This is a genomic window from Saliphagus infecundisoli (assembly GCF_020177375.1).
Taxonomy (GTDB): domain Archaea; phylum Halobacteriota; class Halobacteria; order Halobacteriales; family Natrialbaceae; genus Saliphagus; species Saliphagus infecundisoli.
The window spans coordinates 1-55025 of the sequence record NZ_JAIWHV010000008.1 but is presented as its reverse complement, the minus strand read 5'-3'; the positions used below and the strand labels follow the sequence as shown (position 1 = coordinate 55025).

At 68.3% G+C, this 55025-nt stretch carries 55 protein-coding genes and 1 tRNA gene; 33 read left to right on the top strand and 23 right to left on the bottom strand.

All coding sequences use genetic code 11. The features are described from left to right. Window positions 1–212: 212 nt before the first annotated feature. The 4 genes from LCF40_RS11815 to LCF40_RS11800 form a co-directional block, all read right to left on the bottom strand. Window positions 213–285 (bottom strand) — tRNA-Arg (locus LCF40_RS11815). A gap of 50 nt (window positions 286–335) precedes the next feature. After that, entirely contained in the window at window positions 336–665 is a 330-nt protein-coding gene (locus LCF40_RS11810; protein ID WP_114577721.1) for a DUF5789 family protein, read from the bottom strand. A gap of 104 nt (window positions 666–769) precedes the next feature. Continuing rightward, window positions 770–1780, bottom strand: coding sequence for a TIGR03557 family F420-dependent LLM class oxidoreductase (locus LCF40_RS11805; protein ID WP_224828617.1), 1011 nt, complete (start codon window positions 1778–1780; stop codon window positions 770–772). A gap of 74 nt (window positions 1781–1854) precedes the next feature. Continuing rightward, entirely contained in the window at window positions 1855–2397 is a 543-nt protein-coding gene (locus tag LCF40_RS11800; protein WP_224828616.1) for a D-lyxose/D-mannose family sugar isomerase, read from the bottom strand. A gap of 91 nt (window positions 2398–2488) precedes the next feature. On the opposite strand from LCF40_RS11800, the gene LCF40_RS11795 reads away from it, so the two are divergent. Further along, window positions 2489–3766: a DNA double-strand break repair nuclease NurA gene (locus tag LCF40_RS11795; RefSeq protein WP_114577875.1), complete on the top strand. Its 1278-nt coding sequence runs from the start codon at window positions 2489–2491 to the stop codon at window positions 3764–3766. 25 nt (window positions 3767–3791) lie between these two features. On the opposite strand, the gene LCF40_RS11790 is transcribed toward LCF40_RS11795, so the two are convergent. The 3 genes from LCF40_RS11790 to LCF40_RS11780 form a co-directional block, all read right to left on the bottom strand. Next, window positions 3792–3965, bottom strand: a complete 174-nt coding sequence (locus LCF40_RS11790; protein ID WP_114577724.1) for a DUF1059 domain-containing protein — start codon at window positions 3963–3965, stop codon at window positions 3792–3794. After that, window positions 3962–4360, bottom strand: coding sequence for a carboxymuconolactone decarboxylase family protein (locus LCF40_RS11785; protein ID WP_114577725.1), 399 nt, complete (start codon window positions 4358–4360; stop codon window positions 3962–3964). Before LCF40_RS11785 ends, LCF40_RS11790 begins: the two co-directional genes overlap by 4 nt. A gap of 159 nt (window positions 4361–4519) precedes the next feature. Beyond that, on the bottom strand, window positions 4520–4870 hold the full coding sequence (locus tag LCF40_RS11780) for a DUF7113 family protein (RefSeq protein WP_224828659.1): 351 nt from the start codon (window positions 4868–4870) through the stop codon (window positions 4520–4522). A 176-nt stretch (window positions 4871–5046) separates the two neighbouring features. Here LCF40_RS11780 and LCF40_RS11775 point away from each other — a divergent pair, with 176 nt between their 5' ends. Beyond that, window positions 5047–6825: an ATP-binding protein gene (locus LCF40_RS11775; RefSeq protein WP_114577726.1), complete on the top strand. Its 1779-nt coding sequence runs from the start codon at window positions 5047–5049 to the stop codon at window positions 6823–6825. A gap of 18 nt (window positions 6826–6843) precedes the next feature. Here LCF40_RS11775 and LCF40_RS11770 read toward each other — a convergent pair whose 3' ends face one another. Next, window positions 6844–7089, bottom strand: coding sequence for an amphi-Trp domain-containing protein (locus LCF40_RS11770; protein WP_114577727.1), 246 nt, complete (start codon window positions 7087–7089; stop codon window positions 6844–6846). 146 nt (window positions 7090–7235) lie between these two features. On the opposite strand from LCF40_RS11770, the gene LCF40_RS11765 reads away from it, so the two are divergent. Next, window positions 7236–8063: an NAD(+)/NADH kinase gene (locus LCF40_RS11765; protein ID WP_224828615.1), complete on the top strand. Its 828-nt coding sequence runs from the start codon at window positions 7236–7238 to the stop codon at window positions 8061–8063. Window positions 8064–8108: 45 nt separating this feature from the next. On the opposite strand, the gene LCF40_RS11760 is transcribed toward LCF40_RS11765, so the two are convergent. Continuing rightward, window positions 8109–9536 (bottom strand): ATP-binding protein, encoded by a 1428-nt coding sequence (locus LCF40_RS11760; RefSeq protein WP_114577729.1) that lies wholly within the window; start codon window positions 9534–9536, stop codon window positions 8109–8111. Window positions 9537–9652: 116 nt separating this feature from the next. Between LCF40_RS11760 and LCF40_RS11755 the strand changes: the two genes are divergently transcribed. After that, window positions 9653–10021 (top strand): universal stress protein, encoded by a 369-nt coding sequence (locus tag LCF40_RS11755; RefSeq protein ID WP_114577730.1) that lies wholly within the window; start codon window positions 9653–9655, stop codon window positions 10019–10021. Next, window positions 10018–10584, top strand: a complete 567-nt coding sequence (locus tag LCF40_RS11750) for a GNAT family N-acetyltransferase (protein ID WP_114577731.1) — start codon at window positions 10018–10020, stop codon at window positions 10582–10584. The genes LCF40_RS11755 and LCF40_RS11750 overlap by 4 nt, the downstream gene beginning before the upstream one ends. A gap of 5 nt (window positions 10585–10589) precedes the next feature. Here LCF40_RS11750 and LCF40_RS11745 read toward each other — a convergent pair whose 3' ends face one another. Next, entirely contained in the window at window positions 10590–11048 is a 459-nt protein-coding gene (locus LCF40_RS11745; RefSeq protein ID WP_114577877.1) for a universal stress protein, read from the bottom strand. Between the two features lie 162 nt (window positions 11049–11210). On the opposite strand from LCF40_RS11745, the gene LCF40_RS11740 reads away from it, so the two are divergent. Both LCF40_RS11740 and LCF40_RS11735 read left to right on the top strand, forming a co-directional pair. Beyond that, a complete protein-coding gene (locus tag LCF40_RS11740) occupies window positions 11211–11678 on the top strand; it encodes a universal stress protein (RefSeq protein WP_224828614.1) in 468 nt (155 codons plus the stop codon). A 47-nt stretch (window positions 11679–11725) separates the two neighbouring features. After that, window positions 11726–12925 carry a DHH family phosphoesterase gene (locus LCF40_RS11735; protein ID WP_224828613.1) on the top strand — a complete coding sequence of 400 codons (1200 nt, stop codon included), beginning with the start codon at window positions 11726–11728 and terminating at the stop codon, window positions 12923–12925. Window position 12926: 1 nt separating this feature from the next. Here LCF40_RS11735 and LCF40_RS11730 read toward each other — a convergent pair whose 3' ends face one another. Genes LCF40_RS11730 through LCF40_RS11710 form a run of 5 tightly spaced genes read right to left on the bottom strand, consistent with a single transcriptional unit; the run spans window position 12927 to window position 15685 of the window. Continuing rightward, window positions 12927–13610, bottom strand: a complete 684-nt coding sequence (locus LCF40_RS11730) for a hypothetical protein (protein WP_224828612.1) — start codon at window positions 13608–13610, stop codon at window positions 12927–12929. A gap of 35 nt (window positions 13611–13645) precedes the next feature. Next, the gene (locus tag LCF40_RS11725) at window positions 13646–14320 is read right to left on the bottom strand and encodes a class I SAM-dependent methyltransferase (RefSeq protein ID WP_224828611.1); all 675 of its coding nucleotides are present in this window, start codon (window positions 14318–14320) and stop codon (window positions 13646–13648) included. A gap of 55 nt (window positions 14321–14375) precedes the next feature. Continuing rightward, window positions 14376–14792 (bottom strand): DUF5807 family protein, encoded by a 417-nt coding sequence (locus tag LCF40_RS11720; protein WP_224828610.1) that lies wholly within the window; start codon window positions 14790–14792, stop codon window positions 14376–14378. Between the two features lie 42 nt (window positions 14793–14834). Further along, complete coding sequence (locus tag LCF40_RS11715; protein ID WP_114577735.1) at window positions 14835–15269, bottom strand: DUF7112 family protein; 435 nt, start codon at window positions 15267–15269, stop codon at window positions 14835–14837. A 5-nt stretch (window positions 15270–15274) separates the two neighbouring features. Further along, window positions 15275–15685, bottom strand: a complete 411-nt coding sequence (locus tag LCF40_RS11710; RefSeq protein ID WP_224828609.1) for a 30S ribosomal protein S6e — start codon at window positions 15683–15685, stop codon at window positions 15275–15277. A gap of 156 nt (window positions 15686–15841) precedes the next feature. Between LCF40_RS11710 and LCF40_RS11705 the strand changes: the two genes are divergently transcribed. The 7 genes from LCF40_RS11705 to LCF40_RS11675 all read left to right on the top strand — a co-directional run bounded on the left by LCF40_RS11705 (window position 15842) and on the right by LCF40_RS11675 (window position 22390). Next, entirely contained in the window at window positions 15842–16465 is a 624-nt protein-coding gene (locus tag LCF40_RS11705) for a TetR/AcrR family transcriptional regulator (RefSeq protein WP_114577737.1), read from the top strand. Next, complete coding sequence (locus LCF40_RS11700) at window positions 16458–17213, top strand: polyprenyl synthetase family protein (RefSeq protein ID WP_224828608.1); 756 nt, start codon at window positions 16458–16460, stop codon at window positions 17211–17213. Before LCF40_RS11705 ends, LCF40_RS11700 begins: the two co-directional genes overlap by 8 nt. Before the next feature lie 49 nt (window positions 17214–17262). Next, window positions 17263–18531, top strand: a complete 1269-nt coding sequence (locus LCF40_RS11695) for an MBL fold metallo-hydrolase (RefSeq protein ID WP_224828607.1) — start codon at window positions 17263–17265, stop codon at window positions 18529–18531. Between the two features lie 136 nt (window positions 18532–18667). Continuing rightward, on the top strand, window positions 18668–19819 hold the full coding sequence (gene solA / locus LCF40_RS11690) for an N-methyl-L-tryptophan oxidase (RefSeq protein WP_224828606.1): 1152 nt from the start codon (window positions 18668–18670) through the stop codon (window positions 19817–19819). A gap of 24 nt (window positions 19820–19843) precedes the next feature. Beyond that, window positions 19844–20527: a hypothetical protein gene (locus LCF40_RS11685; protein ID WP_224828605.1), complete on the top strand. Its 684-nt coding sequence runs from the start codon at window positions 19844–19846 to the stop codon at window positions 20525–20527. 299 nt (window positions 20528–20826) lie between these two features. Next, window positions 20827–21888, top strand: a complete 1062-nt coding sequence (locus LCF40_RS11680; RefSeq protein ID WP_224828604.1) for a YncE family protein — start codon at window positions 20827–20829, stop codon at window positions 21886–21888. Between the two features lie 85 nt (window positions 21889–21973). Next, window positions 21974–22390: a hypothetical protein gene (locus tag LCF40_RS11675; protein WP_114577741.1), complete on the top strand. Its 417-nt coding sequence runs from the start codon at window positions 21974–21976 to the stop codon at window positions 22388–22390. 307 nt (window positions 22391–22697) lie between these two features. Here LCF40_RS11675 and LCF40_RS11670 read toward each other — a convergent pair whose 3' ends face one another. Beyond that, window positions 22698–24665, bottom strand: coding sequence for an aconitate hydratase (locus LCF40_RS11670; RefSeq protein ID WP_114577742.1), 1968 nt, complete (start codon window positions 24663–24665; stop codon window positions 22698–22700). 168 nt (window positions 24666–24833) lie between these two features. On the opposite strand from LCF40_RS11670, the gene LCF40_RS11665 reads away from it, so the two are divergent. The 3 genes from LCF40_RS11665 to LCF40_RS11655 all read left to right on the top strand — a co-directional run bounded on the left by LCF40_RS11665 (window position 24834) and on the right by LCF40_RS11655 (window position 27196). Continuing rightward, a complete protein-coding gene (locus tag LCF40_RS11665) occupies window positions 24834–25316 on the top strand; it encodes a deoxyuridine 5'-triphosphate nucleotidohydrolase (protein WP_114577743.1) in 483 nt (160 codons plus the stop codon). A 498-nt stretch (window positions 25317–25814) separates the two neighbouring features. Continuing rightward, window positions 25815–26258, top strand: a complete 444-nt coding sequence (locus LCF40_RS11660; RefSeq protein ID WP_114577744.1) for a hypothetical protein — start codon at window positions 25815–25817, stop codon at window positions 26256–26258. Between the two features lie 41 nt (window positions 26259–26299). After that, on the top strand, window positions 26300–27196 hold the full coding sequence (locus tag LCF40_RS11655; protein ID WP_114577745.1) for a decarboxylating 6-phosphogluconate dehydrogenase: 897 nt from the start codon (window positions 26300–26302) through the stop codon (window positions 27194–27196). A 90-nt stretch (window positions 27197–27286) separates the two neighbouring features. On the opposite strand, the gene LCF40_RS11650 is transcribed toward LCF40_RS11655, so the two are convergent. Further along, entirely contained in the window at window positions 27287–27898 is a 612-nt protein-coding gene (locus LCF40_RS11650; RefSeq protein WP_224828603.1) for a DJ-1/PfpI family protein, read from the bottom strand. Between the two features lie 39 nt (window positions 27899–27937). Beyond that, complete coding sequence (locus LCF40_RS11645; protein ID WP_224828602.1) at window positions 27938–30094, bottom strand: beta-glucosidase family protein; 2157 nt, start codon at window positions 30092–30094, stop codon at window positions 27938–27940. A gap of 89 nt (window positions 30095–30183) precedes the next feature. Between LCF40_RS11645 and LCF40_RS11640 the strand changes: the two genes are divergently transcribed. The 4 genes from LCF40_RS11640 (at window position 30184) to LCF40_RS11625 (ending at window position 34019) form a co-directional block, all read left to right on the top strand. Next, complete coding sequence (locus LCF40_RS11640; RefSeq protein WP_224828601.1) at window positions 30184–31035, top strand: YqcI/YcgG family protein; 852 nt, start codon at window positions 30184–30186, stop codon at window positions 31033–31035. Continuing rightward, entirely contained in the window at window positions 31032–31616 is a 585-nt protein-coding gene (locus LCF40_RS11635) for a cysteine hydrolase family protein (RefSeq protein WP_224828600.1), read from the top strand. Before LCF40_RS11640 ends, LCF40_RS11635 begins: the two co-directional genes overlap by 4 nt. A 169-nt stretch (window positions 31617–31785) precedes the next feature. Beyond that, window positions 31786–32382: a 2Fe-2S iron-sulfur cluster-binding protein gene (locus tag LCF40_RS11630; protein ID WP_114577879.1), complete on the top strand. Its 597-nt coding sequence runs from the start codon at window positions 31786–31788 to the stop codon at window positions 32380–32382. 68 nt (window positions 32383–32450) lie between these two features. Further along, window positions 32451–34019 (top strand): MATE family efflux transporter, encoded by a 1569-nt coding sequence (locus LCF40_RS11625; RefSeq protein WP_224828598.1) that lies wholly within the window; start codon window positions 32451–32453, stop codon window positions 34017–34019. Here the strand turns inward: LCF40_RS11625 and LCF40_RS11620 are convergent. After that, window positions 34016–36496: a DNA topoisomerase I gene (locus LCF40_RS11620; protein ID WP_224828597.1), complete on the bottom strand. Its 2481-nt coding sequence runs from the start codon at window positions 36494–36496 to the stop codon at window positions 34016–34018. The genes LCF40_RS11625 and LCF40_RS11620 overlap by 4 nt on opposite strands. Window positions 36497–36763: 267 nt before the next feature. Between LCF40_RS11620 and LCF40_RS11615 the strand changes: the two genes are divergently transcribed. Further along, window positions 36764–37147 carry a DUF7344 domain-containing protein gene (locus LCF40_RS11615; RefSeq protein WP_224828596.1) on the top strand — a complete coding sequence of 128 codons (384 nt, stop codon included), beginning with the start codon at window positions 36764–36766 and terminating at the stop codon, window positions 37145–37147. A gap of 126 nt (window positions 37148–37273) precedes the next feature. Then, window positions 37274–37723, top strand: coding sequence for a universal stress protein (locus tag LCF40_RS11610; RefSeq protein WP_224828595.1), 450 nt, complete (start codon window positions 37274–37276; stop codon window positions 37721–37723). A gap of 71 nt (window positions 37724–37794) precedes the next feature. Here the strand turns inward: LCF40_RS11610 and LCF40_RS11605 are convergent, their stop codons facing one another. After that, the gene (locus LCF40_RS11605) at window positions 37795–38844 is read right to left on the bottom strand and encodes a glycoside hydrolase family 88 protein (protein WP_114577751.1); all 1050 of its coding nucleotides are present in this window, start codon (window positions 38842–38844) and stop codon (window positions 37795–37797) included. A gap of 117 nt (window positions 38845–38961) precedes the next feature. Between LCF40_RS11605 and aroE the strand changes: the two genes are divergently transcribed. From aroE to arsB, 4 genes are all read left to right on the top strand, one after another. After that, on the top strand, window positions 38962–39759 hold the full coding sequence (gene aroE / locus LCF40_RS11600; protein ID WP_224828594.1) for a shikimate dehydrogenase: 798 nt from the start codon (window positions 38962–38964) through the stop codon (window positions 39757–39759). A gap of 201 nt (window positions 39760–39960) precedes the next feature. Further along, window positions 39961–40356 (top strand): ArsR/SmtB family transcription factor, encoded by a 396-nt coding sequence (locus LCF40_RS11595; protein ID WP_114577753.1) that lies wholly within the window; start codon window positions 39961–39963, stop codon window positions 40354–40356. Continuing rightward, window positions 40353–40790, top strand: a complete 438-nt coding sequence (locus tag LCF40_RS11590; RefSeq protein WP_224828593.1) for an arsenate-mycothiol transferase ArsC — start codon at window positions 40353–40355, stop codon at window positions 40788–40790. The genes LCF40_RS11595 and LCF40_RS11590 overlap by 4 nt, the downstream gene beginning before the upstream one ends. 30 nt (window positions 40791–40820) lie before the next feature. Continuing rightward, entirely contained in the window at window positions 40821–41981 is a 1161-nt protein-coding gene (arsB, locus tag LCF40_RS11585; RefSeq protein ID WP_224828592.1) for an ACR3 family arsenite efflux transporter, read from the top strand. A 31-nt stretch (window positions 41982–42012) separates the two neighbouring features. Here the strand turns inward: arsB and gatB are convergent, their stop codons facing one another. Then, the gene (gene gatB, locus LCF40_RS11580; RefSeq protein ID WP_224828591.1) at window positions 42013–43512 is read right to left on the bottom strand and encodes an Asp-tRNA(Asn)/Glu-tRNA(Gln) amidotransferase subunit GatB; all 1500 of its coding nucleotides are present in this window, start codon (window positions 43510–43512) and stop codon (window positions 42013–42015) included. Between the two features lie 108 nt (window positions 43513–43620). Between gatB and LCF40_RS11575 the strand changes: the two genes are divergently transcribed. The 3 genes from LCF40_RS11575 to LCF40_RS11565 are packed head-to-tail and all read left to right on the top strand — an operon-like array spanning window position 43621 to window position 48637. Next, on the top strand, window positions 43621–43932 hold the full coding sequence (locus tag LCF40_RS11575; protein ID WP_224828590.1) for a DUF7518 family protein: 312 nt from the start codon (window positions 43621–43623) through the stop codon (window positions 43930–43932). 33 nt (window positions 43933–43965) lie between these two features. Next, entirely contained in the window at window positions 43966–47541 is a 3576-nt protein-coding gene (gene smc, locus LCF40_RS11570; RefSeq protein ID WP_224828589.1) for a chromosome segregation protein SMC, read from the top strand. After that, window positions 47534–48637, top strand: coding sequence for a segregation and condensation protein A (locus LCF40_RS11565; protein ID WP_224828588.1), 1104 nt, complete (start codon window positions 47534–47536; stop codon window positions 48635–48637). Before smc ends, LCF40_RS11565 begins: the two co-directional genes overlap by 8 nt. Here LCF40_RS11565 and mtnP read toward each other — a convergent pair. Further along, window positions 48634–49488, bottom strand: coding sequence for an S-methyl-5'-thioadenosine phosphorylase (gene mtnP, locus LCF40_RS11560; RefSeq protein ID WP_114577760.1), 855 nt, complete (start codon window positions 49486–49488; stop codon window positions 48634–48636). The genes LCF40_RS11565 and mtnP overlap by 4 nt on opposite strands. Window positions 49489–49609: 121 nt before the next feature. Between mtnP and LCF40_RS11555 the strand changes: the two genes are divergently transcribed. Then, a complete protein-coding gene (locus LCF40_RS11555) occupies window positions 49610–50920 on the top strand; it encodes a digeranylgeranylglycerophospholipid reductase (protein ID WP_224828587.1) in 1311 nt (436 codons plus the stop codon). Between the two features lie 84 nt (window positions 50921–51004). After that, the gene (locus tag LCF40_RS11550) at window positions 51005–52444 is read left to right on the top strand and encodes an MATE family efflux transporter (RefSeq protein WP_114577761.1); all 1440 of its coding nucleotides are present in this window, start codon (window positions 51005–51007) and stop codon (window positions 52442–52444) included. A gap of 10 nt (window positions 52445–52454) precedes the next feature. Here the strand turns inward: LCF40_RS11550 and LCF40_RS11545 are convergent, their stop codons facing one another. Then, window positions 52455–53147 carry a phosphoribosyltransferase gene (locus LCF40_RS11545; protein WP_224828586.1) on the bottom strand — a complete coding sequence of 231 codons (693 nt, stop codon included), beginning with the start codon at window positions 53145–53147 and terminating at the stop codon, window positions 52455–52457. 97 nt (window positions 53148–53244) lie between these two features. Between LCF40_RS11545 and thiC the strand changes: the two genes are divergently transcribed. Beyond that, a complete protein-coding gene (gene thiC / locus LCF40_RS11540) occupies window positions 53245–54684 on the top strand; it encodes a phosphomethylpyrimidine synthase ThiC (RefSeq protein WP_224828585.1) in 1440 nt (479 codons plus the stop codon). Window positions 54685–55025 lie beyond the last annotated feature (341 nt).

The window sequence follows — 55025 nt, the reverse complement described above, 5'->3', positions numbered from 1 at the left end:
GAGGTCACGTCCAATTACATTGCCTCTGCCGACCGACCGCACCGGCACAAAAGTCGGTCCGGGACCACAACTCCCGACCGAAGCCACGCAAGCCCCGTCCGCAGAACGCCGAAGGCGTTCAGGGCGGTAGTTGACATCCCTCGTGCCGTTTTCACGGCTCACTGTCGTTCGCCGGAAAACGGGCGCGACGGGAGTGAGCGAAGCGAACCGAACGGGCGCGACGGGATTTGAACCCGCGACATCTTGGTCCGGAACCAAGAACTCTGTCCACTGAGCTACACGCCCTCACCCGAAGGGAGCGCCGGGGGACTCATAACAGTTGTTGATTCACTCGATCAAAAGGAGAGCTGGTCGTCCCGCCGGTCCTCGCCGTTTGCGGGCGGGGTCCGATCGGAGTAGAACCGCCGGCCGACCGCCCGGCTGTCGACCATCGTGAGGACCGCCTCGCGGACGTCCGCGGGCGACTCGTAGGTCTGTCCCGCCCCCTCGCCGAGGACCCCCCGGAGGGTTTCGCTTCCGTTCGGGAACTCGAGGGCGTGGTCGCCCTCGGCGGCGAGGAGGTCCTCGTCCGTGATCGGGTACGATCGCTCCTCGAGAGCGTCGCTCAAGGTCCCGAACTCGATGCCGAACTCGCGGCTCGCGGGCGTGTTTCGGTTCGGTGTCATCCCGGCTCCGTACGTCGCGGAGCCATATACGTGTGGGACCAACACCCACGGTCGTCTGACCGTCATCGAACGAGGAGAGTCACTGCGAGGGACTCGTCCGCCGGTCAGTCGAACTGCGGGAAGACCTCCTCGCTCAGGACGTCACAGAACGCCGCCTGGTCGGGGCTGTGGCTCTGGTAGACGATGTGGTTGAAGCCGGCGTCGACATACTTCTGGGTGACCTCGTGGATGTCCTCGGGGTCGGTGGTGATCGTAAACGCCTCCTTCAGGTAGTCGGGGTCGACCTTGTCGCCGTGGGCCTGGACCGTCCGGGGGTCGGCGATGTCGGCCTCGAAGAAGATCGGAAGCTGGGTGCCCCGCCAGGGGAGACACGGCCGGAGGGCGGCCTCCTCGCTGTCGGGGTCGTAGGAGACGTGGAGGTGGATCGAGCGGTCGAGTTCCGAAAACGAGGAGTTCCGGTCGGACTTCTCGACTCCCTGCTCGACCGCGGGGAACAGCTCCTCCTTGACGCGCTCTGGCTCCTCGAAGACGGTGATGTAGCCGTCACCGAGGTCGCCGGCCATCCGGGCCAGCGTCGAGCCGTTCGAGGCGAGGTAGATCGGCGGCGCCTCGTCGGGGCCGGTGTAGAGGTTCGCTTCGTTCAGGTCCCAGTAGGTGCCGTCGTAATCGACGAACTCGCCTTCGAACAGCGTCCGGATGATCCGGACGCCCTCGGCGGTCCGGCGGGCGGACTCGCCGAACTCGGGCATCGGGAGCCCGAGGGGACTCTCGTTCAGGGCCTCGCCCGAGCCGAGCCCCAAGAAGATCCGGTCGGGGTAGAGCTCCGCCAAGGTCGCCAGGCGGTGGGCGACGTTCGCGGGATGGTATCGGTGGATGATCGCGCTGACGCCGGTGCCGATGACGAGGTCGTCGGTGCGTTCGAGCGCCGCCGGGAGCCAAGACCAGCAGTTCCCGCCGTTGGCCGAGGAGCCGTCCTCCAGGTGGTCGAACCAGGGGTGGAAGTGATCGTTGACCCAGGCGGTGTCGAACCCGGCGTCTTCCGCGAGCTCGACCTGATCGAGACACTCCGCGGGCGAAAACTCCTCGAGGGACGCGAACCAACCGAAGCGAACCATGTGGAATAGGGTCGCGGCGGTATCCCTATACGTGTTTCTCTCCGCGCGTCTCTCGCCGCTCGCCGATCGGGCGATCAGTAGTCGATGTTCGAGAGCCGATCGACGGCGGGATCGGTGAACACGTCCTTCTCGTCGACACTCCGCGACGAGAACTCCGAGATCACGGCACCCTCCGGCCCGCCCCGAAACCAGTGGTTCGTATCGGGTGGGATCGTGTACTGCTCGCCCGGCTCTAAGGCGACCTCGTGGCCCGCCGTGTAGTGTTCTTCTCGTTCCGGCGGACTCACTGCCGGCTCCTCGGTCTCCTCTCCCTCGACGTAGAGGTACACTTTCCCCGCCCGACACCGGAACGTCTCGCGTTTTCCGGGGGTGCCGTCGAACGGCGGATGGCGGTGTTCGGGACAGGTCTGGCCCGGCAACTGGACGAGTTCCTTCGCACAGTAGCGGTCGGTGTTGACGTAGGTGTGGATCTGGGTCCCCACCCGCACCAAATCGTCGAACCCGAAGTCCACGATCTCGAGGCCCGCCTTCTCCTCGTCGGTGAGGACGATCCCGGCCTCCTCGATAAGTTCCAGGGCGTGGCGTCCGGCCTCTTCCCTGCTTGCGTTGGTAGCCATGATCGGGGCGACGGACGGGGAGGAAAAAAAGCCGCGGGTCCAACAGGGGAGATCGACGGGGTTTTTCCCGGCGTCGAACGTGACGGCGGATATGACGCTCGATCCGGTCCACTTCGAGGGGATCGCCGATCTCGCGGGGCGGATCGACCAAGGCGCCGACGAGCGCGACCACCGCGCGTTCGCCGAGACCGTCTGGGAGGACTTCCTCGATCCGCTCGTAGACGACCGCGGGCGGACGGTGATCGAACCCGTCGGTTCGGTCTCCCGCCACCGGGTCGACTGCGAGGCCGTCGCGCTCGCCGAACCCGCCTTCGAGAGCTGCCACGGCCTCGACGCGGGGACGATCAACCCGACGACGTTCACGAATGGCCTCGTCATCGACGTCGCCCAGGCCGCGATGGCCGCGACGCCCAGCGACCTCGACCTCCACCGCTCGAGGACCGCCGTGATGACGGTCCACGCAAGCGACGCGACCGGCGGCGTCACCGACGACGGCTGGGATCGGTTCGACGACGGTTACAGCCGTCGACGGGCGGTAAACGCGCCGTCAGGCGTCCCCCGGTTCGCCGAGGGGATCGTCCACGCGCTCGCGCTCTACTCCGCCGAGAGCGAACACGCCTTAGAACACGCCGAGGCGGTGTCGGACCTGCTCGTCTTAGACGGGCCGCTGTACCCGCGGGGGCTCCTCCGGTGGGCCGACCAACACCCCGAACTCGCCTCGCTCTTGGCGGAAGAGCCCCAACCCGAGACGGTCGTCGAGAACTACGTCCGGCTGGTCGAGCGGTTCGTCTCCCGGGACGTTCCGCTCGTCGGGTTCGTCAAGAACCCCTCGACGCGGGCGATCACGCGGACACTGCGCGGGAAAGACGGGGTGGAAACCCCCTGGACCGACGACGCGGCCTTCTTCACCCGCGTTCTGGAGCGCGGCGAGTACGTCCCGGACGTCTCCGGCGAACGCTGGGAGCGCGACCGGGAGGCGCTCACGTACACCGGCTGGTTCCGCTCGCGGGCCGGCGTCGATGGACCGATGTCGAGGGAGGGTGACGCCCTCGGGGTCGGCCGCGAGCTTGAGCCCGAGGCCTACGAAGTCACCTTTTTCGTCCTCTACGACCCCCGCGAGGACCTGGCCTACCGGATCGAGGCCCCCTACGTGTTCACCCGCGACCCCGAGGTCCGCGAGCGACTGGCCCGCCAGGTCCTGGGGGAGGTCGCCACGTCCCGGGGGCCGCCGACGATCGTCGGCAAGGCCGACGAGCTGGCCCGGATCGGCGCGGCCGAGAAGGCCTCGCTCCGGGAGGCCTTAGAGGAGCGCTTCGACACCGAAGAGGACCGCAGCTACGACGACCTCCGGTGGGAAGCCTACGACTGAGTCGTACGTTCAAAAAAGGGGCGGGTCAGACGACCTGCAGGTACTCCTCGCGGAGTTCGTCGTCGCCGACCTCCCGCCCGTGGACCTCGTGCATGTGGGTTCGTGCCAGTTTGATCGCCTCGCCTTCGTCCTCGGACTGGACGATGAACCGGCAGTCCGATTCGGCCGCCTCGCAGTCGAGTTTGTGTGCGTCCATCAGTGGGTCTCCTGGATGTGTTCGGCTATCCGTTCGGTCTCCTCGTAGAACGTTTCGAGGTCGTAGTCCTGGGCCTGGATCAGCGCGCTGTAGCGGGGCGTGTAGCTCGCGAGGAAGGACAGCTCCGCGAGTTCGTCCTCCGTCGCCCCGTGAAGCCGTGCCGCGCCCCTGTGGAAGTGCCGGCAGTACTCACAGCCGATCGCCGCCGCGACCGCGAGTCCGACAAGTTCTCGGGTCTTCGGCTCGAGCGCTGACTCCTCGAAGAGGAAGTGTCGCATGTTCGGCCACTCGGTGACCAGATCCCCCTCCGGGAGCGCCTCGAGATAGCCCGGGACGAACCCGAACGACTCCTCGATCTCCGTTCTCGTTTCGTCGTACGGTCTCTGTTCGGTTGCCATGTTCGTACCCCCGACGGCGGCCGGTAGTGTGCCCTATGCCACCGACCACCACGCTGTCTACCACGAACCGTTACTTAGCGTTTTTCGGCGAAACCGATTCATAACCGCCGCTGACCGTCGGACCGGCGATCCGGTTCCGGATTCCGGCCACGGCGGCCGTCAATGGCCGTCCGCGGAGCGAAACTCCTCCTTTGTCGTCTCGACCTCGACGGCCTCGGAGGCGACCCCGATCCGGACGAACTGGGTCCGGACGTGTTCCTTTGCCGCCTCGAGGGCCTGTTCTTTCGTGTCGAACCCGCGGGGCAGGGGGGACTCGAAGGCGATCCGGATCTCGCGGCCGTCGACGGTCTGGGTGCTCCCGCCGCTGTCGACCTCGTAGAACTCGTCGCAGATCCAGACGTAGGCGGCCTCCTCGTCGGGCGAGCCGCTAAAGGAGGGAGCCTCCTCGCCGCGTTCGTAGATCGTCCCGGTGAGTTCGGCTCCGCCCGCCCTGGCTCTGACGATGATCATCGCGCCCGGGCGCCCACCGGGTTCGGTACCGCCGCCGACTCCCGACACGACGCCGCCTCGCACGCACGACCGGAGACAGTTTCCATGGCTCGGTTCTAGCGTTCGGGGACCCAAAAGGACGATGAAATCGCGCCGGGAGGGAAACGGGTTAGTGGATCGCTCCGGATAGACCGGACATGACGGACCTGGGCGACTTCGGGGACCACACCGCAGAGGGGGCCACCCGACGGGCGGGCACCGAGGACGACGACCGGTTCGAGCGGACGTCGGTCGAGCCCGCGGGCGAGGACCGGGGGATCGGCGCGCTCTGTGTCTCCCGGGGGCTTCGCGTCGCCGAGGACGGCGACGAGACCGACCTCCAGGCCTACATCACGAGCGGGAACCGATCCGGGATCCGGATCGGGAGCTACCTGATCGCGCCGTACCCCGACGGCGAGAGCCTCTTCTGTCGGATCACCGCCCTCGAGTACGCCCAGGAGTACCACGCCGACGACGCGACCGAGATCCATGCCCGACGCGCGATGCGCACCGAGGGGGTCGAGGAGGGAGACTACAAGTTCATCGCGGGGCTCGAGCCCGTCGCCGTCCTCTACGAAGACGGGGAGGACCTCAAGCGCCGGATGACCGACCGGGTTCCCAAACCCCGAACCATCGTCCGGGAGGCGAGCGACACGGAGGAGATCAAGACGGGCCTGAAGATGCCCGGCGAGGGGGTCTTCCTGGGCCATCTCGCGGTCGGCGGCCAGAAGGTCCGGACGGCGGCGACGCCGCCGACGATCGACTATCGGCTGAAAGACGACTACGAAGCCGGCGACCCGCTGGTCTTTCGTCACACCCTCGTCGCCGGCGGCACGGGGTCGGGGAAGACCCACGCCGCGAAGAACGTCCTCCGGCAATACCTGGCCGACGAGCGCCGGTATCCAATGGACGACGGCCGGACGGTGACCCCCGCAGTGGTCGTCTTCGACCCCCAGGACGAGTACGCCCAGATGCACGACGACGGCGACCTCCCCGACGACTTCGCGCGCGGACTCGATCGGGAGGGGGTCGCCCACGGCGGCCACGACGACACGACCGCGTTCGTCCCGAAGGTGAGCACGGCCGACTACGACCCGGCCCACCACCGCGCGGCGTGCGTCGAGTTCACCATCCCCTTCTCGATGGTCCACGACAACCCCTGGCTCGTCGCGGGCAGCGGGCTGAACGACAACCAGTACGGCGCGCTGACGGGCGTTCTTCTCCCCATGTTCCGCGAGCAGTACGGCCGGAACGGGACCTACGAGGAGTTCACCACCTTCCTCGACGACCCCGCACTCCGCGAGGAACTCGACGAGTCGGGCCGGGTCCACGAGGCGACCTACGACGCCGTCCGCCGGCGCGCGTACGGCTTCAGCGACGTCTTCGACCAGGACGCCCGCCCGATCACCGATCTCGTCCACGACTTCGTCCGGCCCGGCGGGCTCTCGGTCGTTCCCACCTATCACATCACGAACAGCCGGGCGACCGAGACGGTCGTGCTCGCGCTTTCTTCCCTGCTGATCGACCAGAAGCTCTCGAACGATCCCGCCCACGACCGGATCAAGGAGACGCCCCTCGTCGTGGGGATGGACGAGGCCCACAACTTCCTGACCGACGCCGACAGCGTCCAGGCACGGAAGGTCATCGGGAAGTTCACCGAGGCCGCAAAACAGGGCCGCAAGGAACGGCTGGGCCTCTTTCTGATCACCCAGGACCCCCAGGACATCGCCGATCCCGTTTTCAAGCAAGTGAACACCACCGTCGTCCTGAACCTGGGCGACGAGGACGCGATCAGGAGCGTCAACATCCCCTCGAACCTCGAGTCGAAGGTGCCCTACATGGAGAAAGGCCAGATGGTCGTCTACTCGCCCGACAACTCCGAACCCGTCGAGCTGATCGGGCTTCCACACTGTCTCACCCGGCACGGCCGGGACTGACGCCGGCCTCTCCCGCGATCACTCTCCCTCGACCGCCCAGTCGAGGACGACCGTGACGGTCTCGTGGTCGGCGCCGATCATGGGTGAGCGTTCCTCGACCGTGACGTCGTAGGTGATCGAGGCGGGCGGCGAGAGATCGACGGTCTTGTTGCCGACCCTGGGGGTTATCCCTCCCTCCGCACGGAGATCGCGCGCGAGCTCCTGGAGTCGGTCGGCGGCGTCCTCGCGGGCGATCTCCCGTTTGTCCCTGGTCTTATCGGACATGGACGAACTATCGTGGCTCGAACGGTTAAGCGATTTTTCACGGCCGGGACACTGTCATCGAACCCTGATAGGGTCGAGCGAGTCCCTCCGACCGGTCCCTGCCTGGATAGGGGCCTTTTTCCTCGCGGGGAGGGAACCCCCGCCCGATGGACCCTTCGATCGGGATCGTGGCACAGCGGGGAAACGACCGCGCCCAGGCGCTCGCAGCCTCGATCGTGGAGGCCGTCGGCGCCGACGCTCGAGCGGTCGTCGACGAGGAGACCGGCCACGTGTTGGATCGGAAGGGCGTTCCGGTGGCGGCGATGGCCGACTGCGACCTCGTCGTCAGCATCGGCGGCGACGGCACCTTCCTGTTCGTCGCCCGGGAGGCCGGCGGCGCGCCGATCCTCGGGGTCAACCTGGGCGAGGTCGGCTTCCTCAACGCCGTCGCGCCCGACGACGCCGTCGAGACCGTCGTCTCGCTGGTCGCCGACCGCCGCCAGGGCGAGCCGATCGCGGGCCGAACCGTCGACCGGCTCCGGGCGGAGGGCGAGGGGTGGGAACTCGCACCCGCGGTCAACGAGGTCGTCGTCCACGGCCGCCGGCGGGGCCACGGCGGCGGCGCCGAGATCGAGATCCGCGTCGACGGCGAGCGCTACGCCGAGAGCCACGCCGACGGCGTCCTCGTGGCGACACCGACGGGATCGACCGCGTACAACCTGAGCGAGGGCGGCCCGCTCGTCCGCCCCTCCGTCGGCGCGCTCGTCGTCACCCAGATGTGTGCGACCGAGCCGATGCCGCCACTCGTGACCGATGCCGAAAGCGAGATCGAGCTCCGCCTGACGGGCCCCGAAGGTGGGTACGCGATCAGCGACGGGCGAAACCGGCGCCGGCTCGAGTCGCCCGCGACCGTGCGGGTCGCCGTCGCGGACGATCCGATCGTCATCGCCGGTCCTCGGGGGAACTTCTTCGAAGCTCTCGAGAAGTTGGAGTAGCCGGCCGTAGACGGGGCCGTCGTCGGACCGGTGCCGCCCCGGCGGTCAGTGGTCGTGGTCGTGGCTGTGGTCGTGGCCCCCCGGCTCCCCGCCGTCGCTGGCGGCGTCCACGTCGCCGCCGGCGACGAGCGTCTCGTGGTCGCCCTCGATCATGTCCATGTTCTTCAAGTTGTCGCGCTCCTCGAAGTCGGCGACCGCGTCGAGCAGATCGTCCTGGGTCAGCGTCGTCCGGTTTTCCGTCAGTGCTTCCAACACTGCTTCCCGGAGCACCATCCGGAGGTCGCTGCCGGTGAGCCCCTCGGTGGCTTCCGCGACCGTCGCGGGGTCGAACTCGTCGATCTCCATCGCGCGGGTGATGACCCGGAGGATGTCCGCGCGCATCCCGTTGTCCGGCTTGGGGAAGTTGACGATCTCGTCGAAGCGACGCCAGGCCGCGGCGTCGAGCTGATCGGGGTGGTTCGTCGCCCCGATCAGGAGCACGTCGTCCTGGATCAGCGAGACGTTGTCGATGCTCTTCAGCAGGGTGTTGACCGCACGCTTGAGGGCGGCGTGTTCGTCGCTCCGGCGGGTCTTGGCGACGAAATCGAACTCGTCGATGAAGAGGATACACGGCGAGAGCCGTTTTGCGACCTCGAAGGTCTTGTCGACGTTCTTGGCCGTCTCCCCGAGGTACTGGGAGGTGATCATCGACAGCTTGACCTCGACGAACGGGAGGTCCATGTCGTGGGCCAGCGCGCGCGCGGTCGATGTCTTTCCAGTACCCGGAGGACCGACGAACAGCAGCTTCCCGATCTCGCGGAGGCCGATCTCGGCGAGATAGTCGCGGTGTTCGATCGCCTTCGCGATCTTGTCGATCTCGGCTTCCTGGTCGGCAGTGAGAACGATCTCCTCTAAGGTGACGTCGATCTCCTCGGGAGCCTGGATCTCCACCAGGTCGAGCATCTCCTCTTCGTCCTCGCTCTCGAAGTACTCCTCGAGGAGGCCGTCGATCCAGACCCGGTCGGCCTGGATCGGGCGGTTCATCTCGCGGGCGAGGTCGTACTCGACCTCCTCGCTCACTCCGTCCTGGCCCTCGAAGTGGGCGGCGAGCGTCGGGTTCGTGAGCAGCCGATCGGTGTCGGCACGCTCTAGGAACCAGCGTTCGGCCAGCTCGCGCTCGGTCAGCGAGATCGTTCCCGAGAACTCCTCGCGGTCGGTGAACATCAGCTCCGAGACGGCCTGCCAGGGCCGGTCGACGCCCGTGGCCGCCCGGGCGGTGGTCGTCGTCGCCGACAGCGGGCGCTCGATGCCCTGCTCCCGGGAGCGAGCCCTCGATCCCCCCTCGCTCGACTCCTCGCCTCCCTCGCTCTCCGACCCGGACCAGAAGACCCGTCGGATCCGCGGCGGGAGGTCGTTTGCGTCGAGCGATCGGTCCGCCGAATAGACGCTCGTCGTGAGCAAGAACTCGACGACGTCGAGCGCCGCGTCACTCATTCTCCGGAGCTAGCTCCCACATCGTCTTAACGCCGTCGTCCGGCGGGACGTGTGCCCCGCGCTGGCACGCGGTGGTCCGACACAACCGTTTTCTTCCGGGGGTGCGATCCGGGCATATGAACGTGTTGCTCGGGATCGCGGGCAGCGACGAGGGGATCGAGGCCCTCGAGAAAACCGTCGAGCGCACCCTGGAGGCCGGCGACGACCTCACCGTCGCCGTCGTCGACAAGCCCGAGGCCGAACGCTCCCAGGAAGCGACCGTCGAGCGAGCCGAGGTGGTCCTCGCCGAAGCCGACCTCGAGGCGACGGTCCGCACGCTGGAGGGCGATCCGGGGAGCTCGCTGGTGGACTTCGCCGAACACGGCGGGTTCGACCGGCTGGTGATCGGCGGCGGGACCGAGAGCCCGATGGGGAAGATCAGACTGGGACCCATCGCGGAGTTCGTCCTGTTGAACGCGACGACGACGGTGACGCTCGTCCGATGACCGACGGCCGTCTCTACCCCGAGGAGCCCGCCGGATCCTTCCCGACCCCGCCGGCGACCGTCGCCGACCGCGAGGGCCGGTCGATCGAGCTCCGGACGATCGACGGGGGGGACGCCGACGACCGCGAAGCCCTGGTGGAGATGTACGTCCGGTTCGATCCGACCGACAGGGCCCAGGGGATCCCGCCGACCGGCGAGGACCGCGTCAGAGACTGGATCGAGACCATCGCCCCCGAGGGGATCCACGTCGTCGCAGTCCACGAGGGGGAGGTGGCGGGCCACGCGACGCTGGTTCCCGAAAGCGACGACCCCGAGGCGATCGAGGAGCCCGCCGGGATCACCTGGGAGCTCGCGATCTTCGTCCTCGCGGCCTACCAGCAGGCCGGGATCGGGACTCACCTGCTGGAGCACTTGCTCGGCCACGCCGAAGGGCTGGGCGTCGAGCGGGTCTGGCTGACCGTCGAGCGCTGGAACGCGCCGGCGATCGGGCTCTACGAGTCCGTCGGCTTCGAGCGCTGTGGCACTGAGAGCTTCGAACAGGAGATGGCGATCCGGCTGGCGTAGTCCGGCTACACCGAGAGCACGGGCTGGCTCGCGTACGAGAGGACGTACTCGGCCGTTTTCTCCAGTACTTCGGCGGGCCGTTCGATCACCGACTCGCGGGGGATGACGATGAAGTCGGCGCCGACGGTGTCGGCGGCGTCGAGGACGACGCTGCCGGGATGGCGGGTCTTCCGGCTCGTCGAGAAGCCGTGGGTCATCGACGTCGAGAGGGGGACGCCGTAGGCGTCGGCGACGCCGCCGACCTCGTCGAGAAAGCGCTGGGCGTTGTCGGCGACCTCCCCTTCTTCGACGGTGCCCGCGTCCATTCCCTTGACGACGCCCCGGCCGAGGACGAACAGGACGTGGACCGAGGCGTCGTAGCGGTCGGCGACCGCGACGGCGAACTCGACCGCGCTCGCGGACTCCTCGCTGCCGTCGACCGGCGCGAGAACGGTCTCGACGGAAAACGGCTCCCGGTCGTCCAGATCCATGTCGGGTGATCCGAGGCCGGCCATCAAAAAGGCTCGCCCCCGCAGGGCCGCCTCCCCGTCCACTTTCGCCCGTCGAGCGCCAATCAAGCGGTCGCCGAACGGTCGCCGGCGCCGTCGTCCGTGAGGACTATGCGGGTGGCCCTCGAAGCCCGATCCATGTTCGATACGGTCGTCGTCGCCACCGACGGATCCGACAGCGTCGAGCGAGCCGTCGACGTCGCGCTCGATCTGGCCGCACGCTTCGACGCCTCCGTCCACGCCCTCTCGGTGGTCGACGAGGGCGAAGTCGACGCCTCGCCGCCCCAGCTTCGCGAGGAGCTGACGACGGCCTTAGAGACCCACGCCGAGGCCGCCCTCGGGACGGTCCGCGACCGGGCAGGCCCCGGGATCGAGACCGCGATCCGGGAGGGCCAGCCCGCGACCGAGATCTGCGAGTACGCCCGCGCCACCGACGCCGACCTGATCGTCACCGGCACCCGCGGGCGCCACGGCGAGAACCGCCTGCTCCTTGGCAGCGTCGCTGAACGCGTCGTCCGGACTGCCCCCATTCCGGTGCTCACGGTCCGCCAGCTCGAGGAAGTCGCCGAGGACGAGTCCGCACGCGACGAACGCGCCGCGGCCTGAGCGGGGAGATCGGCGGGTTCTTGCCGCTCGGCGCCCGAGACGGGGCCATGTACGACGATCTCGTCGACGCCGACCTCCCGATCGCCCGCAAGTCGGTCGTGCCGGGCGCGGGCTTCTTCCGGCCCGACTCCGTAAGCGAGGAGGCAACCGATCAGCGGGTCCGGGCCGCACTCGACGGCGCCGAGGCCGCGGTGATCGCCGACCCCGACGCGGACGGTCTGGCCTGTGTCGCCCTGATCCGGGAGTTCTACGACGACGTGAGGGTGGTGCCCGAACCCGATGGCGACGGAGAGGACGACGAGACTGATGGTTCCGAACCGAAGGGCGACGACGCCGAACCCGAACCCACGCCCCACCGCGTCGCGCTCGTCCCTGCCTCGCCCCACGACGTCGAGGACGCCCTCGCACGGGTCGCGGCCTACGCCCCCAAGGGGATCGATCTCTACGTCTGTGACCTCGCGCCCGATCGCTTCGAGTACGTCGAGGACGAACTCGCCGACGCGATGGCGGTCGCGGGGAGCGTCTCGTGGTACGACCACCACCAGTGGAACGATGGGGTCCCCGAGGCGGTCCGGACGGCGGGCGCCGAACTCGCCATCGGCGACTCCGAGGAGGAGTGTTCGGCCGACGTCGTCGCCCGCTCGCTCGAGTACGACTTCGACCCGGTCCACGAGGAGCTCGCGGCGGTCACCCGCGACCACGACCTCTGGCTCCGGGAGGACCCCCGCAGCGACGACCTGGCCGACTACGCCTACTGGAGCGATCCCGCCGACTACGTCGAGGTCGTCCGCGCCCACGGCGCCGACCTCCCCGAGTGGGTCGAGGCCTATCTCGCCGAGCGCCGGGTCGAGAAGACCCAGCTGATCGACCTCGCCGTCTCGCGGGCCGAGTACCGCGAGATCGGCGGCTACACCGTGGGCGTGACCTACGGCCGCTGTTCGCAAAACGAGGTCGCCGAGGCGATGCGCGAGGACGGCGCCGACGCCTCGGTGATCGTCAAGCCCGCCGGCAGCGCCTCGATCCGCGGGACCGACGCGTTCGAGCGGTGTCACGAGGTCGCCGGGCGGGTCAACGGCGGGGGCCACCCGAAGGCCGCGGGCTGTAAACCCGACATCTACGACGACGCGCTCGACTACGCGACCCACTGGACGAGCCGTGGCGCGGTCACCAAGCAGGTGATCCTCGACGCGTTCCGGGCAGTGGTCGCCGACGAAGGCGAAGCGGAAGGGAGCGACGCGGAGGCCTGAGCTACCGGCGGGCGAGCACCCGCATCACGAGCTGGAGGACGTGGACGAAGACACCGGCGACGGCGATGTAGACGCCGATGGTCTGGAGAGCGACCGATCCCCGGCGATCGCGGACCTTCCAGATCTCCCAGCCGAGTCGGAGCATGAACCCGAGGAAGATCAGGACGAAGCCGGCGAGCAACACCGGTGGAACGAACGTCCCGATCGCGACGGCGACGATCCCGCCGATGAAGGCGTAGTTCGCGTACGATCCCCAGCTCTCGAAGGACTTCGAGCGGACGTAGACGTAGCCCGCGATCACGGCCGTCAGGAGGGCGACGACGATCGCCGTGACCCCCAGGATCGGGAGCTGGGCGTCTCGGGGCGCAAAGCGGAGCACCCCGGCGCCGAAGACCCCGAACGCGAGCTGGAGGACGACCGTTCCGACGAGCGCGAGGCCCGTACTGTCCCCCGAGATTCCGCGTTCGGCGATCATCTGACCGACGGTGATCGCCGCACCGTAGACGAGGACGCCGACGATGGGGTAGGCAAAGAGGGCGTCGTTGAGCGCCGCGAGCGGCGTGGCGACGACGAGATACATCACGGCGACGTTGACCGCCATCAGGACGCTCGCGCCGCCGATGACGGCCGCCTCCCGCGAGCCGAATCCTCGGCCCGTGTCGTGGGGCGTTTCGAGGGAACTCATGGACCCCGACTACCCCCGGGAGCGGGATAAGCCTGTCAGGTCGCGGGGTCGAGCCGGGCCGAGAGGAACGTCCAGAGTTGATCGTCCGCGTCGAGGTCGGCGAGGTCGTCAGCGTCGAACTCCTCTATCACCTCGTCCTCGAGAGTTTCGGGAACGCCCCAACTGGTCTCGACGACGAACCCCGCGCTCCGCAACTGATCTTCCGTAGCCTCCCTCCCCGCGATGGCCCACGCCATCCCGACGCCGGTGTCGAGCCAGTCGGGGTTCTCGCCTTCCCACTCGTCGGTGCCTTCACAGACCAGGAGCCGCCCGCCGGGCCGGAGCACGCGCGCGAACTCCGAGAGGACCGTCGGGTGGTCGGCCATCGGCACGTGGATCAGCGACCAGTAGGCGACGATGGCGTCGAACGCGCCGTCATCGAACGGCAGGTCGGCCATCCCGCCCTGGACGAGCGCGGCGTCGGGAACCCGCTCGGCGGCCAGTCCCAACTGCCCGCGAGAGACGTCGAGACCCACGGCATCCGCCGAGTCCGTCAGCCGGGCGAGCACCGGGCTCCCCTGGCCACAGCCGGCGTCGAGGAGCCGATCGGGATCGGACGACTCGAGGAACTCCTCGAGGACCACTGTTCCGGGACCGTCCGCGGATCGCTGGTCGGCGTACTCCTCGGCGATCTCGTCGTACGCCCGGCGGACGCCGTTCGTATCGACCATCTCGTCTCCTTGCCGTCGGGGCTCGGAGGTCAGTGTTGCCCCGGTATGCGAACTCCTAGCTCTCGACGACCCACCGATCCGAGTAGGACGATCCACAGGAACACTGCGCGTAGGCATGGATCACGTCGCCCTCGGCGTAGATCCCGCCGACGTCCTCGTTTCGCTCCTCGGCGAACGCGAAGACGAACTCCGGGGCGCCGTCCTCGCAGTCGGGACAGACCCCGTCCGTGAGGTCGTCGTCGATCTCGCTTTCGGTCGCCATCGCCGACCGCGCGAACTCCATCGCGCCGGTGCCGGTCGCAGCCTCGAAGGCGCTGCGCCCGCTCTCGCCGTCGACGACCATCAGGACGCCGCCCTTGACGCGCTCGCCGAACTCCTCGAGTTGTGGGTCCTCGACGAACGAGTCCGCGAGGAAAAGCGCCACGTCGTCGGGCCGTTCGGCGGCCCGGAACTCCGAGAGTACGTCGCTCATGGTCGAGAGTGCTCCCGAAGACTCAAAAAGGGCGCGAACCGGTCAGTCCTCCAGGTCCTCGGCGATCGCGGATAGGCTGTCTGCGGGGGGTTCGCGGGCCTCGTAGTAGGCCGTCTCGCCGGGCGCCCGGATCCCGTAGAGGAAGTCGGGTTCGACGATATCGAGCAGGACGGAGCCGCCCGGGCGGGCGTCGCCCTCGGCGACCCACCCGGCCAGACGATCTTCGCACCCTCCGGGATCGCGGGCGTATCCCGGCGCGTCGTAGAGGCCGGGGATCCGGACGCCGTCGCCGCCCAGCGTCCGGTCGGGCCGGGCGAACAGCTCGTCCCCGTTACAGGCGACCCGAACGACCTCGCCGACGGGAAGCCGGTCAGCCTCCTCTGCGGGCACGTCGATCCGGACGCCGGTCGGCGTCTCCGCGAGGGTCGCCCGAACGGTCTCGATGGAAGGGTGGTCGCTGGCGAGTCGGTCCGCCATCCTCCTTACTCGTCGTCCGCGTCCTCGCCGTCCTCGAGACCCAACAGCTCCTCGACGTCGGTCTCGCCCCGATCGACGATCGCGGCGTTGACCTGGGCGACCGCGTCGCTTACCTCCCGACCCCGAACCGTGATCCGGCGGCGCTCGCCGTCCCGGCTCGGCTTGTAGCCCGTCTGGCGTCCCGTCATCAGGACCTCCCGGAGGGTCGCCCCGGCGACGGAGTCGTTGAGCGGTCGGCCCGCCTCGTCGGAGCCGCCCGTGATCTCCAGGGTGTAGCCGTCGAGACCGACGGAGTCGCCCTCGACCTCCTCGCCGATCGACCGGCCGAGAAAGCGGTTGGCGTCCTGGTCTTCGGCCTCGAGCTGGTACGACGTCCCGCTCTCGGGATCGCCGACGACGACAGTGAACGTTGCCATGTCCGGGACGAACGGGTCCGCGGCAAAAAGCACGTCGGATCGCCGATGGGTCGCTCCGGGATGTCGCCGCGGCTCCGAGGAGCGGCGCCCGGCCCCGCCCTCGAGGAACCTGTCGTTTCGAAACGACTAAGCCCCGTCTGACCGTACAGTCAGCCAGTGACCGAACCGAGCGCCCGCGAGGAGATCATGGAGGCAACCTACGACGCGCTCTGTGACAGGGGGTACTCCGAGCTGACCGCCCGGGCGATCGCCGACCGAACCACGAAGAGCAAGTCCCATCTGTTCTATCACTACGACTCGCTCGACGACCTCGTCGTCGACTTCATCGACTACCTTCTCGAGAGATTCGACGACTGGGTCGAGACCACCCGGGAGCGCCCGCCCGTCGAGCGGCTGACGGCGTTTACCGACTGGTTTCTCTACGGTCCCGGCGACGACGAGCAGGTCTCCTTTCACACCGCCATGCTCGAGCTCCGCGCCCAGGCGCCGTACAACGACCGCTACCGCGAGCGCCTCCGGGACGGCGACCGCCGCCTCCGGGCGGTCGTAGAGGAGATCCTCGAGGCGGGGATCGAGTCGGGGCAACTCCGCGAGCACGACCCCGAGCGGACGGCCGCCCTGCTGATCGCCGCCTTCGACGGCGCGCGGGTCCGCCAGCTCACCACCGGACGCGACGCCTACCCTGCCCAGGTGCGGGAGGCGGTCGTCGCCGACCTCCTCGCGGATCTCGTGGCCGAGGGCGTCAGCCTCGACGTAGAGGGGAGCGACGGGGATGCGTGAGGTCGTCGTCGGAGGGCGGACCCGGGCGCTCTCGCCAGCAGTCGAGCGGGTCGTCAACGATGCCCTCGACTCGCGGACGGTCTCGCTCCCGACCGCGCTCACCCGGGCGAGCGCGGAAGCCGTCGGCGACGGCGGCGAGCCCCCCGGAACCGACGCGGCGAGCACGGCCGTCGCCTCGCTGTCGGGCTACGCCCACCTCCGGCGGACCCTGCTTTCGGCACCCGACCACGAGAGGCGGGCGGTCGCCCTCCTCGCCAGCGACTACCTCCTCGCCTCGGCCCACGCGGCCCTCGGGGTCGCCGCCGTCCCGCCCGACCGCCGCCGCGAGCTGTACGCGACGCTGACCGCCGGCTCGGCGGAGCTCGCGGCGGCCCTGTTCGCGGTGTCGACGGACCGTTCCGAGCGGGACGTCGATGGAGAGCCGCCGGTCGCCGCGACCCTCGCGGAGACCGGCTGTGCGCTGGGCGCGGCCGTCGGGGCCGCCTCCCGGGGGACCGTCGAGGCGATGGCCGACTACGGCCGGTCGCTGGCGACGGCCGCGGCCCGTACCGACGGGGAGGCCGCACTGGCCCGGATCGAGGCCGCCGTCTCCGACGATCACCCCGACATCGACCGGGGGCCGGCCGAGGGACCGATCGGGGACCACACGAAGCGGGCGCGGGCCGCCCTCGAGGCCCTCCCCGAGGGCGAGGCCCGCGAGCGCCTCGAGCGGGCGACCCGGGTGGTCGGGGGACTGTCGTCGGGGTGACTCCGGCGGGAACCGATGGAGGAAAAGCCCTCCACGCCCGACGGTCGGTGTGCGACTCGAGTTCCTGGGCGGGGCCCGCGAGATCGGCCGCAGCGCCGTCCTGATCGATGACGCCCTCCTGATCGATTACGGGATGGATACGGGCACCCCGCCCGCGTTCCCCGTCGGGGACGTAGAGCCGGAGGCAGTCGTCGTCAGCCACGGCCACCTGGATCACGCTGGCGCGGTTCCCGCGCTGCTGGCAGGGCAGCCCCGCCCCGAGATCCACTGGACGCCGCCGACCGCCGACCTCTGTACGGTTCTCGCCCGGGACACCCTCGAACTCCACGGCGGGAGCTACGCCTGCCCGTTCACGGAGGCCGACGTCGCCCGCCTCGCCCAGCACTCACACACCCACGGCTACGGCGAGCCCTTCGAGGCCGCGGGCTACGAGATCACGTTCTACGACGCCGGCCATATTCCGGGGAGCGCCCACGTCCTGATCGACAGCGCGGGGCGAAGCCCGCGAGAAGACGACGGCGACACCCGCCTGCTCTATACGGGCGATTTCAACACCGAGGACCAGCGCCTCGTTTCGGGGACGACCGCCCGGCCCGACGCCGACGTCGTGGTCTGTGAGAGCACCTACGCCGACACGACCCGACCGCCGCGGGCGGAGATCGAGGGGGCGTTCGCCGAGCGCGTCGAGCGAACCCTCTGGGAAGGAGGGACGGCGGTCGTCCCCGCGTTCGCGATCGGCCGGACCCAGGAGGTCCTCTCGATCCTGGCCGAGGCGGGCATCGAGTGTTACGTCGACGGGATGGGCAAACGCGTCACCGAACTGTTCGACCGGCCCCGAAACCGCGACTCGCTCCGCGACCCCGACGACCTCCGCCGGGCGAAGGGCCACGCCCGGTTCGTCTCCGGTCGGGACGGCCAGCGGGAGCGAATCGCCGACTCGAACACCGCCGTCGTCACCACGAGCGGGATGCTCCAGGGAGGGCCGGCGATGACGTACGTCCCCGCGGTCCGGGCGAACCCGACGAACCTGATCGCGCTCTCGGGCCATCAGGTCGAGGGTACGCCCGGTCGGGACCTCGTAGAGACCGGCAGCGCCGAGATCGACGGCCGGCGGATGCCTGTGAGCGCCCGGGTCGAGGCCTACGACCTCTCGGCCCACGCCGACCGCGACGGACTCGAGGCGTTCCTCGACGCCTACCGGGCGGCGACGGTCCTGGCCGTTCACGGCGACCGCCCCGAGGCGTTCGCGGCCGACCTCCGCGGGGAGGGGTTCGACGCGCGGGCCCCCGAGCTGGGCGAGCGGGTCGTCGTCGAGTAGCGCCAACGTCAGGTCCGGGGACGTATCAATCGAGATTGTATTTCAGCTCCGATAGGGGTTTCGCAGGCCCCACCGAGGGCGTCCGATCGCCGGTCGGACCATAGCTATTCGTACGTGTATCCCGTAGCGCCGATCAATGACACCAGACCGATACGACGCGATCGTCGTCGGCGTCGGCGACGCGGGGGCGGCGGCGGTTGCCCACCTCGCCGACCGTGGCGTCGACGTCCTCGGGCTCGAGCGCTTCGACATCCCACACGGCTACGGCTCATCGCCCAAGCCGGGGGCGATCCGGCTCGCAGCCGGCGAGGGGGACGTTCCCCTCTACGAGCGGGCCGTCGACCTCTGGGAGGAACTGGGCGTCGAGCGGGGCGAGCGCCTCCGCTACCGGGGCGGTGCCCTCGACGTCGGCCTCGAATCGGAACTCGAGGAGCTTGCGGCGAGCCTCGACTCCCACGACGTCGCACACGAACGGCTCTCGGGGGCGACGCTCACGGAACGGTATCCCGCATACCGGCTTCCCGACGACGAGAGCGGCGACGGCGAGGAGTACGCCGCGATCTATCAGCCCGACGGCGGCCTCCTCCGGCCCGACCGGGGGATCGTCGCCCACGTCAAGCGCGCCCACGACGCCAGCGCGACCATCCGGGCCCGCGAGCGGGTCACCGACTGGGACCGCGTCGGCGACGACGTTCGAGTACGGACCAACCGGGACGAGTACCGGGCCGACGAGCTCGTGGTGACCGCCGGCCCGTGGACCGGCGGGATCGTCGAGGATCTCGAGGACGTTCTTCGGCCCGAACGCCGGGTCCGGACGTGGCTCCAGCCCGACTCCCCCGCGGCCTTCGCCCCCGAGCGGTTCCCTCCCTTCGCGTTCCGGACGGATGAGGGCCGCTACTACGGCGGGCCGGTCCTGGGGGTTCCCGGCTTCTCCTTTGGCCGGCGCCACCACCGCGGGGAGACCGCCGACCCGACCCATCTCGAGCGCGAGCCGATGCCCCAGGACGAGCGCGTGCTCCGCCGGTTCGCCGACCGGTACTTCCCGGGCGGAACGGGGCCGACGATGGGGCTTCGGACCTCGCTTGCGACCGCGACCCCCGACGACCGCTTTCTCGTTGGAACCCTTCCCGACGACGACCGGGTCACGGTCGCCGCCGGGCTCTCGGGGGGCGAGGCGCCCCTGGCGAGCGTCGTCGGCGAGATCGTCGCCGACCTTGTCACTGAGGGGGAGACCGACCACGGGATCGAGCCGTTCGCCCTCGATCGGTTCCCGGCGCCAAACGCTTAACGCCGACCTCGCCCAACCCCCAGTATGGCCGACGAGGAGGATCTCCCGGATCGGCTCGTTCCCAACCGGGTCGACGGCGACGAGGTCTCTCGGCGCCGACTCATCTGCGGGACGGCCGCCGCGGGCGCGACGGTCGGGAGCGCCTCGACGGCCGGCTGCACGAACCTCCTCGACGAGGAGGACGCCGACGAAACGACTCCCGAGGACGACGAGGAGGAGGCACCGGACGGCGCCGCGGACGACGACGAAGGGAGTCCCGACGATGCGGACGACGGGGACGAAGCTACGCCCGAAGCCGACGACGCCGACGGGCAGACGCCCGAAGCGAACGATGACGAGGCGGCCACCCGCCAGGGGTACGTCTTCGTCTTCAACTGGGGCGGTAGCGCAGAGTCCCCGTCCTCAAGGAGCGACCGACGGGAGCGAGCAGGGCGGGGAGGAGCGCGTTCGTATAGCTGGGCACATACACCGAAAACGCAAGACTTAGGCCGCCATAACCCGTGTTATCACATAGCCACCGACGGGCTACAGACAGCCCCGCAAGGGGTGCCCGGCCACGTTTCGGTGCGGCCAAGGACGGGTTATCTCGGCGGTGGCGGGCACCGGTCACCGTGCCCAGCGGACCGGACTGAGTGGTCACTGCAACACCTGAATATCCAGAAGGAACGTGGCGATCTAGTTCTCAGCGACGCTCGGAGGCTTGTTTAATCGGGAAATCCACTCGTGGTGAGAAGCGCTTTGAGCCGGAGCCTGTGATGCGTATTCATCCATTGCGCTAATCACTCCGTCCGGTCCGTGAAGGACGGACCGACGACGGTGAACGTGATGCCACGAGCCTCTCCGTTCCCCGCTTTGGGGATAGAACCCGAGGTCACGTCCAATTACATTGCCGCTGCCGGCCGACCGCACCGGCATACAAGGGCGAAGGACGCCACAAAGCCTCCAACGTCCGCCATGCAAGCCCCACCCTCAGCGAGCGTCCGAAGGACGCGAGTAGGGTGGGGTCGGTGACCACCGGCGACATGTCCGTCAGCGTCGTCGATGCCCTGACGGACGAACTGCTGGAGACGGCCTACATCGGCGCGACCGCCTCGTTTCCCGCCAACCAGTACGCGACCCGCGAGGAAGGGATCGAGACCCTCTGGCTCAACGTCGAGGGCGGGGTCAAGGGGTACGATCCCGGGACCCTGGAGGAGGCCGTCGATCTGGAGACGGGGTCGGACTCGAATTGGCAGGAGGTCACCCCCGACGGCGAGCATCTGGTGGTCAGCGCCCGCGAGCCGACCCACGCCCAGTACCGGATCGACGCCGATCCCGATTCGGAGGGCTTCGGCGAGGTCACCGGCGAGATCGACCGGGGCGAGGCCGCACCCTGTGACGTCACCATCGGCCCCGATGGCGAGTACGCCTACGTCCCCGACCTCCAGGGCGATACCCTCACCGTGATCGACGTCCCCGCCTTCGAGATCGCGGCCCAGGTCGAGGTAGACCCCGTCATGGAGGGCGCCGACGCCGCCCAGCCCTACATGGACACCGCCTCCTGGGGCGGGGAGTACCTCGCCGTCGAGTATCTGGAGGGCGATCACGGCACCGAGGGGATCTGGGACATCAGCGATCCGACCGACCCCGAGGAACTCGTCCGGCTCACCGAGGAGGACGGCATCGGCGCGGGCGGCACGACCAGCGAGTTCAGCGCCGACGGCGACCTGCTCTACCTCTTCACGCCCGACACCGAGGATATCACGGTCATCGACGTCGAAGCCCGCGAGGTCGAAGACCGCCTCGACGTCGGCGGCGAGACCTTCGCCGGCACCTGGGATCCCGGCCTCGAGAAGCTGTACGTCCCGGTCCAGACGACCGACGAGGTGGTCGTCCTCTCGGAGGGCAAGATCCACGAACGGATCGGGGTCGGCTCGGCGCCCTACGGCGCGACCGCCCGGGACGTCCGGCCGGACTCCGGTGCCATGGACCGGCTGCTCGCGACCTTTGCTAACATGGGCGTCCCGCTGGGCGGCGAGGGGACGACCTACTGCATGGGCGACTGTTACTGTCCGGGCGACTGCGACTGACCGGAGGACGATCGCCGAGATCGGGAACCGGAACCCGTTGCCGGGCCTGAAACGCCTTTTCGGATTCTCCTCGTTGGTTTGTGAGATGCCTCCCGAACCGGACAACGATCCCGACCTCGACGCCCTCGAGCTGAGCGACCTCGAGGAAGAGGCGTTACACGACCTCCAGCTCGGCATCGAGTACGTCCACCGGGCCAACGGAAGCCTCCTCCAGTTCCACCACGAACTCGGCCACGCGATGGACCGCATCGGCGCCGCCGAGGAACAGCTACGCGAAGCCGGCCACAAGGAGTGGGCCGACCAGCTACGCGACGAGCACCTGCCCGCGGGGGCGATCAGCGACCGCTGGACCTACGAACTCGTCGAGGAGTTCGACGGAAGCTTCCTCCCGGACGTCGATCGCTTCGAGAGCGAGGTCCGCGACGAGTTGGCCGACGGTGTCGGTCACATCACCGAGCGCCGGCAGCAAAACCGGATCCGCGAGCGCGCCCGGCGGGACTGATATGCGTTTTCGAACGCGTGCCCTGCCCCGCGAACGGCCGGTCGGACGCGAGCCACCTCGGAGCGGATAAGTTTTCGGTGTCCCCTTCTCGCGTATGGAGGTTCCGTCCGACGGAGCGGCATGGCCCTCGGGACCGCGATCGGTATCTCCCTCGCTTCGTTCGTCTTCGCGAATCGGACGGGCGCCGGCCCGCTATCCCGGCTTTCGGCCTCGCTGCTGTTCGGAGCGCTCGCGTTCGCCTCAGTTGGACGCTCCGTCGGTACGTCTGAGCGCCGCGGGCTCGCGGCAAAAAAGGCGGGTCAACGAATCAGTCGTCTGCCGTCGCGGCTCCGCCGGGCGCTTGCTCCTTGGTCCAGGAGAGCTTCCCGCCGGCGGCGAGGATATCGCGCTCACGCTCGGAGGCGTCGAGGTGGGCGGTGACCTCCTCGTCGCCGTTGACGCGGACGGTGAACTCCTCCTGGCCGCTCTCGACTGCCTCGCGGACGTCGTCGACGATCTCGATCTCGTCGCCCTGCTCGATCGACTCGTAGCCGTCGTCGTCGATCGAGAGCGGGACGATCCCGAAGTTGAAGAGGTTCGCCTTGTGGATCCGGGCGAAGCTCTGGGCGAGCACCCCTTCGACGCCGAGATACATCGGACAGAGCGCGGCGTGCTCTCTCGAGGAGCCCTGACCGTAGTTCTCGCCGGCGACGAGGAAGCCGCCGTCGGCCTCTAAGGCGCGCTCGGCGAAGGTGTCATCGACCCGGGAGAGGGTGAACTCCGAGAGCTTGGGGACGTTCGACCGATACATCAGGATGTCCTGGGTCGCGGGGATGATGTGGTCGGTCGTGATGTTGTCCTCCATCTTGAGGAGCGCCTCGCCCGCGAGGTTCGACTCGAGGGGATCCTTCAGCGGGACGTCGCCGATGTTCGGGCCCTTGACGAGCTCGTCGTCGACGGCCTCGTCGGGACCGATGAGGTCGGCCTTCGAGCCGTCGTACTCCTCGGGGAGCTCGAAGCCGGGGTCTTCCAGATCGCCGAGCTCGTCGGCCAGATCACGGGGGTCGACGAGTTCGCCGGCCAACGCCGTGGCGGCGGCGACCTCGGGACTACAGAGGAAGACCTCGTCGTCCTCGATGCCCGAGCGGCCCTCGAAGTTGCGGTTGAACGTTCGCACCGAGACCGAGTCCGAGGCGGGGACGTGGCCGATTCCGATACAGGCCCCACACGTCGCCTCCGAGAAGTTGACGCCGGCGGCCATCATCTCGGCGACCCAGCCCTCGCGGGCGAGCATCTCGCTTGCCTGTTTGGAGCCGGGCGCGACGATCATCTCGGTCTTGCGGTCGATCGTCCGGCCTTCCAGCATCTTCGCCGCGGGGAGGACATCCTCGTAGGCGCCGTTCGTACAGGAGCCGACGATGACCTGGGAGACGTCGGTGCCTGCGACCTCGCTGACGGGCACGACGTTGTCGGGCATCGAGGGCTGGGCGACCAGCGGCTCGAGCTCGGAGAGATCGAGAACCATCTCGTCGTCGTACTCCGCGTCGTCGTCGGGGGTGAGCTCGACGTACTCCTCGCCGCGGCCGACCTTCTCCAAGTACTCCTCGGTGCGCTCGTCGGTCGGGAACAGCGAGGAGGTCGCGCCGAGTTCCGTCCCCATGTTGGTGATCGTCATCCGCTCGGGCGCCGAGAGGGTCTCGACGCCGGGGCCCGTGTACTCGAGGATCTTGCCGACGCCGCCCTTGACCGAGAGCCGGCGGAGCATCTCGAGGATGACGTCCTTCGCGGTCGCCCACTCAGGGAGTTCGCCCTCGAGGCGAACCTCGACGACCTCGGGCATCTCGATGTAGTAGGGTGCCCCGCCCATCGCGACGGTGACGTCGATGCCGCCGGCGCCGATGGCGAGTTCGCCGAGGCCGCCGGGCGTCGGGGTGTGGCTGTCCGAACCGAGGAGCGTCTTCCCGGGCGCGGCGAAGTTCTCGCGGTGGACGTTGTGGCAGATACCGTTGCCGGGGCGAGAGAAGTGCGCGCCGTAGGTGCCCGCCGCGGAGCGAAGGAAGCGGTGGTCGTCGGTGTTCTTAAAGTCGAACTGATAGGTCTGGTGGTCGCAGTACTGGGCGGCGATCTCGGTCTGGACCTCGTCCAGCCCCATCGCCTCGAACTGCAGCCAGACCATGGTCCCCGTCGTGTCCTGTGTGAGGACCTGGTCGATCTCGATCCCGATCTCCTCGCCGGTCTCGAGTTCGCCCTCGACGAGATGGTCGTCGAGGATTTTCTCGGTGAGCGTCTGTCCCATAGCATCCGAAATTCGGCCGTCCGTCCTGATAAATCCAGCGTGTCTCTGTCGTGGACGTCCATGTAGAACCGGAAAAACGGTCGGAACCGCCGCAATCCTTGCCGTAGAACCGAACGGACGGAAGCCGTGACGACACCCTTTTGACCCCCGCGAGACCCACTCGCGGGCATGTACCGTTCCGGCGCGTTCGTCGCCGACCACGTCTCGCCGACCGAGGACGAACAGGTCCAGCCAAACGGCGTCGATCTCACGGTCGACGTCGTCTTCGAACAGCGAGAGCCCGGCCGGATCACCAGCGAGGAGAGCCAGGTCGGCGAACGGATCGCCCGGCCCTTGGAGGAACTCGATCGAAAGGCCCCCGACACCTACTACCTGCCCGAGGGGAGCTACATCGCCCGCTACGGCGAACGCATCGCGGTCCCGGAGGGCCACGTCGGCTTCGTCTACCCCCGGTCGTCGCTGATGCGAAACTCCTGTATGCTGAACACGGCGGTCTGGGACGCCGGCTACGAGGGCCGCGGCGAGGGCCTCCTCCAGGTCCACCACGACGTCGAACTCGAGCGCGGCGCCCGGATCGCCCAGTTCGTCCTCGCGAAAGCCGACCACGAGGAACTCTACGACGGGAGCTACCAGGGCGAGCACGTCGTCTGATAGAAATTCAAGCGCATACCTCCGTCTTCAGGCGGAGGTCAAGCGACACTCGGTCCGTTTGTCCCGGAATGGTTATGACTGTGGCCCCCGTTCACACGGATGCTACGGAGTCGGTGAGATGCCGTCCCCGAACCACAAGGGGTGGCGAACCGGCGGTGGTTCGCACGGCGATGACATGGACTCCGACGGGGCCTGTTTGGCCGGGCCACAGCCCTACGAGGGAGACAAACGAGAGTTCCTCCGGTGTGTCGCCGGTTCCCTCCGAGTGCGGGTTGGAACCGAAGGACTGCGACAGTCCGAATCCGATGGTCGGATTCCCGCGTCTTCAGGCGCGGGAGGAGGTCAATCGTTCCACCGCCCTGCCGTGATCGCCCGATGGTGTAGGAGGCGATCGAACCGAAACCGCCGCGACGGCGACGGAAACGCGAACCGGCAGTTCTGATAACTCCTCTTACAGCTTTCGAAAACTACTTGGTCGATTGCTGTAAGGTGCGAACCATGAACGTACGGGGGAGGGACGTCGCCGTCTCGCTGCTCGTGGTCGGCACCGCGGCCGCGGCCGGCTACGTCATCCAGCGAGGACAGGGTCGAGCCGAGCACGGACCCTCCAGCGCGGAGGTCGGTGCCCGGGTCGTCGATGCCGAGGACGTACCCGTCGGGGCGACGGTCGTCGACGCCTCGAGCCGGCGCCTCCGGGAGCTTCCAGGCGCGGGCCGGGCGATCGACCGGGCGATAGCCGACGACGCCCGCGAGGAGTGGGCCGGCGTCGAGATCGACCGCGAGGGCGCCTGGGGAGTGGTCGACGCCCTCCACCGGTCGCTGCCCTACTACGAGGGGAGCGGCGGGGAGTACAATGGCGTCTACGTCGCCCGCGAGGACCGGGTGGTCGTGGTGGACGCGATCGGCTGGGCCCGCGTCGAGGAGTCCTCACCCGAGGCGTAGAACCGGAAACCACTACCACCTCGAACGCGCCAGCTTTTCCCATGCAACTGGGCGTGCTCGGACTCGGACGCATGGGACGGATCGTCGCCGACCGCTCGATGGCCGCGGGCCACGACGTCGTCGCCTTCGATGTCGCCGAGGAGGCCGTCGCCGACGCCGCCGACGCCGGCGCCGAACCCGCCGACTCGATTTCCGATCTGGCGGATCGGCTGGACGGGGACAAACGGATCTGGCTGATGGTTCCGGCGGGCGAGCCGGTCGACGCCGCCCTGGCGGAACTCGAGGCCCACCTCGGAAGCCGGGACGTCGTGATCGACGGAGGGAACTCCCGCTTTCAGGACTCGGTCCGGCGCGCCGAGAGCTGTCCCGCGGCCTACCTCGACTGTGGCACCTCCGGAGGCCCCGCGAGCGCCGAGGAGGGGTTCTCGCTGATGGTCGGCGGGCCCGAGTGGGCCTACGAGGCGATGGTGCCGGTGTTCGACGCCGTCGCGACCGGCCCCGCGGGCCACGACCGGATGGGGGCCGCGGGGTCGGGCCACTACGTGAAGATGGTCCACAACGGCGTCGAGTACGCGCTCATGCAGGCATATGGGGAGGGGTTCGAACTGCTCGCCGACGGCCGCTACGACCTCGATCTCGAAGCCGTCGCCCGCACCTGGAACAACGGCGCGGTGATCCGGTCGTGGCTCCTCGAGCTCTGCGAGGAGGCCTTTCGGGAAGAAGGCACGAACTTGGGAACCGTCGCCGACCGCGTCGAAGGAGGGTCGACGGGGACCTGGACCGTCCAGGAGGCTCTGGAACAGGAGGTCCCCCTCCCGCTGATCTACACCGCCCTCGCCGAACGGTTCGGCTCGCGGTCGGAGGGACGGTTCTCGCGCCGGCTCGCAAACCGACTTCGGTACGGGTTCGGGCGTCACGAGGTTGCTCGGAACGACTGAGGAACGAGTAAGAGTCACGGCCGTCGAGCGGGGAGCCCCGCGACCCGCGAGACGAGGTGGCTCGAGCCGACTGCACGCACGGGAGGAGACTCAGGACCGGTAGACGTCGCTCGGCCGGTCGTGCTCGAGCGTCGTCGCCGTCGCCCGCGCGACGTCGTCGCCGCAGATCCGGGCGACGAGATGGAGTGCCAGATCGATCCCCGCGGTGACGCCGCCGGCGGTGAGCAGGTCGCCGTCGTCGACGATCCGGGCGTCGACGACCTCGGCGCCGGTTTCGCGCAGGTCCGAGAGCGCGCTCGCGTGGGTCGTGGCCGGACGGCAGTCGAGCACCCCCGCCTCGGCGAGGACCATCGCGCCGGTACAGACCGACGCGATCATCCGATCCTCCCTTCCCGCCTCGGACCAGTCGGCAAGAGCCGCCGGCAGGCGGCCGTTCTCGACGACGGTCCGGACGCCACCCTCTCCCGACGTCCAGCCCCCGCCCGGGACGACGATCAGGTCCGCCCCGCCGGACAGTTCGCCGTCCGGCTCGATCCGGAGGCCGTGGGCGCAGGTCACCCGATCGGTGGGCTCGAGCGTCCGGAGAGAAACGTCGAGGTCGCCGCCGGAGTCCCCGGCGACCGAGAAGGTTTCGTAGGGGCCGATCGCGTCTAGTTCCTCGACGCCCTCAAAGACGGCAATCGCGACGGTCGAGACGTCCATATCCTCCCGTCGGGCGGGGACAGGAAGTAGCTACGGCACCTACGGCTCGATCTCGACGGCAACCGTCGTCCGGAGATCGCCCGAGGAGCGGCCGACCTCGACGGTATAGGTTCCGGGATCGACCGTCCACCCCTCCTCGCCATCCCACCGCGAGAAGGCCCTGCCCTCGAGGCCCATCTCGACCGCCCGCTCCTCGCCGGCGCCGATCTCGACGGAGGCGAAGCCGGCGAGTTCCCGGACCGGCCGGTCGTCGTTCCGGGGCGGACGGACGTAAACTTGCACGACCTCCCGGCCAGGCCGGTCGGCGACGTTCTCGACGGGCACCCGGACCGCGACTCCCGGTCCCGCTCGGTCGCCCTCGACGAGTTCGGGCTCGCCGTAGGCGAACTCGGCGTAGGACTCGCCGTGGCCGAAGGGGTAGGTCGCCTCGGCGTCGGCCGCGTCGAAGTGGCGGTAGCCGACGAAGAGCCCCTCCCCGTAGTGAGCCTCGCCGTCGACGCCCGGATACTGGCGCTCGTCGCTCGTGGGATACTCCCCCTCGGGAGCGAACGTCACCGGGAGCCGCCCGCCCGGCTCCTCGTCGCCGTAGAGGACGGCGGTCAGCGCCGCGCCGTCGGCCTGGCCGGGGTACCACGCCGCGGCGATCGCGTCGACCTTCTCGCGCCAGGGCACCTCGACGGGGCCACCGGAGTTGACGACGACGACCGTCCGCCCCCCGGCGTCGGCGACGCGGGAGACGAGTTCGTCCTGGCGGCCGGGAAGCCGGAGGTCCTCGCGATCCCGGCCCTCGGTGGTCGTGTCCCCTACGACCACGACCGCGACCTCCGCTCGCTCGGCGGCCGCGACCGCATCGTCCATTTTCGGCTCCCGGCCGTCCGACTCCTCCTCCTCCTCGCCGTCGCCGTCGAACACGTCGAACAGGTCCGCGCCCTCGACCGGTGGGAGCCCCTCCTCGACGGTCACCGAGGGCTCCCGGTCGGAGAACGCGGTCGCCGGACTGCGCTCGAGGAAGGGAGTCACCGCCGAGGAGCCTCCGCCGCCGAGGGTCGCGCTGTCGACGTTCGGACCGATCAACGCGACGTCCACGTCGTCTGCAAGCGGGAGGACCCCGTCGTTTTCGAGCAGGACCGTCCCACGGACGGCGATCCGTTCGGCGAGCGCGCGGTGGTCGTCGGTGTCGATCGCGCCCTCGCGATCCGGGCGTTCGGTCGTCGGCCGCGGGTCCCCGAGCAACCCGATCTCCTCCATCGCGCGCAGGACGCGGGCGACCATGTCGTCGAGGCGCTCGAGGGGGACCTCGCCCTCCTCGATGGCCACCGCGAGATCAGCGCCGAAGACCCCGCCCTGGTCGGGGCCGGGCATCCCGCCGGGGTCGATGGCGTCGAGGTCGGGTTCGCCCTCGTACTCGCCGAACGCCTCCCGGACCGACGTTCCGGGCATCTCGAGGTCGAGGCCGCCGTTGGCCGCGCTCGCGGCGTCCCGAGTGGCGAACCAGTCCGAGACGGTGTATCCCTGAAAGCCCCATTCCTCCTTGAGAACGTCCCGGATCAGATGGGCGTGATCATTGGCGTCGATCCCGTTGATCCGGTTGTAGGCGGTCATCACGGAGCCCGCGCCGGCGTCGACTGCCGCCCGGAACGCGGGGAGGTAGAGTTCCCGCAGGGTTCGCTCGTCGACCTCGCTGCTCACGGTCACCCGATCCGTCTCCTGGCTGTTCGCGACGTAGTGTTTCGGCGTCGCGATGGCGTCCTCGCCCTGGATCCCCCGCACGACCGCCCCCGCCTGGGCCGCCGAAAGCGTCGGCTCCTCCGAGAGGTACTCGAAGTTGCGCCCGCCCTGCGGGACTCGAATGAGATTGACGCCCGGCCCGAGGACCGCGTCCTGGCCGCGGGCCTTCGCCTCGCGGGCCATCGCCGCCCCCTGCTCGCGGGCGAGTTCGGGGTCGAACGTCGCGGCCAGCGAGATCGAGGCCGGGAACGCCGTCGCCGCCAGTGGGTCCTCGAAGCCGCCCGCCCGGATCCCCATCGGCCCGTCGACCAGCCGCAAGGGCGGGACGTCAAGCCGGGGAACTCCGGGGAGGTAGCCCGTCGACGTTCCCTCGGGGTCGGGTGCGCCCCGTACAAGATCCAGTTTCTCCTCGCGAGTGAGGTCGTCGAGGAGGCTCTCGACCGTCTCGCTCGTCCGGCGTCCGTCCATACCCCCGTTGGGTCCACTGTCAGGATAAATCCCGATGGTCGTGTCGAGCGGGCGAAGGATACAAGCCTGCTCCGACCTGCACGTCGAACATGGACGAAGCCGGTGCGGGGCGGCTCATGGACCAGAGGACTCTCGCCGCGTGGGTCGAATCCGGGGAGGCCCCCGACTGGGTCGGCGCTCACTGGCGGACGTTCCGTGGGGCGCTGCTGGGCGAGCGAACCGAAAACCCGTTTCCCTGTTTCTTCGGCGCCGAATCGGTCCGGGACGGCGAACCGCTCTATACAGTCGTCCCCTCGACGACCGACAAGGACGCGCTGCTCGACCTCGGTCGCGTTCTCCTAGAGTACCTCGAGGTCTGGCCCGACCACAGCGACCGTGCGTCGCTGGTCGCCTTCTTTCGCCCGCCATCTCGGGAGCTCTCGGAGGCCGAGTACCACGAAACCCTCTGGCATATCCTCCAGTTCCTCCACGTCCACGATCCCGAGCCCTGGCCCGAGGCGATCCCCACCGACCCCGACGACCCCCGTTGGGAGTTCTCCTTTTCGGGCGAGCCGATGTTTCCGACCTGCCGGGCACCCTTTTACGACGAGCGCCGAAGTCGCTACTGTCCGGTCGGTCTCGAAATTACCTTCCAGCCTCGGGCGCTGTTCGAGGGCCTCGACGTCACCGCCGACACCGAGGCCGGCCAGCGCGCCCGGGACGTCATCCAGGATCGCCTCTCGGAGTACGACGGCGTCTGTCCCCACGCCGATCTGGGCGACTGGGGCGTCGAGGGCGACCGCGAGTGGGTCCAGTACATGTTCTCGGCCGACGACGACCAGTTCCCCGAGGAGTGCCCGATCACGACCACCCGCGAGCATCCCAAGTCCGACCGTCTCCGCCCGGAGAACTCGACCGGCGAGCCCGACGGCAACGCGACCGACCCGCCGAGGGCGCGATGACCGACCGACGGAGAGGTCGGAGCGGACACGAGGGCGACGACCGCCCGGGACCGGCGCTCGTTCTCGTCGATTTCCAGCGGGGGTTCGACGACCCCTCGTGGGGCGAGCGGAACAACCCCGACGCCGAGGCGGTCGCCCGGGACCTCCTCGAGAACTGGCGCGAGCAGAGACTCCCCGTGATTCACGTCCGCCACGACTCGACCGAACCGGACTCGCCGCTGCGGGGCGATAGTTCGGGATTCGCGTTCAAGCAGGGGCTCTCCCCCCGCGAGGGCGAGACCGTCTTCGAGAAACGGGTCAACGGCGCGTTCGTCGGGACCGGCCTCGAGGACTGGCTCCGCGAGCGAGCGATCGGGGAGGTCGTCGTCTGTGGACTGACGACCGACCACTGCGTCTCGACGACCGCGCGGATGGCCGAGAACCGCGGGTTCGACGTCCGCGTGGTCCGGGATGCGACCGCGACCTTCGGCCGGGAGCTGGCGGGCGAGCGGTTCGACGCCGACCTCGTCCACCGAACGGCCCTCGCCCAGCTCGAAGGCGAGTTCGCGACTGTCGTCGCGGCGGCCGACCTCCTCCGATAGGGTCGGTCGTAGTCCGTTACCGGCGATCACCCGGACGTCGGTACAACCGACCCTCTGAGTGAAACACAATACAGTTAAACCACCTGCCCCAAACGCGAGCCATATGGAGATCAGCGCACCCGGGATCGCCACGACGGTCGCCGCCGCGGGGGGCGGCACCGAAGGGACGATGGAGTTCAGCGCGACCGCGTTTCTCATCGGCGTCGCGTTGGCCGTCGGGGCCGTCGTCCTCCACTACCTGAAGGGGACGCCCTGGACCCCGAGCGAGGACCTCTCAGGGGAGGTCCTAGAGCGTCGCGCGGAGACGGTCCCCGAGACCGACTTCCCCGAGCCGATGAACCGCTCGATCGGGGGCGGCGGCGCCGTCGCGGTCGGCGGGGGCGAGGCCGGCGGCGAACTCGCCGAGGGCGAGGAGGGCGAAGGAAGCGAGGGGGACGGAGCCACCGCCTCGGGTCCCGGCGACATCCCCGAGGACGAGATCGAGTACTACGAGGTCGAGTGGGTCAAGGAAGGCGAGACGATCGAGGTCGCGAACAACGAGCCTCTCCTCGACCAGGGCGAAGAGCAGGGCTGGGACCTCCCCTACGCCTGTAGAGAGGGGTCGTGTGTCTCCTGTGGCGCCCGGGTCGACGGCGACGCGAACGACCTCGTCGAACACGACAACCAGCAGATGCTCGACGAGAACGAGATGAGCGACGGCTACGTGCTCACCTGCGTCGCCTACCCCCGCGGCGAGTTCTCGATCGAGACCAACGAGACGCCGTAGGCCGGGTTCTCTCGCACCCCCGGATCGAATCACAACGTTGATCCCCTGACGTTTCGTTTCGAAATCCAGTGAGCGACGACGTCGATGGGCCGGACCGCGACCGGTCTACGGGGGGTTCGCCGCCGGAAAGCGACGGCCCCGACGACGAGTCGATCACCGAGGGCAGTCTCGTCCGGCCGCTGTTTCGGCTGGCCTGGCCGATCGTCGTCATCCAGCTGCTGCAGGTCACCTACAACGTCGTCGACACGCTCTACCTCGGCCGGCTGTCGGCCGACGCGGTCGGCGCGGTCAGCCTCGCTTTCCCCCTGATCTTCCTGCTGATCGCCATCGCCGGCGGGTTCACCGCCGCGGGGGCGATCCTCGTCGCCCAGTACACCGGCGCTGAGGGCGATCGCTCGGCGGGACTGGTCGCCGGACAGACGTTCACCTTCGTCGGCCTCCTCTCGGTGGTCATCGGGGTCGGCGGCTACTTCTACACCCGCCCGGCCCTCGAGCTCCTCCCGAGCGACGCCGACACGGCCGCCGAGGTCATCCCGCTGGCGGCCGACTACATGGAGGTCTTCTTCGTGGGGATCCCGCTGATGTTCGGCTTCTTCGTCTTCTCGGCGCTCATGCGCGGCTACGGCGACACCCGGACGCCGATGGTCGTGATGGCCGTGAGCGTCCTCGCGAACGTCGTCCTCGACCCCTTCTTCATCTTCGGATTCTCCGGCAACCCCCTGTTCGTCTGGCTCGACGCCGCCCCGCTCGGTGTCGACTTCGCGGCCGTCGAGGCCTCGCTGTACGGCTCGGTCGGCTTCGCAGGGTGGGGGATCGAGGGCGCCGCGGCGGCGACGATCCTCGCCCGGGGGATCGCGACCGTGATCGGGCTCTGGCTGCTCTTTGCCACCACACGCGGGCCGAACGTGGAGCTCGGACACCTGGCGCCCGACCTCGAGTTCATCGCCGACATCGTTCGCCTCGGGGTGCCGACGATGGTCGAACAGACCACGAGCGCGATGGCGATGATCACGCTGACCGCGATGATCGTCACCTTCTCGCCGCCCGTCGTGGCGGCCTACGGCCTGGGCAACCGGCTGATCTCGCTCGTCTTTCTCCCCGCGATGGGATTGGGGCGGGCGATCGACACGATGGTCGGCCAGAACCTGGGCGCGGGCCGGAGCGATCGCGCCGCACGCGCGGTCCGGCTCGCGGCCGCGACGGGCGCCGGCGTCATGTTGCTGGTCGCCGTCGTGATGGCCGTCTTCACCGAACCGATCGTGAGCGTCTTCCTGGGGGACGTGCCCGACGCCCCGGAGACGATCGCCCACAGCGTCGAGTACGTCCGAACCCGGTCGGTCGAGTTCGCCTTCATCGGCGTCACCCAGGTGATCCTCGGCGGGTTCCGGGGCGCCGGCAACACCAAGATCGCGATGGTCATCTCGATGCTGACGCTGTGGGTCGGCCGGGTGGCCAGCGTCTTCGCGCTCGTCTTCGTGTTCGGGTGGGACGAGAGCGGGGTCTGGGTCGGGATGGCCGTCGGCAATATCCTGGGTGCGATCGTCGGCGTCGCCTGGTTCTCGCGGGGGACCTGGAAGGAAGCCTACATCGACCGCGAGGAGAAAGGTCCGGCGCCGGCAGCGAGCGCCGAGGACTAAGCCTTCGCCTGCCAGCCACGCACCCGGTCGGCGCTGACCCCCTCTACGTCGTCGGCGATCGCGTCGGGGTCCGCCGTCGAGAGGTCCTCGATGCTCTCGATGCCGGCCGCCGCCAGCTTCTCGACCGTTTTCTCGCCGACCCCCTCTATGGCCTCGAGTTCCGAGCCGTTCTCTCTGGCCTGGAACTCCCGGTAGTTACAGATCGGACAGCCCAGCTCCCAGGGTTCCTCGCCGTTGTGGACGAGCAGTTCGGGGAGGTCGTGTTCCTCACAGCGGTCACCGGTGACCTCGATCTCCCCGCGCCGCGGGAGCGGAAGCGAGTACTCGCAGTCGGGGTAGCGGGTACAGCCGACGAGCCGGGAGCCGTTCTGGAGGGTCTTGACGGCGAGTTCTCCACCCTCTTGCGTTCCACAGTCGGGACACTCCCCCAGCACTGGTCCCTCGCCGGCCTCTTCTGCCTTACAGAGCGGACAGCCATGGACGAACGTCTGTCTGCCGGCGAGCATCTTCACCTCGTGGAGCCCGTGCTCGTCGCACTCTTCTTCGAGGATGAGCGGCTTCCCCGTCGAGGGCAGGGGCAGGGTGTTCTCGCAGTCGGGGTAGCCGTCACAGCCGACGAAGTACGAACCGTGGCGGCTCCGGCGAACCAGGAGGTCCTCGCCACACTCGGGGCAGGGTCCCAACCGCTTGTCCGCCTTCAGGGACTTCCGGAGGTGGTCGCCGATCTCCTCCCGGGAGTCCGCGAGGTTCTCGAATATCTCTTCTAACATCTCCCGGGACTCCTGGGTGACGTCCTCGAGCTCGGCCTTGCCGCTCGCGATGGCGTCCATGTCGGCCTCCAGTTGGGCGGTCATCTCCTCGCTGACGACCCGGTCGGCGAACTCCTCTGCGGCCTCGACGACAGCCATCGCCAGCTGTGTCGGCCGGGGCGGATCGCTCTCGATGTAGCCCCGGTCGTAGAGCTTCTGGATGATCTCGTGACGGGTCGCCTTCGTCCCGATCCCCATCCCCTCCATCGTCTCGATGAGCCGCGACTGGCCGTATCGGCGCGGGGGCTGGGTCTCCTTGCCCGTACACTCGACCTCGCCGACGGCCAGCTCCTCCCCGACCTCGACGTCGGGGACGTAGTTCTCGCTCGTCGAGAAGTAGGGGTAGACCGCGTGGTAGCCCGCCTCGACCAACCGTTTGCCGTTCGCCTTCAGCGACCGGCCGGCGGCCTCGCTCTCGACGCGGAGGTGCTCCCAGCGGGCGTCGTCGGCGACGGTCGCGAAAAAGCGCCGGACGACGAGTTCGAACACCTTCCACTCGTCGTCGTCGACGTCGCCTCGAGTCGGGATCTCGCCGGTCGGGTGGATCGGCGGGTGGTCGGTCGTCTCCTCGTCGCCCTCGGTGGGCTCGATCTCCTCGCTCTCGAGCAGCGAGTCGGCGTCCTCACCCAGCGTCGGGTGGCCCGAGAACTCCCCCAGCAGCTCCTCGGGATCGAGGTCGTCGGGGTAGACGGTGTTGTCGGTCCGGGGATAGGTGATGTAGCCTGCGGTATAGAGGTCCTCGGCGATGCTCATGGCTCGCTTTGCCGAGATGCCGATCGCGCTCGCCGCGCGGATGAACTGAGTCGTGTTGAACGGCGCTGGCGGTGCGTCGGTCCGGCTCCGGCGGTCGACATCGACGACCGTCGCCGTCGTCGCACCCTCCAGATCGGCGGTTGCGGCGTCGGCGGCCTCCTCCTCCCAGACTCGTTCCGCCTCGTTGCCCTCCTCGTCGAGATAGAAGTACTGGGACTCGAAGTCCTCGCCGCCCTCGGTCTTTTCTAGGTCGGCGACGATCTCCCAGTAGGACTCGGGATCGAACGCCTGGATCTCGCGTTCGCGATCGACCAGCAGCTTCAGTGCGGGCGACTGGACCCGCCCCACCGAGATGAAGTCGTTGCCGAGTTGGCCCGACGACAGCGAGAGAAAGCGCGTGAGTGCAGCGCCCCAGACGAGGTCGATCGTCTGGCGGGCCTCGCCGGCGGCCGCCAGATCGAAGTCGAGCTCCTCGGGTTCGGCGAAGGCGCTCCGGACCTCGTTTTCGGTGATCGAGGAGAAGCGCACGCGACGGATCGGCATCTCCTCGTCTACCTCCCGGATGATCTCGTAGGCCTCCTTCCCGATCAACTCGCCCTCGCGGTCGTAGTCGGTCGCGATCGTCGCCTCCTCGGCCTGGCGGGCGAGGATACGGAGGGTGGCGACGATGTTCTCCTTGGTCGCGGTCTTCTCGACGCTGGCGTCGATCAACTCGACGGGTTCGACGTCGCGCCAGTCCGAATACTCGGGCGGGAAGTCGACGCCGACGACGTGGCCCGAAAGACCCACACAGCGCGTGCCCCCCCACTCGTAGACGTTGACCCCGTTCTCCCGGCTCGAGTCGTAGCTCTCCCCGCTCAGGATGTCGGCGATCCGTCTCGCAGCGTTGTCCTTCTCGGTGACGATCAGCTCCACACCGGTTCACCTCCCGGTAGCCGGCTGTCGGTCATTGGCGAGCGATACGCCCGTATCCCGCATAACCCTTTCGCCGAAACGCCGACGAAACCGGGAGACTGCGCGGGTGTGCGCGCGTTCGCGGGCGCCGGAACCGGCCGGGATTCCCGCGTCGATCGCCATGACCCGACTGCGAGTTCGACCCGGCGATTCGACCGCCGGAGGGGAACGGGGGACCCAATCTGTTTTGGCGTCAGGTGTAATAGCCGTCGGTGCGTTTCGGGGGATATGGCATCGTGGACGAACGACGGTGACCGGATGGACGCGATCTACACCCTGCTCGGTGATCGCCGGCGTCGGTACCTGCTCTATCTCCTCGCGGGAACCGACTACGCCAGCGTCCCCGAACTCGCGGCCCGGATCGCCGCCTGGGAGCGCGAGGAGCCGACCGCGACCGTCCCCGAGTCGGCGCGCCGGTCGGTCCACGTCTCACTCGTCCACACCCACCTCCCCATGCTCGCCGACCACGCCGTCGTCGACTACGACCTCCGGAGCGGCGACGTCGTTCTCGGGGAGGACTTCGAGGAAGTGGAGTCCCTCCTCGAGCAGTTCCGGTCGACCGAGGAGATCCCCGAACCCCGGCTCTCCTCGCCGTCGGTCGACCGCCCGTAGCGCGGTCGGCCGCGTTGGGCTCCCCGCGTCCGGCAGGCTCGCGACTCGCGGGCGGTTCGGCCGAGTGACCGGACCCCGGAGAAATGGTTATACGTCCGGGGTTCGCAGCGATAGTCGTGTTGAACAGTGAGTGATATCGTGATTATCCCGACGGATGGAAGCGAGTACGCGGACAACGCCGCCGACGTCGGCTTCGATCTCGCCAGGAAGTCCGGCGCGACGGTCCACGCGCTCTCGGTCGGCGACACGAGCATGACACACCGCTCGTCGATCGGCGCCGGCCCCGGGAAGACCAGCGAGGAGGTAACCGAGATCGCCGCGGAGTGGGCAGAAGAACTCGCCGAGGCCGCCCGGTCGGCGGGCCTCGACGCCGAGGCCGTCGTCAGGACCGGCATCCCCGCCGAGGAGATCGCCGACTACGCGGCCGAGACCGACGCGAGCATGGTCGTGATGGGGACGGCGGGACGGAGCGGGTTCGAGCGCCGCATCGTCGGGAGCACTACCGACAAGGTCGTCAGTACGGCGCCGGTCCCAGTCGTGACGGTCCGGCCCGACGGGGCGGTCGACGCCGCCTGATCGACCGGCGGTTTCCCTTCGGCTGCCTTCCTCGAGTCCCGAGGGCACGGATCCGTCCTGGACCCCCGTGATCAGGCGTCGATCTCCGACTCGAGGAGGCGCGTCCCGGTGATCAGGAACCAGCCCTGGCCGTAGAGGTTGACCGCCTGGGGGGCCTCGGGACCGCCGGGCATCGCCGCGTTTCGCTGGACTGCGCCGTCGTCGGTGACGACGGTCTTGGCGGCACCGATCGCGCGCTCGGCGGTCTCGAGGTAGTCGTCGTCGAGCAGTCCGCGCTCGACGGCCTCGACGAACGCGAAGGCGTACTGGAGGGTGCCCGAGGTCTCCAGGTACATGCTCGGGTCGTCGATGAGGTGGTGCCAGAAGCCGCTGCGGTCCTGGTACTCCGCCATGCTTTCGAGGTGGTCCACGAGGAGTTCCTCCAGACGGTCGCGTTCGGGGTGGTCATCGGGGACGTATCGCAGGGTATCGAGGACGCCCGTCGCGAGCCAGCCGTTGCCCCGGAGCCAGAGCGAGCCGTCCGGGTAGCTGTTGGGCGTCTCGCGCCAGATGTGTCTGTAGAGATCGGTGTGGAGATCCCGAAGGCGGTCGTCGTGGACGAGGATCTGATCGACGGCCTCGTCGATGGCCTCCGGCCGGTCGGCGAGTTGGCCGTAGCGGGCCATGAACGGACACATCATGTAGACCGCGTCGATCCAGAGCTCGATCTCCTCGGTGTGATGGGAGAGTCCTCCCTCCGTGGTCCGCAGGGCCTCCTCGTGGAAGGACTCGAACTGGCGGCGACAGGCGTCGAGATAGAACTCCGGTCCATCGTTCTCGTAGACCTCCAGGGCGAGGTAGGCCACGGCGCCCGCGTCGGGTACCGGACGGAAGATCCGGTGTTCGTCCCACTCGGGGACGACGTCGATCGATCCGTAGGCCATCTGGCCCGCACTCGACTGCGAGCGGACCGCCCGATCGACGTACCGTTCGGCGATCTCGGTGTGTTCGTCGTCGTCAGTCGCGAGCAGTCCCCGAAGGACCATCGGGCGCTCGCCCTGGATGAACTCCTCGAAGTCGAGTTCGAGGGTGTAGTCGGCGACCGTCGGTACCAGCTCCTCGAGCGACCGTTGTTCGACCATGCCCGAGCGTGTGAGCGACTGGCTCATAAGTGTGGACGTCTCCGGAATCCTCGCCGGGATGTGCGCTTCGCAGGCACCGAAGCCGTTTTGGATCCCCGTTTGAGATACAGCACAGCCATGGACGTTTACGGAATCATCGGAAACCCCGTCTCCCACTCGCTGTCGCCGCCGATGCATCAGGCCGCCTTCGACGAGCTGGGGATCAATGCCGCCTTCGTCACCTTCGAGGCCGACCCCGACCGGATCGAGGAGGCCTTCGGCGGCGCGGAGGCCCTGGGCGTCTCCGGGCTGACCGTCACCCTCCCGTTCAAGGGTGACGCCCTCGCGTTTTCCGAGCCCGACGACCGGGCCAAACGGGTCGGCGCGGTCAACACGATCGACTTCGGCGAGCGCGTCCGGGGCTACAACTACGACCTCTCGGGCGCGATGCGGGCGCTCGAACATCACGACGTTTCCCTCGAGGGCGCGAGTGCCGTCGTCGTCGGCGCCGGAGGAGCCGCCCGCGCGCTCGCGTTCGGGTTCGAGGAGACCGGTGCCGAGGTGGCAGTCGCGAATCGGACCGCCTCGCGCGCCCACGACCTCGCCGAGGACGTTCCCGGCGCGACCGGCCACGGACTCGACTCCCTCCCCGACCTGATGGCCGAGGCTGACGTCGTCGCCAACGCCACCAGCGTCGGGCTGGAGTCCGAGGAGTCGGTCGCCCCCGCCGACGCCTGGCACGCCGACCTGGTGGCGTTCGACGCGGTGTACACGCCCCTCGAGACCCGGTTCCTCCGGGACGCGGCGGCCGCGGGCGCGGAGACGGTCGACGGCGCCTGGATGTTGCTGTTTCAGGGCGTCGAGGCCTTCGAAACCTGGACCGGTCGGGAGGCGCCTGTCGAGACGATGAACGAGGCGCTGCGCGCACACCTTTAACTACCGTCGACGCCCCGCTACCCCGGCCTCGACGACTTCCCGCGCCGGTTCTCCCGGTCTCGGTCGGGCTCGACCTCCGGCCACACCCCGTCCACAGCACAGCAGCCGTCTACCCGGCAGAGTACGGGGTGCCGAGCGGCCTCGGTTCCCCCAATCCGGAGTCCACAACATGTATATGAATGAGTGTTCATCTACTCAATCATGGGACAACGATCCGAACGCCTCGAGCGCCTCGTCGACGGTCGGGAATGCGAGTGCTGTGACGACGACCTCGAGACGCACGTCGAGACCCTCGAGGGGCTGGTCGCCGCCTTCCCCCCGGACGCCGCGACGGACCGGGCGGCGCTCAAGGCCCTGGGCAACGACACCCGCTACACGATCGTCCGCCTGCTCGCCGCCGCCGGGCGCGAGCTCTGTGTCTGTGAGATCACGCCCGTCCTCGACGTCAGCGACAGCGCGGTGAGCCATGCGCTCTCGGACCTGTACGACGCCGGCCTCATCGCGCGTCGCAAGGACGGCACCTGGCACTACTACGAGCCGACCGAGCGGGCCACCGCGCTCCTCGAGGCGCTCGACGGAACCAGGGGGGAGCGATGACGGACGAGCGCCTTCGCGTGGCCTTCGTCTGCGTCCGCAACGCCGGCCGGAGCCAGATGGCGACCGCGTTCGCCGAGCGGGAGCGCCGGGAGCGGGGGCTCGAGGAAGAGGTCAAACTCCTCACCGGCGGCACTCGTCCCGCAGAGCACGTCCACGACGTCGTCGTCGAGGCAATGGCCGAGGAGGGGATCGACCTCGAAGGGCGGACGCCACGGGAGATCACGACGGCCGAACTCGAGTCCTGTACCTACGTCGCCACGATGGGCTGTTCGACGCTCGAACTCGACGCCGCGGCCGTCGAGGTCAGGGATTGGGCGCTCGACGATCCCGGCGAGGAAGGGCTCGAGACCGTCCGGGAGATTCGAGCGGAGATCCGCGGGCGGGTCCACGATCTCTTCGACGAGATCGAAGCCGAGGTGGACGGGCCTGCCTGATCCAGAGCCGGACGAATCGGGAGGAGCGGAATGAGCGACGCCACACACGACCACGGCCCGGACTGTGACTGTGCGAGCTGTGGCGACCCGCGGTCGATGGATTTCCTCGACAAGTACCTCACCCTCTGGATCTTCGGGGCGATGGCCGTCGGCGTCGGGCTCGGTTTCGCCGCCCCGTCGGTGACGGAACCGATCCAGGACCTTCACTTAGTCGAGATCGGGCTTGTGCTCATGATGTACCCGCCGCTGGCGAAGGCCGACTACTCCCGGCTCCCGACCGTGTTCCGCAACTGGCGCGTGTTGGGGCTGAGCCTCGTCCAGAACTGGTTCATCGGGCCGACCCTGATGTTCGCCCTCGCGGTGGTCTTCTTCGGCGGCGTCGTTCCCGGCCTCCCCGCCCGTCCCGACTACTTCCTCGGACTCGTGTTCATCGGAATGGCTCGGTGTATCGCGATGGTGCTGGTCTGGAACGAGCTGGCCGAGGGCTCGACCGAGTACGTCACCGGTCTCGTCGCGTTCAACAGCCTCTTCCAGATCCTGACCTACGGGGCCTACGTCTGGCTGTTCGGGCTCTTCCTCCCGCCGCTTCTGGGCATGGAGACCCTCGTCGCCGGCATCGAGACGTTTGACGTCACGCCGGCCCAGGTGTTCCGGGCGATCGTGATCTTCCTGGGCATTCCGTTCGTCGGCGGATACCTGACCCGCTACGCTGGGACACGGGCGAGAGGCGAGGCGTGGTACGACGAGGAGGTCGTCCCGAGGATCGATCCGCTGACGCTGGTCGCGCTCCTGTTTACCGTCGTCGTGATGTTCGCGACCCAGGGCGGGGCCATCGTCGCCGCGCCCGGCGACGTGCTCCTGATCGCCGTCCCGCTGACGATCTACTTCGTGGCGATGTTCCTCGTGAGCTTCGGGATGGGGAGAGGGATCGGCGCGGACTACTCGACGACGACCGCGATCGGCTTCACCGCCGCCTCGAACAACTTCGAGCTGGCGATCGCCGTCGCGGTCGCCGTCTTCGGCGTCGGCTCGGGCGTCGCCTTCGCGACGGTCGTCGGGCCCCTGATCGAGGTCCCCGTGTTGCTCGCGCTGGTCAACGTCGCGCTCTACTTCCGGCGTCGGCTGGACTGGGGCGAAACGGCCCCACAGAAGTCGATCCCCTCCACGTCGGCCGTCTCCGAGGACGACTGACGAACGCCGTCGGAGAACCCGAATCGTCGTCTCAGCCCTCGATTTCAGCCCGGAGCAGCCGGTTGACCTCGCCGGGGTCGGCGCTGCCGCCGGTCTTGCCCATCACCTGGCCGACCAGGAAGTTAATCGCGCCGTCGTCGCCCCCTTCGACGTCCGCGACGGCCTCGGGGTTGTCCTCGATGGCCTCCTCGACCGCCCGCTGGACCTCGCCCTCGTCGGTCTTGCCGAGGTCCTCGCGGGAGACGATCGTCTCCGGATCGTCGCCGTCGTCGAGCATCCCCCGGAGGACGACCTCCTTTGCGTTCTTGGCGGTAATCTCTTCGTCGGCAACGAGGGCGATCAGTCGCCGGACCTCCGCTAACCTGTCCTCGACCGCGGTGATCTCGGTCCCGCGGTAGTTGAGTTCGCCGAGCAACTCGTCTGCGACCCAGGTCGCCGCGAGGTCGGGGTCGTACTCCCGGGCGACGTCCTCGTAGAAGTCCGCGACCTCCTTCCTCGAGGTGAGCTTCGAGGCCGCCTCCTCGCTCAGGCCGTACTCCCCCTGGAAGCGTTCGCGGCGGGCGCTGGGGAGTTCGGGGATCGAGATCTCCTCCTTCCAGTCGGCGACCCGCAGGGGCGGGAGGTCGGCCTCCTCGAAGTAGCGGTAGTCCTTCTCCTCTTCCTTCGAGCGCATCGAGACGGTGATTCCGCGGGACTCGTCCCAGTGGCGGGTCTCCTGTTCGATCGCGCGCCCGCGCTCGATCGCGTTCTTCTGGCGGGTCTCCTCGTAGGCCAGGGCCTTCTCGGCGCCCCTGTGACTCGAGATGTTCTTGACCTCGGTGCGGTTCGCGGCTTCCAGTGCGTCGGTACCGATCTCCCTGGCGTCGCCCTCGATCTCCTCGCCGGGAATCATCGAGAGGTTGGCGTCCACCCGGAGGCTGCCGTCGCGCTCGGCATCGAACACGCCCAGATACTCGAGGACCTCGGTGAGTTCGGCGAGGAAGGCCCGGACCTCGGCGGGCGAGCGGAAGTCCGGTGCCGTCACGATCTCCATCAGGGGGACGCCGGCGCGGTTGTAGTCGACTAGGGTGTACTCCGCGCTGTCGATTCCCCCGCCGCCGCCGACGTGCTGGAGGCTTCCGGGATCCTCCTCCAGATGCGCGCGCTCGATGGTGACGGTCCGGCGGTCGCCCTCGACGGTGATCTCGAGTTCGCCGTCGGCACAGATCGGCTCGTCGTACTGCGTGATCTGGAAGTTCTTCGGGAGGTCGGGGTAGTAGTAGTTCTTGCGGTGAAATCGGGTCTCCTCGGGGATCGTCGCGTCGATCGCCTTCCCGATCCTGACGGCCGATTCGACGGCGCCCTCGTTGAGGACGGGGAGGGCACCGGGCAGACCCAGACAGACCGGACAGACGTTCTCGTTCGGTTCGTCGGCGGGCTCGGTCGGACAGCCACAGAAGATCTTCGTTGCGGTCTCGAGTTGGACGTGGACCTCGAGGCCGATGACGGTGACGAGGTCGTCTTCGCCCCGCTGGACGGTTCGAGCGGTCATTGACGCGGGTTCGAGGCGGGGAAGGGAAAAGTTACCGGAGGCGGTCCTGTAAGTCGAATTGAACGTGTCTGACTCACGTTTAAGTACGCGGACGGGTCCCTAGGCGATATGCCAGCCAATCGCGTCGAAGAGCTCGAGCGAACCGTCGAGGAGATGCAGTCGACGGTGGGAGGACTCACCGACGAACTCGTCGAGGCCAAAGAGCGGATCCGCGTGCTCGAGGCCGAACTCGACACCGACGCGCCGACGAGGGTGCCCGAGCGCCGCGAAGGGAGAGAGGATGGGGAGGACGACGTCGGCGGCGAGACGGCCCCGACCCAGACCGAATCGGTGTCGACCGAGACCGCGTTCGACGACGAGGACGAAGACGAGGAGGCGGAAACGGAAGACTCAGGTACGAGCGACATTATCGTCGCATAACCAGCGACCCGGCGGACCACGGAGCCGACGAGAATGCACATCAAGGCGCTCATCCTAGACGATTTCAAGAGCTTCGGGCGGCGGACGAAGATCCCCTTCTACGAGGACTTCACGGTCGTTACCGGCCCGAACGGCTCGGGGAAGTCGAACATCATCGACGGGGTCCTGTTCGCGCTCGGCCTGGCCCGCACGCGGGGAATCCGCGCGGAGAAGCTCACCGACCTCATCTACAACCCCGGCCACGAGGACGGCGACCGAAAGGGGGGCGCCCGCGAAGCCAGCGTCGAGGTCGTCCTCGCAAACGACGACCGCACCCTCGATCGCTCCCAGGTCGTCAGCGCCGCGGGTAGCGACGACATCGGCGACGTAAGCGAGATCCGCATTCGCCGGCGGGTCAAGGAGACCGAGGACAACTACTACTCCTACTACTACCTGAACGACCGCTCGGTGAACCTCGCCGACATCCGGGACCTACTCGCCCAGGCCGGAGTCACCCCCGAGGGGTACAACGTCGTCATGCAGGGCGACGTCACCGAGATCATCAACATGACCCCGCGCGCCCGCCGGGAGATCATCGACGAGATCGCCGGCGTCGCGGAGTTCGACGCGAAAAAGGAAGACGCCTTCGAGGAACTCGCCACCGTCCAGGAACGGATCGATGAGGCCGAACTCCGGATCGAGGAGAAGCGAGATCGGCTCGAGCAACTCGAGGACGAACGCCGGACCGCCCTCCGATACCGCCGGCTCCGCCGGGAACGGGAGACCTACGAGGGCTACCGGAAGGCGAGCGAACTCGAGGACAAACGCGAGGACCTAGAGCAGGCCCGGAGCCGCGTCTCCGGACTCGAGGAAAAACTCGAGGAACGCCGGCGGGAACTCGACGAGCGCCAGGGAGCAGTGGTCCGCCTCCAGGAGGACTTGGAGGACTTGAACGCCGAGATCGAGCGCAAGGGAGAGGACGAACAGCTCCGGATCAAAGGCGAGATCGAGGAGGTCAAAGGCGATCTCTCCCGACTCGAAGACCGGATCGAATCCCACGAAGAGAAGATCGAGGACGCCGAGGGAGACCGGCGGGAGGCGTTCGTCCAGATCGACCGGAAACAGGAGCGTCTCGAGGAGCTGGAGGGAGAGACTCGCGAGATAAAGCTCCAGAAGGCCTCGATCCGTTCGGAGATTCAAGAGCGCGAGGAGCGGTTGGAGGAACTCGAAGCCGAGATCGAGGCGGTCGACACCGCCTTCGACGAGTTGAAGGACGATCTGGCCGACCGGAAGGAAGTCCTCGAGGAGGCAAAGACCGAGCGAAACGAACTCCAGCGCGAGCAGGACCGCCTCTTGGACGAGGCCCGGCGGCGATCGAACGCCGTGACCGAGGCCGAGGAGGCGATCGAGGAGGCCGAGGCGCGGCTTCCCGAACTCGAGGAGCGCCGCGAGGACCTGGAGCGGGAGCTCTCGAAGGCCGAGACGAACCGGGAGAACATCGCAGAGGTCGTCTCCGACCTCACCGCCGAAAAACGCCGGCTCCAGAGCGACGTCGACGAACTCGACGACGAGATCCAGGCCGCCCAACAGGAGTACGCCGAGCTCGAGGCGAACGCCGAGGAAAGCGGCGACTCCTCCTTTGGCCGCGCGGTGACGACGATCCTCAACGCCGGGATGGAGGGCGTCCACGGCGCGGTCGCCCAGTTGGGGACCGTCCCCGGCGAGTACGCGGTCGCCTGTGAGACCGCAGCAGGGGGTCGGCTCGCGAACGTCGTCGTCGACGACGACGGCGTCGGCCAGCACGGGATCGACTACCTCAAATCCCGGAACGCGGGCCGGGCAACCTTCCTCCCGATGACCGAGATGCACGAGCGAGGGCTCCCGCAGGCGCCCTCGGACCCAGGGGTCGTGGACTTCGCGTACAACTTGGTCGAGTTCGACCCCCAGTACGCGGGGATCTTCTCCTATGTCCTCGGGGACACCCTCGTCGTCTCCGACATCGAGACCGCCCGGTCGTACATGGGCGACTACCGGATGGTCACCACCGACGGCGATCTCGTCGAGAAAAGCGGCGCGATGACCGGCGGCTCCCGGAAGGGCTCTCGGTACTCCTTTACCGGCGGCGGCGAGGGGCAGTTAGAGCGCGTCGCCGCCCGGATCACCGAACTCCAGGAGGAACGCAAGGAGGTACGCGACGATCTCCGGGACGTCGAGGAACGCCTCGACGACGCCAGAGAACGCCGGAGCGACGCCGCCGACGAGGTCCGGTCGATCGAGAGCGAACTCGAGCGCGTCGCCGAGGAACGCGAGGAGCTCGAAGAGGAGATCGAGGAGTTGGAGGACGAACTCGAAAAGCTGGAGGACGAACGCGAGGAGGTCGACGAGCGGATGACCGAGATCTCGGGGGAGATCGACGAAAAGACCGGGGAGATCGAGGCGTTGGAGGACGAAATTGCCGACCTGGAGGAAGAACTCGCGGACTCGAAGATTCCCGAGCTCACCGCCGAGATCGAGGACATCGAGGGCGAGATCGACGACCGCGAGGGGCGGATCGATGAACTCGATGGCGAACTGAACGAGTTGCGCTTAGAACAGGAGTACGCCGAGGAAGCAGTCGAGGAGCTCCACGACGAGATCGAGACCGCCCAGAACCGGAAGGCGGAGCTAGAGGAGCAAATCGAGGAGTTCGAGGACGGGATCGAGGAGCAACGCGAGCTCTTGGACCAAAAGCGGGAGGCCGTCGCCGACCTCGAGGAGGAGCTGACCGAGCTCAAAGGGGAACGCACGGAGCTCAAGGAGGAACTCGCCGGGGCCAAGGAGGCCAGGGACGACCAGCAGGACCGGGTCACCGAACTCGAGGGCAAACTCGAGAGCTACCGCGGCCGGGTCCGGAGCCTGGAGGGCGAGATCGAGGATCTGGAGGTCGAAGTCGGTGAGTACGACGCCGAGGAGGTTCCCGATCACGAGACGGTCGTCGAGATGCTCGAGTTGCTCGAAGGCGACATGGAGGCCCTCGAACCCGTCAACATGCTCGCGATCGAGGAGTACGACGAGGTCAGCGAGGATCTGGAGAGCTTAGAGGAGGGTCGGGCGACGCTGGTCTCCGAGGCCGACGCGATCCGCGATCGGATCGACCGCTACGAGGCCCGGAAGAAGGAGACGTTCATGGAGAGCTACGAGGCGATCGCGGGCTACTTCACGGAGATCTTCGAGACGCTCTCGGAGGGGACCGGCAGTCTCCAGTTGGAAGACGAGGCCGATCCCTTCGAGGGCGGACTGACGATGAAGGCCCAGCCCGGCGACAAGCCGATCCAGCGCCTGGACGCGATGAGCGGCGGCGAGAAATCGCTGACCGCCCTCGCCTTTATCTTCGCGATCCAGCGACACAACCCCGCTCCGTTCTACGCTCTCGACGAGATCGACGCCTTCCTCGACGCGGTCAACGCCGACCGGGTCGGCGAGATGGTCGACGACCTGGCCGAGGAGGCCCAGTTCGTCGTCGTCTCCCATCGCTCCGCGATGTTGGATCGCTCGGAGCGCGCCATCGGCGTCACGATGCAGGAGAACAACGTGAGTGCGGTGACCGGGATCGATCTGAGCGGGGAGATGGAGGTTCCGGCCGATGACTAGGGAGCCACGTAGTGGCTCCAATAGGCCGAGCGGCGAGGGTACCGAGCCGCGAGAGAGGGAGTCGCGCAGCGACTCCAGTAAGTCGAGTGGGGAACGGAGTGAGCCGCGAGAAAGGAAGTGGCTGAGAGCGGACGGCTCGGGTCGGCCCGACGACACGACGGGCGAGGACGCCGACGACTCGGAGGAGATCCCGCTCTCGATCGCCGGCCACGAGGAGCGCGAGCCGCCGGGAGAGGGGACGGCCCTCGAGTTCGACGCGGGCTCCGAGGAGTCCGAAACTGAGGGCAAGGACGCCGACGGGGAAGACGTCGAACCCGTCGAGCTCCTGGTCTCGCTCGCGAAGGAGGGGGAGATCGACCCCTGGGACATCGACATCGTCCGGGTCACGGATCGCTTTCTCTCGGCGCTCGACGAGGCCGATCTCCGGACGTCGGGGCGGGCGCTTTTTTATGCGAGCGTCCTTCTGCGGATGAAAAGTGACGTATTGTTCGACCCCGACGAACCCGACGAGGAGGAGCTCCCGCCGTGGGAGGCTCCGATGGGCGGGATGGAAGGTGGCGAGCCCGCCGACGCCGGAGGCTTCGATCCGGTCGAGCGCCTCGAGGCCGAGATGGATCGCCGGCTCGAGCGAAAACAGGCCCGGGGAAGCCCCGAGACGCTCGACGAACTCGTCCGGGAGCTCCGGGACGCAGAGCGGGGGTCGTGGTGGAAGGAGTCCCGGACCTACGACACCAGCGACTCCCCGCAGGGGTACAGCCGCGGGACTCAGGAGCTGAGTTACCACTCCGGCGACGACCTCCGGGTGGACGAGGAGCCCACGGCCGACGACGTCACCCACACCGCCCACGGCGAGGACATCGAGGATGTGATCGAGGACGTCGAGGGAGCCCTCGAAACCCAGTACGAGCGCGGGCGCTCGGAGGTCCTGTTCGCCGAGATCGCTGAGGTCGGCGGCTCGCGGGTGATGAGCTACCTCGCCGTGCTCTTCTTGGCCCACCGGGGACGGCTCCACCTGGACCAGGACGAACTGTTCGGCGACCTCTGGGTCCAGCAGGCGCCGACCGAGGCCGACCCCGAGGAAGCGATCGCCGGTTAGTCGAGGTACTCTCCGGCGAGCAACTCGACCCGATCCTTCGTTTCGTCGGGAATCGCCTCGGTCGGGGTGTTGATCGTTCCCTCGAGGGCCGTCCAAGCGTCGCTCTCGAAGTCGGCGGGCATCGTCCGGATCGCGCGCTCGATGGTCGCGTTCATCGCCTCGCGGTTTTCCGCGGCGTTCTCCAAGACCTCCCCGAGGGTGACCTCGGAGTCCTCCTTCCAGACGTCGTAGTCGGTGATCCCGGCGACGGTCGCGTAGCTTATTTCGGCCTCGCGGGCGAGTTTCGCCTCGGGGATCGCGGTCATGCCGACGACGTCCCACCCCTGGGAGCGGTAGAACTCGCTTTCGGCGCGCGTCGAGAACTGGGGGCCCTCGATACAGACGTAGGTACCGCCCTCCTCGATCCCGGTTTCGGTGGCCTCACGGGCGCTCTCGGCGAGATGGGAGGCCAGCGCGGGGCAGTAGGGTTCGGCAAACCCCATGTGGACGACCATCCCGTCGCCGAAGAAGGTGGGTGTGCGGTGTTTGGTTCGGTCGAACGTTTGGTCAGGAATCACGAGGGTTCGGGGCGGGAGGTCCTCTCGAAGGCTGCCGACGGCGTTCGTCGAGATCACGCGATCGACGCCGAGGGACTTCAGCGCGTAGACGTTCGCGCGGTAGGGGACCTCGGTAGGGGTGTGGCGGTGGGCCTCGCCGTGTCTCGGGAGAAAGACGACCTCCCGGCCCGCCAGGTCGCCGATCGTCGCCTCGTCGCTCGGCTCGCCGTAGGGCGTCGAGACCGACTCCGTCCGGGTGTTCTCGAGTGGGAGCGCCTCGTAGACGCCGCTGCCGCCGATCACGCCGATGGTCATGGCCCATCCTACCGAGTCCGGGAAGTAAACGCTACGGGTCACTGTCCTCGCAACCGGAACAATTTACGTGGGGGATCGCAAACGGGCGGACATCGACGGACGCGTGAGCCGAGTTTAATCCATGACCGAGACATATGACGCAGTGATCGCCGGTGCGGGACCTGCGGGGGGACAGTGTGCCCGCGACCTCGCGGCCCGGGGCTACGACGTGGTGGTGTTGGAGACCGAGTCCGAGGACGTCTTCCCGAAGACGAGCAACAAATCGACCGCGGGAACGTTCCCCTCGACGATGGCCTCCTTCGGGATCCCCGACGAGGTGGTGATGAACTTCACCGACAGCGTCGTCATCGAGTCGCCCAACGACCACTACCGGACCGACCAGCCCGGCGCCGTCCTCGAGTTCGCCGACTACAAGAAGTGGCTGGTCGCCGAAAGCGAGGTCGACGGCGCGGAGTACCGCTTCGACGCCCGGGCGACGAGGCCGATCGTCGAGGACGGTGACGTCGTCGGGGTGACGTACAACGGCAGCGAGGAGGTCAGAGCCGAGGTGGTCGTCGACGCGACGGGACCGGGCGCGCCGCTGGCGAAGGCTCTGGACGTCACCGACTTACAGCGGGACCGCCAGGCGATCGGCATCGAGTACGAACTCGAGGGGATCGAGATCGACCACCCCGACTTCGCGGACCTGACCGGCGCGATGATGCTCCGGCTGGATCACGACCTGGCGCCCGGCGGCTACTCCTGGATCTTCCACACCGGCGGGAGCGAGGCCAAGGTCGGGCTCTGTTACATCCAGAACGACCGGTATCGCGAGCAGTCCCGCGAGGGGTTCGTCATCGACGACTACCTCGAGTACTGGCTCGATCGTGACCCCCGCTTCGCCGAGGCCGACCGTCTCGAGGGCAAACAACACCGTGGCTCGGCCCACATCCAGCCGCCCGGGAAGATGACGACCGATAGCTTCATCGCGATCGGCGACACCGTTCCGACGGTAGACCCCCTCTGGGGCGAGGGGATCGACAAGTGCATGCGCTCGGGCCGGGCCGCCGCAATCACGATCGATCGCTGTCTCTCCCGGGCCACGCCGGATACCTCCGCCTCCGAGACCGCGATCTACAACCAGCTCTGGCGCGACACCGTCGCCCCGAAGGTCCGGGCCCGACTCCTGATGACCGAACTCCTCTATCTGGCCGGAAACGACCGCTACGACCGGCTGATGGCCGACCTCCGGCGACTCGACTCCGAGACCCTCGCGGCGGCGAACTCCGCCAACCTGCGGGGGATCCTCTCGCTGTTGCACGTCGACGACGCCGACCTCCTCCGAAGGTTCGCCCGCGAGCGGATCGCCGAGCACTCCGAGGCCCTCCCGGACGCCGCCGATCTCCCGGCGCCGGTCGCCCGCGTCGTCGGCCGTCTCTCCTCGCTGCGGTAGCTCTCCCCGTCCTCGTTTTCGGCGTATGTGGCGTGATACCAACTCCTGCGAGCGTTGAAATACCCGCCCCGTCTCCTGAACCCTATGGCCTCCGGGGAGCACGCAGAGGAGTTGACCGAGGGGACTCTCCTGAAGCCGATGGTCCGGCTGGCGTGGCCCCTCGTCGTGATCCAGCTCCTGCAGGTCGCTTACAACGTCGGCGATACGTTCTGGCTGGGGATGCTCTCGGAGACGGCGGTCGGCGCGATCAGCCTCGCCTTTCCGCTCATCTTCCTGTTGATCTCCGTCGGCGGCGGCTTCACCGCCGCGGGCGCGATCCTGATCGCCCAGCACACCGGCGCCGAAAGCGGCGAGGACGGACTGATCGCGGGCCAGACGCTCTCCGTTATCTCGCTGGTCGCGATCGTCCTCGGGATCGCCGGCTACTTCGCGACCGATCCGATGCTCGCCCTGTTGCCCGCGGACGCCGAGACCGCAGTCGAGATCGTTCCCCAGGCGGCGGCGTACATGCGCGTGTTCTTCCTCGGGCTCCCCTTCCTCTTCGGTTTCTACGTCTTCGTTTCGCTCATGCGGGGCTACGGCAACACCCGCGCTCCGATGCGCGTGATGGCCGTCAGCGTCGCGATCAACCTCGCGCTCGACCCCCTCTTGATCTTCGGGGTTGGACCGCTCCCGGCCCTGGGGATCCAGGGCGCGGCCGTCGCGACCGTCGCCTCGCGGGGCGTCGCGACCGCGATCGGATTTTATGTACTCTTTGCGACCGACGTCGGGCCGGCGATCAAGGCCGAACACCTGTGGCCCCGTCTCGAGTACGTCGGCGAGATCACCCGGCTGGGCGTGCCCACTGCTCTGGAACAGTCGATGAGTTCGCTCGCGATGATCTCGCTGACGGCGATGGTCGCGACGTTCCCGCCGGCAGTCGTCGCCGCCTACGGGCTTGGCAATCGGCTGATCTCGCTCGCCTTTCTCCCCGCGATGGGGATGGGACAGGCGACCGATACGATCGTCGGAAAGAACTTGGGCGCGGGCGAACCCGAGCGCGCCGCGCGGGCGACCTGGGTCGCAGGCGGGGTGGTCGCGGCGGTGATGCTCGCGGTCGCGCTCGTCGCCATCGCGGTCCCCGAACCGATCGTCGGCGTCTTCATGATGGCCGACACGCCGGGAGCGGCGGCGACGATCGACTACGGCGCGACCTACCTCCGGTTCGCCGCCACCATGTTCGTCTTCATGGGCGTCCTCCAGGTGATCCTCGGGGCCTTCCGGGGCGCGGGTAACACGAAAACCGCCCTCGCCTTCTCCGTGGTCACCCTCTGGATCGCCCGCGTCCCCGTCACCTACTACCTCGTCTTCGTGGCGGGGTGGGGGACGACGGGGATCTGGCTCGGGGTCGTCGTCGGCGATATCGTCGGTGCGATCGCCGCGATCGCCTGGTTCCGGCGGGGCACGTGGAAGGAGTCGCTCGTCGAGAGCGGAGGAGAGCGCGATTCGACCGACTCGACCACCCCGGCCGATCCGACCGACTGAGCGAGACCGGCTACGCGAGGCGCCACTCGCCGGGCGCGGCCATCTCGATCTCGCCGCGGCGTTCCATCTCGGTCAGGATCTCCGAGAGCCGGTTGGGCTGGGCGATCTCCATGCCGATCCGGTCGATGTCGTGGAACTCCGCGAGGAGGCCCCGGATCTCCTCGTCGGAGAACTCCTCGCCGTCGGCGCGTTCGATCGCCGTCGAGACCAGATCGACCATGTCCTCGAGGAAGTTCCAGGGGTAGACGACCCAGGTCCACTCCTCTAACCGCTCGCCGACGTAGTCGGGTTCGAACTCGCTGGTTCCCAGGAGCTGGAGCGTTGCCGTCCGCACGTCGCCGGCGTTCCGGTCGGTGACGTACTCCTCGGCCCGCCGGATCGAGCCGCCGGTGTCGGCGATGTCGTCGATGATCAGGACGTCCTTGTCCTCGACGCTGCCCTCGGGCATCGGGTACCGAATCGTCGGCTCGCCGCTTTTCTCGGCGGTGCCGACGTAGTGTTCCATCTTCAGGCTCGTCAGATCGTCGAGACCGAGGAAGTCACAGAGACAGCGCCCGGCGAACCAGCCCCCGCGGGCGAGCGCGACGATGACGTCCGGCTCGAACTCGTCGCGGCGGACCTCGTCGCTGACGTCCCGACAGAGCCCGTAGATGTAGTCCCAGTTCGTGATCGTACAGTCGAAGTCCTCGGGGAGGTCGGCCATGCTCGTGGCCGGACCGAGGGCACGAGCCCCCTTAACTGGGGGTGAAGCCGCCGACCGAGGACCGGGTTTATTATCCAGTAATACAATCGAGTTATCGATGGCACGAACCCAACTGGAGGCCGCCCGGGATGGGGAGACCACGCCGGAGATCGAACGCGTCGCCGACCGCGAGAACCGCGACCGCGAGTTCGTCCGCGAGCGCGTCGCCGCGGGCGAGGCGGTGATCCCGGCCAACCGGAATCACGGGACCCTGGATCCGATGATCATCGGCGCCGACTTCGCGACGAAGGTCAACGCCAACATCGGCAACAGCGAGGAGACGAGCGACCTGGAGGGCGAACTCGAGAAGCTCCACGTCGCGGTCCACCACGGCGCGGATACGGTGATGGACCTGGGCACCGGAAGCGATCTCGACCGGATCCGGGAGGCCAACGTCGCCCACTCGCCGGTACCCGTCGGGACCGTCCCCCTCTACGAGGCCGTCAAGCGCGCGGGCGATCCGGAGGATCTCACGACGGACCTGCTCCTCTCCGTGATCGAGAAACAGGCCGAACAGGGCGTCGATTACATGACGATCCACGCGGGGATCCTGCTCGAACACCTCGCGCTCACCGAGGGCCGAAAGACGGGGATCGTCTCGAGAGGTGGGTCGATCATGGCCGCCTGGATGGAGGCCCACGGCGAGCAGAACCCCCTGTTCCAGGTATTCGAGGAGATCTGCGGTATCTTTCGGGAGTACGACGTCACGTTCAGCCTCGGCGACAGCCTCCGGCCGGGCTGTCTGGCCGACGCCTGTGACGAGGCCCAGTACGCCGAACTCGATACGTTGGGGGCGCTCACCCAGGTCGCCAGAGAGCATGGCGTCCAGGTCATGGTCGAGGGGCCGGGCCACGTCCCGATGGACCGGATCGCCGAGAACGTCGAGCGCCAGCGCGAGGTCTGTGACGGCGCGCCGTTCTACGTCCTCGGGCCGCTCGTGACCGACGTCGCGCCGGGGTACGACCACGTTACGAGCGCGATCGGGGCCGCGATCGCCGCCCGGGAGGGCGCGGCGATGCTCTGTTACGTCACTCCCAAGGAACACCTCGGGCTCCCCGATCGCGAGGACGTCCGGGAAGGGCTCGCGGCCTACCGGATCGCCGCCCACGCGGGCGACGTCGGAAACGGCCTGCCGGGCGCCCGCGACTGGGACGACGCCCTCTCGGAGGCCCGCTACGCCTTCGACTGGTCCGAGCAGTTCGAACTCTCGCTCGATCCCGAACGCGCCCGTTCCTACCACGACCAGACGCTCCCCGGGGATAACTACAGGGAGGCGCGCTTCTGCTCGATGTGTGGCGTCGAGTTCTGTTCGATGCGGATCGACCAGGACGCCCGCGCGGAGCGAGAGGAGGGGGAACTCGAGGAACTGAACGGGGAGACCGATCTCGCGGAGTCGTCGGCTGCGGAGGTCAACCTCCCGCCCGTGGGCACCCACGAAACGGGGGGCGATCTCGATCGCGAGTATCCCCGACCTGAAGAGTTATCTGCTGACGACTGACACCCGTCAACGGGATGTCGGAGAACCGTTTCCGAGGTGCTTTCCGAGCGAGTGGGGCGATTGACTGGGTACGTACGGAGGATCGCGTCTCACTCGGCCCGGGCGAGCGATAGCAGTCAGTGAACGTCAATACACACCTGATCGCATGACTGTGCTCGGTGTGTGATTTGTTTCGCTGACTACTATCGCCACCGACCGAACGATCACGTACGATATGACACAAAATAAAGCGCATGCCTCCGCCTTCAGGCGGGGGTCGAGCGGTAGGCACTGCCGAACAACCGCCGACTACTGGCCGTCTGGGGTCTCCTCGCGGACGCGCTTCTCGCCTTCAAGGAGCA

Excerpts from the sequence above, each read along its gene's own strand:
- LCF40_RS11700 (WP_224828608.1), top strand. The coding sequence starts at position 16,458 with ATGCGTGAGGTCGTCGTCGGAGGGCGGACCCGGGCGCTCTCGCCAGCA.
- smc (WP_224828589.1), top strand. The coding sequence starts at position 43,966 with ATGCACATCAAGGCGCTCATCCTAGACGATTTCAAGAGCTTCGGGCGG.
- arsB (WP_224828592.1), top strand. The coding sequence starts at position 40,821 with ATGAGCGACGCCACACACGACCACGGCCCGGACTGTGACTGTGCGAGC.
- LCF40_RS11785 (WP_114577725.1), bottom strand. The coding sequence starts at position 4,360 with ATGGCAACCGAACAGAGACCGTACGACGAAACGAGAACGGAGATCGAG.
- LCF40_RS11565 (WP_224828588.1), top strand. The coding sequence starts at position 47,534 with ATGACTAGGGAGCCACGTAGTGGCTCCAATAGGCCGAGCGGCGAGGGT.
- LCF40_RS11715 (WP_114577735.1), bottom strand. The coding sequence starts at position 15,269 with ATGGCGGACCGACTCGCCAGCGACCACCCTTCCATCGAGACCGTTCGG.
- LCF40_RS11650 (WP_224828603.1), bottom strand. The coding sequence starts at position 27,898 with ATGGACGTCTCGACCGTCGCGATTGCCGTCTTTGAGGGCGTCGAGGAA.
- LCF40_RS11765 (WP_224828615.1), top strand. The coding sequence starts at position 7,236 with ATGGACCCTTCGATCGGGATCGTGGCACAGCGGGGAAACGACCGCGCC.
- LCF40_RS11775 (WP_114577726.1), top strand. The coding sequence starts at position 5,047 with ATGACGGACCTGGGCGACTTCGGGGACCACACCGCAGAGGGGGCCACC.
- LCF40_RS11655 (WP_114577745.1), top strand. The coding sequence starts at position 26,300 with ATGCAACTGGGCGTGCTCGGACTCGGACGCATGGGACGGATCGTCGCC.
- LCF40_RS11545 (WP_224828586.1), bottom strand. The coding sequence starts at position 53,147 with ATGGCCGACCTCCCCGAGGACTTCGACTGTACGATCACGAACTGGGAC.
- LCF40_RS11670 (WP_114577742.1), bottom strand. The coding sequence starts at position 24,665 with ATGGGACAGACGCTCACCGAGAAAATCCTCGACGACCATCTCGTCGAG.
- LCF40_RS11755 (WP_114577730.1), top strand. The coding sequence starts at position 9,653 with ATGAACGTGTTGCTCGGGATCGCGGGCAGCGACGAGGGGATCGAGGCC.
- LCF40_RS11660 (WP_114577744.1), top strand. The coding sequence starts at position 25,815 with ATGAACGTACGGGGGAGGGACGTCGCCGTCTCGCTGCTCGTGGTCGGC.
- LCF40_RS11635 (WP_224828600.1), top strand. The coding sequence starts at position 31,032 with ATGACCGACCGACGGAGAGGTCGGAGCGGACACGAGGGCGACGACCGC.
- LCF40_RS11780 (WP_224828659.1), bottom strand. The coding sequence starts at position 4,870 with ATGATCATCGTCAGAGCCAGGGCGGGCGGAGCCGAACTCACCGGGACG.
- aroE (WP_224828594.1), top strand. The coding sequence starts at position 38,962 with ATGGACGTTTACGGAATCATCGGAAACCCCGTCTCCCACTCGCTGTCG.
- LCF40_RS11770 (WP_114577727.1), bottom strand. The coding sequence starts at position 7,089 with ATGTCCGATAAGACCAGGGACAAACGGGAGATCGCCCGCGAGGACGCC.
- LCF40_RS11805 (WP_224828617.1), bottom strand. The coding sequence starts at position 1,780 with ATGGTTCGCTTCGGTTGGTTCGCGTCCCTCGAGGAGTTTTCGCCCGCG.
- LCF40_RS11615 (WP_224828596.1), top strand. The coding sequence starts at position 36,764 with ATGGCATCGTGGACGAACGACGGTGACCGGATGGACGCGATCTACACC.
- LCF40_RS11685 (WP_224828605.1), top strand. The coding sequence starts at position 19,844 with ATGGCCGACGAGGAGGATCTCCCGGATCGGCTCGTTCCCAACCGGGTC.
- LCF40_RS11675 (WP_114577741.1), top strand. The coding sequence starts at position 21,974 with ATGCCTCCCGAACCGGACAACGATCCCGACCTCGACGCCCTCGAGCTG.
- LCF40_RS11750 (WP_114577731.1), top strand. The coding sequence starts at position 10,018 with ATGACCGACGGCCGTCTCTACCCCGAGGAGCCCGCCGGATCCTTCCCG.
- LCF40_RS11730 (WP_224828612.1), bottom strand. The coding sequence starts at position 13,610 with ATGAGTTCCCTCGAAACGCCCCACGACACGGGCCGAGGATTCGGCTCG.
- LCF40_RS11795 (WP_114577875.1), top strand. The coding sequence starts at position 2,489 with ATGACGCTCGATCCGGTCCACTTCGAGGGGATCGCCGATCTCGCGGGG.
- LCF40_RS11720 (WP_224828610.1), bottom strand. The coding sequence starts at position 14,792 with ATGAGCGACGTACTCTCGGAGTTCCGGGCCGCCGAACGGCCCGACGAC.
- LCF40_RS11555 (WP_224828587.1), top strand. The coding sequence starts at position 49,610 with ATGACCGAGACATATGACGCAGTGATCGCCGGTGCGGGACCTGCGGGG.
- LCF40_RS11665 (WP_114577743.1), top strand. The coding sequence starts at position 24,834 with ATGTACCGTTCCGGCGCGTTCGTCGCCGACCACGTCTCGCCGACCGAG.
- mtnP (WP_114577760.1), bottom strand. The coding sequence starts at position 49,488 with ATGACCATCGGCGTGATCGGCGGCAGCGGCGTCTACGAGGCGCTCCCA.
- LCF40_RS11735 (WP_224828613.1), top strand. The coding sequence starts at position 11,726 with ATGTACGACGATCTCGTCGACGCCGACCTCCCGATCGCCCGCAAGTCG.
- LCF40_RS11710 (WP_224828609.1), bottom strand. The coding sequence starts at position 15,685 with ATGGCAACGTTCACTGTCGTCGTCGGCGATCCCGAGAGCGGGACGTCG.
- solA (WP_224828606.1), top strand. The coding sequence starts at position 18,668 with ATGACACCAGACCGATACGACGCGATCGTCGTCGGCGTCGGCGACGCG.
- LCF40_RS11800 (WP_224828616.1), bottom strand. The coding sequence starts at position 2,397 with ATGGCTACCAACGCAAGCAGGGAAGAGGCCGGACGCCACGCCCTGGAA.
- LCF40_RS11640 (WP_224828601.1), top strand. The coding sequence starts at position 30,184 with ATGGACGAAGCCGGTGCGGGGCGGCTCATGGACCAGAGGACTCTCGCC.
- thiC (WP_224828585.1), top strand. The coding sequence starts at position 53,245 with ATGGCACGAACCCAACTGGAGGCCGCCCGGGATGGGGAGACCACGCCG.
- LCF40_RS11590 (WP_224828593.1), top strand. The coding sequence starts at position 40,353 with ATGACGGACGAGCGCCTTCGCGTGGCCTTCGTCTGCGTCCGCAACGCC.
- LCF40_RS11595 (WP_114577753.1), top strand. The coding sequence starts at position 39,961 with ATGGGACAACGATCCGAACGCCTCGAGCGCCTCGTCGACGGTCGGGAA.
- LCF40_RS11630 (WP_114577879.1), top strand. The coding sequence starts at position 31,786 with ATGGAGTTCAGCGCGACCGCGTTTCTCATCGGCGTCGCGTTGGCCGTC.
- gatB (WP_224828591.1), bottom strand. The coding sequence starts at position 43,512 with ATGACCGCTCGAACCGTCCAGCGGGGCGAAGACGACCTCGTCACCGTC.
- LCF40_RS11575 (WP_224828590.1), top strand. The coding sequence starts at position 43,621 with ATGCCAGCCAATCGCGTCGAAGAGCTCGAGCGAACCGTCGAGGAGATG.
- LCF40_RS11740 (WP_224828614.1), top strand. The coding sequence starts at position 11,211 with ATGTTCGATACGGTCGTCGTCGCCACCGACGGATCCGACAGCGTCGAG.
- LCF40_RS11645 (WP_224828602.1), bottom strand. The coding sequence starts at position 30,094 with ATGGACGGACGCCGGACGAGCGAGACGGTCGAGAGCCTCCTCGACGAC.
- LCF40_RS11810 (WP_114577721.1), bottom strand. The coding sequence starts at position 665 with ATGACACCGAACCGAAACACGCCCGCGAGCCGCGAGTTCGGCATCGAG.
- LCF40_RS11550 (WP_114577761.1), top strand. The coding sequence starts at position 51,005 with ATGGCCTCCGGGGAGCACGCAGAGGAGTTGACCGAGGGGACTCTCCTG.
- LCF40_RS11760 (WP_114577729.1), bottom strand. The coding sequence starts at position 9,536 with ATGAGTGACGCGGCGCTCGACGTCGTCGAGTTCTTGCTCACGACGAGC.
- LCF40_RS11605 (WP_114577751.1), bottom strand. The coding sequence starts at position 38,844 with ATGGTCGAACAACGGTCGCTCGAGGAGCTGGTACCGACGGTCGCCGAC.
- LCF40_RS11725 (WP_224828611.1), bottom strand. The coding sequence starts at position 14,320 with ATGGTCGATACGAACGGCGTCCGCCGGGCGTACGACGAGATCGCCGAG.